General features: G+C 61.3%; 53 protein-coding genes and 3 tRNA genes (1 of these 56 cut by a window edge). 32 read left to right on the top strand and 24 right to left on the bottom strand.

Annotated features, from left to right (window positions below; translation table 11 throughout):
- Positions 1-409: 409 nt before the first annotated feature.
- Positions 410-733: a hypothetical protein gene (locus HMPREF3009_RS07580; RefSeq protein WP_070511621.1), complete on the bottom strand. Its 324-nt coding sequence runs from the start codon at positions 731-733 to the stop codon at positions 410-412.
- Between the two features lie 48 nt (positions 734-781).
- On the opposite strand from HMPREF3009_RS07580, the gene HMPREF3009_RS07585 reads away from it, so the two are divergent.
- From HMPREF3009_RS07585 to HMPREF3009_RS07610, 6 genes are all read left to right on the top strand, one after another.
- A complete protein-coding gene (locus HMPREF3009_RS07585; protein WP_070681103.1) occupies positions 782-2,158 on the top strand; it encodes an MFS transporter in 1,377 nt (458 codons plus the stop codon).
- 22 nt (positions 2,159-2,180) lie between these two features.
- Positions 2,181-3,212 carry a 6-phosphofructokinase gene (locus HMPREF3009_RS07590; protein ID WP_070511628.1) on the top strand — a complete coding sequence of 344 codons (1,032 nt, stop codon included), beginning with the start codon at positions 2,181-2,183 and terminating at the stop codon, positions 3,210-3,212.
- Positions 3,213-3,251: 39 nt separating this feature from the next.
- Positions 3,252-4,850 (top strand): aspartate:alanine exchanger family transporter, encoded by a 1,599-nt coding sequence (locus tag HMPREF3009_RS07595; RefSeq protein ID WP_046648095.1) that lies wholly within the window; start codon positions 3,252-3,254, stop codon positions 4,848-4,850.
- Between the two features lie 43 nt (positions 4,851-4,893).
- Positions 4,894-6,399, top strand: a complete 1,506-nt coding sequence (gene gatB / locus HMPREF3009_RS07600; RefSeq protein ID WP_070681105.1) for an Asp-tRNA(Asn)/Glu-tRNA(Gln) amidotransferase subunit GatB — start codon at positions 4,894-4,896, stop codon at positions 6,397-6,399.
- A 55-nt stretch (positions 6,400-6,454) separates the two neighbouring features.
- A complete protein-coding gene (locus HMPREF3009_RS07605) occupies positions 6,455-7,510 on the top strand; it encodes an NAD(P)-dependent alcohol dehydrogenase (protein WP_070681108.1) in 1,056 nt (351 codons plus the stop codon).
- Positions 7,511-7,695: 185 nt separating this feature from the next.
- Positions 7,696-9,120 (top strand): YkvI family membrane protein, encoded by a 1,425-nt coding sequence (locus HMPREF3009_RS07610; RefSeq protein WP_070681111.1) that lies wholly within the window; start codon positions 7,696-7,698, stop codon positions 9,118-9,120.
- Here HMPREF3009_RS07610 and HMPREF3009_RS07615 read toward each other — a convergent pair.
- On the bottom strand, positions 9,117-9,806 hold the full coding sequence (locus HMPREF3009_RS07615; protein WP_070681114.1) for a LysE/ArgO family amino acid transporter: 690 nt from the start codon (positions 9,804-9,806) through the stop codon (positions 9,117-9,119). The two genes, HMPREF3009_RS07610 and HMPREF3009_RS07615, sit on opposite strands and share 4 nt — an antisense overlap.
- Positions 9,807-9,876: 70 nt before the next feature.
- On the opposite strand from HMPREF3009_RS07615, the gene HMPREF3009_RS07620 reads away from it, so the two are divergent.
- The 4 genes from HMPREF3009_RS07620 to HMPREF3009_RS07635 all read left to right on the top strand — a co-directional run bounded on the left by HMPREF3009_RS07620 (position 9,877) and on the right by HMPREF3009_RS07635 (position 12,667).
- Positions 9,877-10,761 carry a LysR family transcriptional regulator ArgP gene (locus HMPREF3009_RS07620; protein ID WP_070681119.1) on the top strand — a complete coding sequence of 295 codons (885 nt, stop codon included), beginning with the start codon at positions 9,877-9,879 and terminating at the stop codon, positions 10,759-10,761.
- A gap of 28 nt (positions 10,762-10,789) precedes the next feature.
- Positions 10,790-11,785, top strand: coding sequence for a DoxX family protein (locus HMPREF3009_RS07625; protein ID WP_070528634.1), 996 nt, complete (start codon positions 10,790-10,792; stop codon positions 11,783-11,785).
- A 133-nt stretch (positions 11,786-11,918) separates the two neighbouring features.
- The gene (locus HMPREF3009_RS07630) at positions 11,919-12,356 is read left to right on the top strand and encodes a hypothetical protein (protein ID WP_049157207.1); all 438 of its coding nucleotides are present in this window, start codon (positions 11,919-11,921) and stop codon (positions 12,354-12,356) included.
- A complete protein-coding gene (locus tag HMPREF3009_RS07635) occupies positions 12,353-12,667 on the top strand; it encodes a transcriptional regulator (RefSeq protein ID WP_049157204.1) in 315 nt (104 codons plus the stop codon). The genes HMPREF3009_RS07630 and HMPREF3009_RS07635 overlap by 4 nt, the downstream gene beginning before the upstream one ends.
- A 70-nt stretch (positions 12,668-12,737) precedes the next feature.
- Here the strand turns inward: HMPREF3009_RS07635 and HMPREF3009_RS07640 are convergent, their stop codons facing one another.
- The 3 genes from HMPREF3009_RS07640 to HMPREF3009_RS13975 all read right to left on the bottom strand — a co-directional run bounded on the left by HMPREF3009_RS07640 (position 12,738) and on the right by HMPREF3009_RS13975 (position 14,874).
- Positions 12,738-13,124, bottom strand: coding sequence for an IS30 family transposase (locus tag HMPREF3009_RS07640; protein ID WP_070511640.1), 387 nt, complete (start codon positions 13,122-13,124; stop codon positions 12,738-12,740).
- 490 nt (positions 13,125-13,614) lie between these two features.
- Positions 13,615-14,427, bottom strand: a complete 813-nt coding sequence (locus HMPREF3009_RS13780) for a DUF6973 domain-containing protein (protein ID WP_232761016.1) — start codon at positions 14,425-14,427, stop codon at positions 13,615-13,617.
- Between the two features lie 12 nt (positions 14,428-14,439).
- The gene (locus HMPREF3009_RS13975) at positions 14,440-14,874 is read right to left on the bottom strand and encodes a helix-turn-helix domain-containing protein (protein ID WP_366095180.1); all 435 of its coding nucleotides are present in this window, start codon (positions 14,872-14,874) and stop codon (positions 14,440-14,442) included.
- On the opposite strand from HMPREF3009_RS13975, the gene HMPREF3009_RS13785 reads away from it, so the two are divergent.
- On the top strand, positions 14,761-15,393 hold the full coding sequence (locus HMPREF3009_RS13785) for a hypothetical protein (protein WP_232761018.1): 633 nt from the start codon (positions 14,761-14,763) through the stop codon (positions 15,391-15,393). The two genes, HMPREF3009_RS13975 and HMPREF3009_RS13785, sit on opposite strands and share 114 nt — an antisense overlap.
- Positions 15,394-15,510: 117 nt before the next feature.
- On the opposite strand, the gene HMPREF3009_RS07655 is transcribed toward HMPREF3009_RS13785, so the two are convergent.
- From HMPREF3009_RS07655 to HMPREF3009_RS07665, 3 genes are read right to left on the bottom strand one after another with little or no spacing between them, the layout of a single operon-like run.
- Positions 15,511-16,779: a glycosyltransferase 87 family protein gene (locus HMPREF3009_RS07655; protein WP_070528626.1), complete on the bottom strand. Its 1,269-nt coding sequence runs from the start codon at positions 16,777-16,779 to the stop codon at positions 15,511-15,513.
- An 11-nt stretch (positions 16,780-16,790) separates the two neighbouring features.
- Positions 16,791-18,644 (bottom strand): dihydroxy-acid dehydratase, encoded by a 1,854-nt coding sequence (gene ilvD / locus HMPREF3009_RS07660; protein WP_070681122.1) that lies wholly within the window; start codon positions 18,642-18,644, stop codon positions 16,791-16,793.
- A 2-nt stretch (positions 18,645-18,646) separates the two neighbouring features.
- Positions 18,647-19,180: a PH domain-containing protein gene (locus tag HMPREF3009_RS07665; RefSeq protein ID WP_070681125.1), complete on the bottom strand. Its 534-nt coding sequence runs from the start codon at positions 19,178-19,180 to the stop codon at positions 18,647-18,649.
- A gap of 314 nt (positions 19,181-19,494) precedes the next feature.
- On the opposite strand from HMPREF3009_RS07665, the gene HMPREF3009_RS07670 reads away from it, so the two are divergent.
- The 10 genes from HMPREF3009_RS07670 to HMPREF3009_RS07715 all read left to right on the top strand — a co-directional run bounded on the left by HMPREF3009_RS07670 (position 19,495) and on the right by HMPREF3009_RS07715 (position 31,980).
- Complete coding sequence (locus tag HMPREF3009_RS07670; protein WP_070681128.1) at positions 19,495-21,315, top strand: acetolactate synthase large subunit; 1,821 nt, start codon at positions 19,495-19,497, stop codon at positions 21,313-21,315.
- Between the two features lie 5 nt (positions 21,316-21,320).
- Positions 21,321-21,836: an acetolactate synthase small subunit gene (gene ilvN / locus HMPREF3009_RS07675; protein ID WP_010186907.1), complete on the top strand. Its 516-nt coding sequence runs from the start codon at positions 21,321-21,323 to the stop codon at positions 21,834-21,836.
- A gap of 109 nt (positions 21,837-21,945) precedes the next feature.
- Complete coding sequence (gene ilvC, locus HMPREF3009_RS07680; protein WP_070681131.1) at positions 21,946-22,959, top strand: ketol-acid reductoisomerase; 1,014 nt, start codon at positions 21,946-21,948, stop codon at positions 22,957-22,959.
- A 133-nt stretch (positions 22,960-23,092) separates the two neighbouring features.
- Positions 23,093-24,886 carry a GmrSD restriction endonuclease domain-containing protein gene (locus HMPREF3009_RS07685; RefSeq protein ID WP_070681134.1) on the top strand — a complete coding sequence of 598 codons (1,794 nt, stop codon included), beginning with the start codon at positions 23,093-23,095 and terminating at the stop codon, positions 24,884-24,886.
- A 28-nt stretch (positions 24,887-24,914) separates the two neighbouring features.
- On the top strand, positions 24,915-25,799 hold the full coding sequence (locus HMPREF3009_RS07690; RefSeq protein WP_070681137.1) for a hypothetical protein: 885 nt from the start codon (positions 24,915-24,917) through the stop codon (positions 25,797-25,799).
- Positions 25,800-25,843: 44 nt separating this feature from the next.
- Positions 25,844-27,430 (top strand): phosphoglycerate dehydrogenase, encoded by a 1,587-nt coding sequence (gene serA / locus HMPREF3009_RS07695; protein ID WP_070681140.1) that lies wholly within the window; start codon positions 25,844-25,846, stop codon positions 27,428-27,430.
- A gap of 136 nt (positions 27,431-27,566) precedes the next feature.
- A complete protein-coding gene (locus HMPREF3009_RS07700; protein ID WP_046648108.1) occupies positions 27,567-28,586 on the top strand; it encodes a 3-isopropylmalate dehydrogenase in 1,020 nt (339 codons plus the stop codon).
- 17 nt (positions 28,587-28,603) lie between these two features.
- Complete coding sequence (locus HMPREF3009_RS07705; RefSeq protein WP_046648109.1) at positions 28,604-30,472, top strand: DUF294 nucleotidyltransferase-like domain-containing protein; 1,869 nt, start codon at positions 28,604-28,606, stop codon at positions 30,470-30,472.
- Entirely contained in the window at positions 30,473-31,090 is a 618-nt protein-coding gene (locus tag HMPREF3009_RS07710) for an exonuclease domain-containing protein (RefSeq protein WP_046648110.1), read from the top strand.
- 80 nt (positions 31,091-31,170) lie between these two features.
- Positions 31,171-31,980 (top strand): fumarylacetoacetate hydrolase family protein, encoded by an 810-nt coding sequence (locus HMPREF3009_RS07715; protein ID WP_198525922.1) that lies wholly within the window; start codon positions 31,171-31,173, stop codon positions 31,978-31,980.
- An 8-nt stretch (positions 31,981-31,988) separates the two neighbouring features.
- Here the strand turns inward: HMPREF3009_RS07715 and HMPREF3009_RS07720 are convergent, their stop codons facing one another.
- From HMPREF3009_RS07720 to HMPREF3009_RS07755, 9 genes are all read right to left on the bottom strand, one after another.
- A complete protein-coding gene (locus HMPREF3009_RS07720; protein WP_046648112.1) occupies positions 31,989-33,092 on the bottom strand; it encodes an isochorismate synthase in 1,104 nt (367 codons plus the stop codon).
- Between the two features lie 79 nt (positions 33,093-33,171).
- Positions 33,172-34,476, bottom strand: a complete 1,305-nt coding sequence (locus HMPREF3009_RS07725) for a choice-of-anchor M domain-containing protein (protein ID WP_046648113.1) — start codon at positions 34,474-34,476, stop codon at positions 33,172-33,174.
- A complete protein-coding gene (locus tag HMPREF3009_RS07730) occupies positions 34,473-35,369 on the bottom strand; it encodes an anchored repeat-type ABC transporter permease subunit (RefSeq protein ID WP_070547374.1) in 897 nt (298 codons plus the stop codon). The genes HMPREF3009_RS07725 and HMPREF3009_RS07730 overlap by 4 nt, the downstream gene beginning before the upstream one ends.
- The gene (locus tag HMPREF3009_RS07735; RefSeq protein ID WP_046648114.1) at positions 35,366-36,094 is read right to left on the bottom strand and encodes an anchored repeat-type ABC transporter ATP-binding subunit; all 729 of its coding nucleotides are present in this window, start codon (positions 36,092-36,094) and stop codon (positions 35,366-35,368) included. Before HMPREF3009_RS07735 ends, HMPREF3009_RS07730 begins: the two co-directional genes overlap by 4 nt.
- Positions 36,087-36,629: a choice-of-anchor M domain-containing protein gene (locus tag HMPREF3009_RS13790; protein WP_232761020.1), complete on the bottom strand. Its 543-nt coding sequence runs from the start codon at positions 36,627-36,629 to the stop codon at positions 36,087-36,089. The genes HMPREF3009_RS07735 and HMPREF3009_RS13790 overlap by 8 nt, the downstream gene beginning before the upstream one ends.
- Entirely contained in the window at positions 36,557-36,979 is a 423-nt protein-coding gene (locus tag HMPREF3009_RS13795; RefSeq protein WP_232761022.1) for a hypothetical protein, read from the bottom strand. The genes HMPREF3009_RS13790 and HMPREF3009_RS13795 overlap by 73 nt, the downstream gene beginning before the upstream one ends.
- The gene (locus HMPREF3009_RS07745) at positions 36,972-38,471 is read right to left on the bottom strand and encodes an anchored repeat ABC transporter, substrate-binding protein (RefSeq protein ID WP_070681142.1); all 1,500 of its coding nucleotides are present in this window, start codon (positions 38,469-38,471) and stop codon (positions 36,972-36,974) included. The genes HMPREF3009_RS13795 and HMPREF3009_RS07745 overlap by 8 nt, the downstream gene beginning before the upstream one ends.
- Positions 38,471-39,550, bottom strand: coding sequence for a choice-of-anchor M domain-containing protein (locus HMPREF3009_RS07750; RefSeq protein ID WP_070681145.1), 1,080 nt, complete (start codon positions 39,548-39,550; stop codon positions 38,471-38,473). The genes HMPREF3009_RS07745 and HMPREF3009_RS07750 overlap by 1 nt, the downstream gene beginning before the upstream one ends.
- 12 nt (positions 39,551-39,562) lie before the next feature.
- Complete coding sequence (locus HMPREF3009_RS07755; protein WP_070681148.1) at positions 39,563-41,917, bottom strand: choice-of-anchor M domain-containing protein; 2,355 nt, start codon at positions 41,915-41,917, stop codon at positions 39,563-39,565.
- 161 nt (positions 41,918-42,078) lie between these two features.
- On the opposite strand from HMPREF3009_RS07755, the gene gltX reads away from it, so the two are divergent.
- From gltX to HMPREF3009_RS07775, 4 genes are all read left to right on the top strand, one after another.
- Complete coding sequence (gene gltX, locus HMPREF3009_RS07760) at positions 42,079-43,578, top strand: glutamate--tRNA ligase (RefSeq protein WP_070681151.1); 1,500 nt, start codon at positions 42,079-42,081, stop codon at positions 43,576-43,578.
- Between the two features lie 174 nt (positions 43,579-43,752).
- Positions 43,753-43,824 (top strand) — tRNA-Gln (locus HMPREF3009_RS07765).
- Between the two features lie 56 nt (positions 43,825-43,880).
- Positions 43,881-43,956, top strand: a tRNA-Glu gene (locus HMPREF3009_RS07770).
- A 57-nt stretch (positions 43,957-44,013) separates the two neighbouring features.
- Positions 44,014-44,577, top strand: coding sequence for an RBBP9/YdeN family alpha/beta hydrolase (locus tag HMPREF3009_RS07775; RefSeq protein ID WP_070681154.1), 564 nt, complete (start codon positions 44,014-44,016; stop codon positions 44,575-44,577).
- Here HMPREF3009_RS07775 and HMPREF3009_RS07780 read toward each other — a convergent pair.
- Together HMPREF3009_RS07780 and HMPREF3009_RS07785 are read right to left on the bottom strand one after the other, a co-directional pair.
- Complete coding sequence (locus HMPREF3009_RS07780) at positions 44,572-44,901, bottom strand: transcriptional regulator (protein WP_070516547.1); 330 nt, start codon at positions 44,899-44,901, stop codon at positions 44,572-44,574. The genes HMPREF3009_RS07775 and HMPREF3009_RS07780 overlap by 6 nt on opposite strands.
- Complete coding sequence (locus HMPREF3009_RS07785; RefSeq protein WP_070516549.1) at positions 44,894-45,298, bottom strand: hypothetical protein; 405 nt, start codon at positions 45,296-45,298, stop codon at positions 44,894-44,896. The genes HMPREF3009_RS07780 and HMPREF3009_RS07785 overlap by 8 nt, the downstream gene beginning before the upstream one ends.
- Before the next feature lie 635 nt (positions 45,299-45,933).
- Between HMPREF3009_RS07785 and HMPREF3009_RS07790 the strand changes: the two genes are divergently transcribed.
- Positions 45,934-46,006, top strand: a tRNA-Glu gene (locus HMPREF3009_RS07790).
- A 58-nt stretch (positions 46,007-46,064) separates the two neighbouring features.
- On the opposite strand, the gene HMPREF3009_RS07795 is transcribed toward HMPREF3009_RS07790, so the two are convergent.
- Together HMPREF3009_RS07795 and HMPREF3009_RS13800 are read right to left on the bottom strand one after the other, a co-directional pair.
- On the bottom strand, positions 46,065-46,820 hold the full coding sequence (locus HMPREF3009_RS07795; RefSeq protein ID WP_070681155.1) for a hypothetical protein: 756 nt from the start codon (positions 46,818-46,820) through the stop codon (positions 46,065-46,067).
- Positions 46,821-46,952: 132 nt separating this feature from the next.
- Positions 46,953-47,243, bottom strand: coding sequence for a hypothetical protein (locus HMPREF3009_RS13800; protein ID WP_070681158.1), 291 nt, complete (start codon positions 47,241-47,243; stop codon positions 46,953-46,955).
- Positions 47,244-47,415: 172 nt separating this feature from the next.
- Between HMPREF3009_RS13800 and HMPREF3009_RS07805 the strand changes: the two genes are divergently transcribed.
- Positions 47,416-48,219: a chymotrypsin family serine protease gene (locus tag HMPREF3009_RS07805; protein WP_046649066.1), complete on the top strand. Its 804-nt coding sequence runs from the start codon at positions 47,416-47,418 to the stop codon at positions 48,217-48,219.
- Between the two features lie 40 nt (positions 48,220-48,259).
- Here HMPREF3009_RS07805 and HMPREF3009_RS07810 read toward each other — a convergent pair whose 3' ends face one another.
- Positions 48,260-48,973: an IclR family transcriptional regulator gene (locus HMPREF3009_RS07810; RefSeq protein ID WP_046649067.1), complete on the bottom strand. Its 714-nt coding sequence runs from the start codon at positions 48,971-48,973 to the stop codon at positions 48,260-48,262.
- Between the two features lie 48 nt (positions 48,974-49,021).
- Between HMPREF3009_RS07810 and leuC the strand changes: the two genes are divergently transcribed.
- The 3 genes from leuC (at position 49,022) to HMPREF3009_RS07825 (ending at position 52,030) form a co-directional block, all read left to right on the top strand.
- Positions 49,022-50,464, top strand: a complete 1,443-nt coding sequence (leuC, locus tag HMPREF3009_RS07815; protein WP_049154909.1) for a 3-isopropylmalate dehydratase large subunit — start codon at positions 49,022-49,024, stop codon at positions 50,462-50,464.
- A gap of 16 nt (positions 50,465-50,480) precedes the next feature.
- The gene (leuD, locus tag HMPREF3009_RS07820) at positions 50,481-51,071 is read left to right on the top strand and encodes a 3-isopropylmalate dehydratase small subunit (RefSeq protein WP_046649069.1); all 591 of its coding nucleotides are present in this window, start codon (positions 50,481-50,483) and stop codon (positions 51,069-51,071) included.
- Between the two features lie 290 nt (positions 51,072-51,361).
- Complete coding sequence (locus HMPREF3009_RS07825) at positions 51,362-52,030, top strand: hypothetical protein (protein ID WP_232761024.1); 669 nt, start codon at positions 51,362-51,364, stop codon at positions 52,028-52,030.
- Between the two features lie 49 nt (positions 52,031-52,079).
- Here HMPREF3009_RS07825 and HMPREF3009_RS07830 read toward each other — a convergent pair whose 3' ends face one another.
- Positions 52,080-53,078: an NUDIX hydrolase gene (locus HMPREF3009_RS07830; protein WP_046649070.1), complete on the bottom strand. Its 999-nt coding sequence runs from the start codon at positions 53,076-53,078 to the stop codon at positions 52,080-52,082.
- A 150-nt stretch (positions 53,079-53,228) separates the two neighbouring features.
- On the opposite strand from HMPREF3009_RS07830, the gene HMPREF3009_RS07835 reads away from it, so the two are divergent.
- Both HMPREF3009_RS07835 and HMPREF3009_RS07840 read left to right on the top strand, forming a co-directional pair.
- Positions 53,229-54,227 carry an NAD(P)H-dependent glycerol-3-phosphate dehydrogenase gene (locus HMPREF3009_RS07835; protein WP_070681350.1) on the top strand — a complete coding sequence of 333 codons (999 nt, stop codon included), beginning with the start codon at positions 53,229-53,231 and terminating at the stop codon, positions 54,225-54,227.
- Positions 54,228-54,248: 21 nt separating this feature from the next.
- The gene (locus HMPREF3009_RS07840) at positions 54,249-55,319 is read left to right on the top strand and encodes a D-alanine--D-alanine ligase family protein (protein ID WP_046649071.1); all 1,071 of its coding nucleotides are present in this window, start codon (positions 54,249-54,251) and stop codon (positions 55,317-55,319) included.
- A gap of 66 nt (positions 55,320-55,385) precedes the next feature.
- Here the strand turns inward: HMPREF3009_RS07840 and HMPREF3009_RS07845 are convergent, their stop codons facing one another.
- Positions 55,386-56,006, bottom strand: partial view of a DUF3515 domain-containing protein gene (locus tag HMPREF3009_RS07845; protein WP_070681161.1) — the 3' portion only. It continues 294 nt past the right edge of the window; the window shows 621 of its 915 coding nt (coding positions 295-915); its start codon lies beyond the right edge, outside the window — the gene reads right to left on this strand; it ends in the stop codon at positions 55,386-55,388.

Raw genomic sequence — 56,006 nt, forward strand, 5'->3', positions numbered from 1 at the left:
AACTAGGGATAGTGCGGTGGTGTTGATATCAGCCTGCAGGCTGGGCATAGCCCCGACCCAGGTGTCAAAGGCGGCTCGTCGTGCTTTCGCGCGGGCTATGGCGTGTGGGTTATTCGGGTTAGTAGTCGAGAAGAAGAAGGTTGGTGGGCGTGTGGCAGTGGTCATGGGTATCTCCCCCGAGATAAACATGTGTTAGAAGAAGTGTTCTAACCATGATTCTAGTACCACACACCCCGTATGGCCATAGCCTGCGTTGAATTCGTGTCAAGTCGTTACTATAAACGGGGGTATCCACCATGTGTTAGCCAGCACATTCGATGGCGAGATGTTGGATTCTTTGCCTGTGCAAGAGCGCAAAACGCCCCCTCCGTCCGTCAGTGACAGCGCGAAGGGGGCGTGGGTGGGGGATCTACTTGGCGTCGGAAAGCGCGTAGGCAGCGCCGGCGCTCGCGGCAGTGACGGTCAGGACTGCCGGCCAGGAGCCCATTTTCTTAGCCAGCGGGTGGGAGAGGCCAAAAGCGCCGGTGTACAGAGCCGCCAGGCCAACGGTAGTGGCCGGGTTCGTCTTAGCCCACCAGCTGCGGCCCGCCCACACGCCAGCGGCGGCGAGCACCACGCCGCCAAGCGGGCGAATGCCAGTCTCCCGGGCGGTGAGCCAGCCGCCGATAAGTCCCAGCGTGACGGTCGCTGCCGTCGATACGTCCTGCGGTTTCTTGATATCAATCATTCCCATGCGCCTCAGTTTAGGCCGCGTGAGCGTGCGGTGGCTAGACTTCGCTGCATGAAACTCGCAGGAACGCCGCCGTCGGAGAAGCAAGGGTGGCTCGCCATGGCCGCGCTATCACTGGGCTTTTTCATGTCCTTGCTCGACCAATCGATGATTGCCGTCGCGCTTCCCGACGTCCGCCGTGAGTTCCACGCCGATGTCAACCAGGTGCTGTGGGTTTCCGCCATCTATTTGCTCGCCGTGGTCGTGCCGCTGTTGTTTACCGGCCGCCTCGGCGATATCTACGGCCAGAAGAAAATGTTCCAGCTGGGCGTCGGGCTCTTTGGCATCGGCGCGCTGTTGTGCGCGTTAGCGCCCTCGGTGGAGTTTCTTATTGCAGCAAGAGCCTTGCAAGGTTTCGGCGCGTCGATTCAAATGCCGCAGACTATGGCCGTCATCAACCGTATTTTCGCGCGGGAGCGGCGCGGCCGTGCGCTCGGCGTCTGGGGAGTGGTTGGGTCTTTGGCCACACTTGCCGGACCGCTCTTGGGAGGCTTCGTCGTCGCTGCATTTGGCTGGCAGGCTGTTTTCTGGATTCATATTCCTTTTGTTGTCGCCGCAATCGTCTTATCCGGCCTGTGGGTGCCTTCCTTGCCGACGGCGACGGGGAAGATTGACTTCCTCTCAGTGGGGGCGTCGTTTATCGCGTTAACGTGCTTCGTCTTCGCAGTGCAACAGGGCCCAGAGACGGGTTGGCCGTGGTGGATTTGGGTCCTGCTCCTTGCTGGTGTGCTCGGCATGTATATTTTCGTGCGCCTGCAATCGGCCCGGGGGATGGCGGCGCTCGTCCCGCTCGTGCTGTTTAAGGACCGCAACTACTCCGCTGGTTCGGTAGCCATCGTGTCCATGGGCTTCATGGCGGCGTCGATGATGATTCCCATCATGATGTGGCTGCAGGTCGAGCAGGACATGTCGGCGCGGGATGCCGGGCTCATCGTTACACCTATGGCGCTGGTCTCCCTGTGCGTGTCGCCTTTAGCGGGCATTCTGGCGGATAAGCTGCACCCACGACGTCTGGCAGTCGCGGGCTTCGGGATCCTGATTGCGACCTTCCTCGCACTGTGGTTCCTCATGCAGGCCGAAGTGTCGGCCTGGTGGTTGTGCCTGCCCTGCGCGGCGCTGGGGGCGGGACAGTCCTTCATCTGGGGCTCTAATGCCGCGACGACGATGCGCGATATTGATGCAGATCTCATGGGCGCGGCATCCGGCGTCTATAACACGTCCAGGCAGGTGGGGTCGGTCATTGGAGTAGCCGCCGTGTCAGCGGTTATGCAGGTAGCGGGGGCCGCGGATTCCCTCGTGGTCATTGTCGCGATGCTTTCAGCAGGGTGCGTGGCGTCCCTCTTCTTCCGCGACACCCTGCATGCGGTAGCGGAAACTGCGAGGCTATAGGGAAGCGAGTAGATTGGATGTCATGCGTCTTGCTGTACTGACATCCGGTGGTGATTGCCCCGGTCTGAATGCTGTTATCCGCGCGGTCGTTCGTACCGCATCCAACGAGTTCGGCGATACGGTCGTCGGCTACGAGGACGGCTGGGTTGGTCTGATGGAAGACCGCCGCCGTGACCTTTATGACGACGCAGAGATCGACCGCATCCTCCTGCGCGGTGGAACCATCCTTGGCACCGGCCGCCTCCACCCAGATAAATTCAAGGCTGGGTTGGACACCATCAAGGCCAACATGGCTGATGCTGAGGTCGATGCGCTCATCGCCATTGGCGGTGAAGGAACGCTGAAGGGCGCTAAGTGGCTCTCCGATAACGGTATCCCGGTCGTGGGCGTGCCAAAGACCATCGATAATGACGTCAACGCTACCGACTACACCTTCGGTTTCGACACCGCAGTATCCGTGGCGACTGACGCGATCGACCGCCTCCACACCACCGCTGAATCCCACGACCGCATCCTCATCGTCGAGGTTATGGGCCGCCACGTTGGCTGGATCGCGCTGCACGCAGGCATGGCCGGCGGCGCGCACTACACGGTGATCCCTGAGGTCCCATTCGATATCGCAGATATCACCAAGGCGATGGAACGCCGCTTCCAGATGGGTGAGAAGTACGGCATCGTTTGCGTCGCTGAGGGCGCGCTGCCGAAGGAAGGCACCATGGACTTCGAAGAAGGCGGTGTGGACCAGTTCGGCCACCAGACCTTCAACGGAATTGGCCAGGTCATCGGTGATGAGATCAAGAAGCGCACCGGCTACGACGTGCGCACCACCGTACTCGGCCACATCCAGCGCGGCGGTACGCCGACGGCCTATGACCGCGTGCTGGCCACTCGCTACGGCACCCATGCCGCCCGTGCTGCGCACAACGGCCAGTCCGGCATGTGTGTGGCTCTCCATGGCGAGAACATTGAACTCGTGCCTCTCGAGGACGCAGTGGGCAAGCTGAAGGTGGTTCCGGCCAAGCGTTATGCCAACGCACAGGCCCTGTTTGGCTAAACACCACCGTTAGCTCATCCATAGTTTCTAAAGGTAGCGATGACAAGCGTATTAGCTTATCTGGCTGAGCAGCCGGTCCTCTTGGTGTTTCTGCTCATAGGTGTCGGCATGGCACTCGGCGGCATCAAGACGCGGGGCATCAGCTTGGGCGCGGCGGCCGTGCTTTTTCTCGGCATCGCCTTCTCGGCAGCCGCATCAGCTGCCGGGGTAGAGGCCTCCGTTCCTCCCATCTTGGGCATGTTCGGCCTGGTGCTTTTTGCCTTCGGCATTGGCAATAACTCCGGTGTGTCCTTCTTCAAGTCGCTGAAGACGGCCACGGGGCCGGTGCTCTCCATGATCGGGGTTTTCGTCGTTGCCGCCCTTGCTGCCTGGGGTCTGGGCACGTATGTTTTTGGGCTGTCGAATGCCACCATCGCTGGTACTTTCGCCGGTGCGGTGACGAATACCCCGGCGTTGGCGGCGGCGTCGGAAGCCACGGGCGATCCGGGCTCGGCTACGGTGGGCTACGCGGTGGCTTACCTGTTCGGTGTCATCGGCATGCTCGGTGCGACGGTGCTCGTGCTTCGCGACGCCGGCAATGACGACGACACCCTGTCACCCGTCACGCGCCAGCACATGCAGATTCAACGCGAGATCTCAGTCGCGGAGATCGCTGATATTGGCAATGGGGAAGTGCAGGTAACACGCCTGCGCCGCGTGGGCAGCAACCTTATCGTTTTGCCGAAATTCTTCGACGTGCTGCACCCCGGTGACGTGGTCACGCTCGTTGGTGCCCCGGAGGACCTGGACAACATCATCGAGCGAGCCGGGCGCGAGTCCCCGCAGATCCTCAATGATGACCGCCACGAGTTGGACTTTCGCCGCATCACTATTTCCGAGCACAGCTTGGCGGGCCTGACCATCGCGGAGCTCAATAACCAGCTGGCGGATCGCTGGGGCGCGCGTATCTCGCGAGTACGTCGCGCCGATAATGATCAGGTCGCTATCCCAGAACACATCGTGGAGCTCGGCGACCGCGTGCGCGTCGTCGGTTCCAAGAAGTCCCTGCGGGAGATTTCCACTTTTCTTGGTGATTCCTCGCAAGGCCTGACAGATATCAACCCGGTGTCTTTGGGCCTCGGCATGGCCCTCGGCGTTTTCGTGGGCCACCTCGAAATCCCGCTTCCAGGCGGCTCTTCCTTTAGCCTCGGCGCTGCCGCTGGCGTCCTCATCGTGGCGTTGATCATGGCGCGTATCGGGCGCATCGGCAATACCGTCACCGCACTGCCGCACTCGGCCAACACAATCCTCTCCGAACTCGGACTGCTGCTCTTCTTGGCCCAGGCCGGAACGAATGCGGGCGGGGAAATCGCCGGTGCCTTTACGGGTGGAGCCTGGTGGAAGATTCTCCTGCTCGGCATGATCATCACGACGCTGGTGGCGACCGGATTCGCACTCGTCATGCGCCGCTTCCTGCGCGTCGGTGCCACGAAGACCGCGGGTGCTATGGCGGGCGCGCAAACCCAGCCGGCCGTGCTCGCTTTCGTGAACAATCGGACGAACACTGACCAGCGCGTCGCCTTGGGCTATGCCATGGTGTATCCGGCGGCGATGATAGCCAAGATTCTCATTACGCACGGCATCACCTTGTTGGGTTAGGCGGTTGCGCACGGTGTCGCGCTGACATACTAAGATGGCACGCATGACTGCTGCGATGTATGACCTGATGGACTATGACGAGGTCCTTGAAAAGTTCGAACCCGTTATGGGCATGGAAGTTCACGTGGAGCTCAACACGGAGACCAAGATGTTCTCCACCTCGCCCACGAACTTCAACGCAGCCCCCAACTCCAACGTGGACCCGGTGTCCCTCGGTTTGCCAGGCGCTTTGCCGGTGGTCAACTCCAAGGGCGTGGAAGGCGCCATCAAGATCGGCCTGGCGCTGAACTGCAAGATTGCGGAATCTTCGCGTTTCGCCCGCAAGAACTACTTCTACCCGGACCAGCCGAAGAACTACCAGATCTCCCAGTACGATGAGCCGATTGCCTACGACGGCTACCTCGACGTCGTCCTCGACGACGGCACTGAGTGGCGCGTTGAGATTGAGCGCGCTCACATGGAGGAGGACACCGGCAAGCTGACCCACCTGGGTGGTGCCGATGGCCGCATTCACGGCGCAACGACCTCGCTGGTGGACTGCAACCGTGCCGGCATCCCGCTAATCGAGATTGTGACCAAGCCGATCATTGGTGCTGGCGAGCGCGCCCCCGAGGTCGCCCGCGCCTATGTTTCTGCTCTGCGTGAGCTCGTCGCGGCACTGGGCGTGTCCGATGCCCGCATGGATCAAGGCTCGATGCGCGTGGATTCCAACGTTTCGCTGCGCCCGGTGGGCCAGGAGGAGTACGGCACCCGTACCGAAACCAAGAACATCAACTCCCTGCGCTCGGTGGAGCAGGCGGTGCGCTTTGAGATGCAGCGCCAGGCGCAGGTGCTTGTCGACGGCGGCGAGATCGTCCAGGAAACCCGCCATTACCAGGAAACGGATGGTTCGACTTCCAAGGGCCGTCCGAAGGAAACCGCCGAGGACTACCGTTACTTCAACGACCCGGACCTGCCGCCGGTGATTGTCTCCCGCGAGTGGGTCGAGGAAATCCGTCAGACCCTGCCGGAGATGCCGTGGATTCGCCGCGCCCGCATCCAGGAGGAGTGGGGCCTCAAGGACGAGGAGATGCGTGATTTGGTCAACGCTGGCGCGCTTGATCTCATCATCGAAACCGTGGAAGCCGGCACCACCCCGGACGAGGCCCGCTCCTGGTGGGTGTCCTACCTGACCGGTAAGGCCAATGAGGCTGGCGTTGAACTGAGCACTCTCGGCATTACCCCGGCGCAGGTCGCTCGCGTTGTTGAGCTGGTCAAGGAAGGCAAGCTGACCACCAAGCTGGCTCGCCAGGCGGTCGACGGCGTGCTGGCCGGTGAGGGTGACGTCGACGAGGTCGTCGCCAAGCGCGGGCTCGAGGTCGTGCGCGATGATGGCGCGATCGAGAAGGCCGTCGATGATGCCCTGGCCGCTAACCCGGACATCGTGGAGAAGTACAAGGCCGGCAACAAGAAGGTCACCGGTGCCATCGTGGGTGCGGTCATGAAGGCCACCCAGGGTAAGGCTGACCCAGGACAGGTCAACAAGCTGATTGCGAAGAAGCTCTCCTAGTCGGTAGAGATTTCCATTAGGCGAGGTCAGGCGGCTGCGGGGTACCGTGGTCGCCATGACTATTTCTACTAAAGCACTGCAGAAGACCGGTCCGAACGAGCCCTTCGAAGTCGTGACCATCCAGCGCCGCGAGCCGCGCGCCGATGACGTTGTCATCGACATCAAAGCAGCAGGCATCTGCCACTCGGATATCCACACCATCCGCAACGAGTGGGGCGAGGCGCACTTTCCGCTGACCGTTGGCCACGAGATCGCCGGCGTGGTCTCCGCCGTGGGGGAGGAGGTCACTAAGTTCAAGGTGGGGGACCGCGTCGGCGTGGGCTGCCTGGTGAATTCCTGCGGTGAGTGCGAGCAGTGCGAGGCAGGGATGGAGCAGAACTGCCTCAAGGGCGGTGTGGGAACCTATAACTCCACGGATGTCGATGGCACGATTACCCAAGGTGGCTACGCTGAAAAGATCGTGGTGAATCAAGACTTCGTGCTGCGCATCCCGGATTCCCTTGATTTTGACGTGGCAGCACCCCTTCTCTGCGCTGGCATCACTACGTACTCTCCGCTGGCACGTTGGAACGTCAAGGAAGGACAGAAGGTAGCCGTCGTGGGCTTGGGCGGCTTGGGGCACATGGGCGTGCAGATTGCTGCCGCAAAGGGCGCGGATGTCACGGTCATCTCGCGCACCTCGCGCAAGGCAGAGGAGGCCGCGAAGCTGGGGGCGAGCCGTACCCTGGCCACCACCGAAGAGGAAGACTTCTTCCGGAACCACCGCGGCGAATTTGACCTTATCCTGTCGACCATCTCCGCCGAGTATGACCTCGAAGATTACCTGCGCCTCCTCAAGCCGCGCGGCATTATGTCGGTGGTCGGCCTACCGCCGGAAGCACTGCCGCTGCGCCTTAACCGTCTGGTCGGCGGCGGCAAGGTGCTGACCGGCAACAATATTGGTGGCATCGCGGAAACCCAGGAGATGCTGGACTTCTGCGCCGAGCATGGCCTGGGCGCGGTGATCGAAAAGGTGGGCGTCGACGAGGTAGACGCGGCCTATGAGCGCGTCGTCGCGGGTGATGTGAAATTCCGTTTCGTCATCGATACCGCGACGTTTGCCGAGCACTAAGAGGTGAGCCGGCTCATGCTTGAGCGGTTGTAGGAGCAATCTCTCCACAGCCGCACACATGTTTTCCTATCAGGTTGGCGTAAGGTAGAACCTATGTAACGCCATGCTTGTGCCAAAGTATGGCGCGTTTTTATGCACTAGCCACTAAGCATAAAAAGAAGAAATTAGAAAACAGATAGGAAAACGTGTCTTATAAAAACGTCGTGGGCATCGCTTTGTCCTTCATTGGCTTGCTCGTGGGTGCGGGCTTTGCCACGGGACAGGAAGTTGTCCAGTACTTTACGTCCTTTGGTATTCCGGGCATGTGGGGAATCCTGGTAGCCGGCTTGGTCATGACCCTCGCTGGCACGGTGTTCCTTCAGCTGGGAAGCTACTTCCACGCCAGCGAACACAACCAAGTGTTCCGGAACATTACCCACCCGATCATTTCGCGCATTCTGGATGTCGCGGTGATCCTCACGCTCTTTGCGGTGGGCTTTGTCATGCTGGCTGGCGCCGGATCTAACATGCAGCAGCAGTTCGGCTGGCCGGCCTGGGTGGGTTCCCTGCTCATGCTCGTCCTGGTTCTTATCACGGGCATGTTCGACGTCGATAAGGTCTCCCAGGTCATCGGTCTCCTGACGCCGACCATCATCATTGCGGTACTCTTCGCCGGCACCTACACGCTGCTGCACATGCCGGACAACGTCGATGCGGCGATTGCCGCCTCCGAGGCGATTGAATCCCCAATCCCGCACTGGCTCATCTCCGCGCTGAACTACAACGGCCTGGCCCTCATCCTGGCGGTATCGATGTCCCTGGTGATCGGCGGCGATAACATCAGCCCGCGCGAGGCAGGCGTCGGCGGCATCGTGGGTGGCGCGGTCTACGCGGTGCTCATGGCCATCGCCGGTTTCTCGCTGCTGATGAACGCGGAGAACGTCGGCGATTCCGATATCCCGATGCTGACCCTGGTGGACAATATCCACCCGACACTCGGCGTCATCATGGCCATCATCATTTACCTGATGATCTTCAATACCGCCATCGGCATGTTCTATGCGCTCGGCAAGCGCCTGTCTTCCGGTAACGAGTCCAAGTACCGCATCATCTTTATCGCCGGCTGCCTCGCTGGCTTCGCCGTCTCCTTCGCCGGCTTCAAGGCTCTGATGCAGTACGTCTACCCGGTCCTGGGCTATATGGGCATTGTGCTCGTGGCCATCTTGGTGATTGGGTGGCTGCGCTCCCTGGGCAAGATTAAGGACGAGGGCCTGCGCCGTGAGCGCATCCGCGCCCTGCTGCACCTCAAGCTGCACCCCGACACAGAGTACGACGCAGCGCGTTATGACGATGAAATCGGCCAGCAGATCGCTGACTCCAACATGGACGATGAAGCCCTCTTCGAGGATCTCGTCTCCGATGTGGTGGAGGAGCTGGACTCGGATGAAGAGCTCGACTTCGACAAGGAAAAGTGGGAGGAAAACCGCAACGACCACTCCTACTACACCGAGCGCGAGGCTGTGGAGCAAGATCGCACCGACGAAGAAATCAAGGCCTGGGTCGAGGAAACCGGCGCGGTGGGAGACCCCGCCGAAGACGAAGAGCTCCCTGAAGAATCAAAGAAGAACTAGAGAAGCAGGAGCTTCGCCGTCAGCGCAAGCATGACGCAGCCGATGACGATGTTGACTACGCGCCACGTCGTCGGCTTGGCCAGCACGTGGGAGAGCTTGTAGGCACCAAAGCCGAGGGAGGGGAACCACACGGCGCTGGCCAGAATCGCACCGCCGGCGAAGACCCAGCGCTGGTCGCCATATTGGTTGGCAATGGAGCCCAGCATGACCAGCGCGTCGACGTAGGCCAGGGGATTAAGCCACGTCAGCGCCAACGCACCGAGGACGGGTTTGACCCAGGATTTTGAGCGCACGCGGGGGCGGATCTTCGTAAGCACTGAGTTCCCCGGTGCTCCCGAGCTGCCCGAGTTCTCTTCAACGACCTGCGCCACTGGTGCGGTTTCCTCAATGACCAGTGATTCCTGTTGCTTCTTAAACGCATCGCGGAAGCACGTGAACCCAAAGTAGATGAGGTAAGCCGCGCCCAAGTACTTGACCACGATGAGCGCGGTGGGGAAGCGTTCGACGAGGACGCCGACGCCGGCGGTGCCGCCGGTGATCAGGATGACGTCGGAAAGCAAGCATGCCAACAGGATAGGGCCGACATGATCGCGTTTAATGCCCATCTTGATGATGTAAGCATTCTGCGGTCCGATGGCAATGATGAGGGACAAACCCAGCGCAAATCCTGCGAGCAAAACTGACATGGCTTCTAGTGTGCGTATAACGGCATATGAAGTCCAGTTAAATATTCTACAGCTGGTTTAAAATAGCTTCATGAACCCGCTCCATACTGAAACTCTGCTGGCCATCATCGATGAAGGCTCCTTCGAGGGCGCTGCGGCTGTGTTGGGAATCACTCCTTCGGCCGTGAGTCAGCGCATCAAGGCGCTGGAAGTATCGACTGGTCGAATCCTTCTGCGCCGCGAAACTCCCGTCACCGTGACCGAGGCAGGGGAGATCGTCGCCCAAGCCGCGCGGCGCATGGCTCTGGTCCAAGCCGAGGCGGATGCGCGGCTTACTGAGCGGTTGTCCCGTGTGCCACTGACCGTTGCTATCAACTCGGATTCCCTGGCCACGTGGTTCAGACCTGTAATCCAGCGCACCGCCGAGCGCGGTGAAGCGGCGCTGCGCATTCGCATCGAGGATGAGGCCCGCACTCTCGCGATGTTGCGCCGGGGTGATGTGCTGGGCGCGGTCACGCGCGAGCAAACCCCAGTCTCCGGTTGTGAATCTACATACCTCGGCACCATGCGCTACTTTGCCGTCGCCGCACCCAGCCTGGCGGAGGGCTTTGAAGATTGGGAGACCCTGCCCATCGTGGGCTTCGGGCCGAACGACGCGACTTTGGACGACGCCATGCGCGAGCGTTTCATCGACTCCCATGTCCTGCGCGCGCGGGTCTCACAGATTCCTTCCTCGGAGAGTTATGTCGAAGCAGTGCGCTACGGCCTGGGCTGGGGGCTTGTGGCGCGGCTACAGGCCCAGCCCCTGCTGGAGACGGGTGAGCTGGTGCTTCTCGACGACTTCCCGCTCGACATCGACCTCTATTGGCAACGCTGGCGGCTGGAGTCGGAGGTGCTCGCGGACCTCACGGCAGATGTCTTAGACGCAGGCCGTGCGGTTTTAGCTTCGCGCCGCGCCGATAAAGATGCACCATAAGGGCGCTGTGCTGCCTTAAGTTGGAGGCATGAGCGATAAAACTCCTGATAAAGCCACCGACTTTGATGACGATATCCCGACCTACACGGGGAAAGACTCCGTGAAGGACAGCACGCCTGAGGCAGAAGCTGTAGAAGCTGCCGATAAGCCGAAGAAGAGTAGCCTCTTCCAGCGCCCCGGCCGCGCCGAGCCGCAGGTGATTAAGCCGAAGAAGGCTGAGGAGCCTGCTGTTGAGGCAGAGCCTGAAGCCAAAACCGAAACCTTTGAGAGCGCCACCCGCGAGTCCTTGTCTTTCGACAGCGCTGCAGCAGAAACCGAGACCACTGCCTTCCCGCGCGCGGAGGCCATGGCCGAGTCTGATGCGCAGACAACCGCTATGCCGGTATCGGCAACCGCAACTGAGTCCGCGGCAACTGAGACCTACGAGGAAGTGCCAAGCACGGTTGCCGTTGCCGACCCCGCTGTGGACTCCGAGGTAGCAGCGGTGGAGGAGAAGCCGGAGCCAGCACGCCGCGGCACCATTGACTTCGGTCTGCTCTTCGTGCGCTTGGCGCTCAGCGTTTACCTGCTCGTGGCGGGTGCCTCGACCTTCTTCAAGCTCGGCGGCAACGAGGGCCTATCTGGTTTGGAGAACGAGTTCGGCGAGTACACCATGGCGGCGGCCTTGGCCATCGGCGTGCCCACCGTCCAGCTCATCGCTGGCGCCTTCCTGCTGCTGGGTCTGGTGACACCGCTGGCGGCCATGTTCGGCCTTATCGTCACTGGTTTCTCCGCTATCCACGGCCTCAACGCCTCCGGTGCAGGGTTGGATGTCTTCGCGTGGAATGAGAGCGTCTGGCTGGGCCTCGTCCTCTTCGTTATCGCGGTGGCCCTGCAGTTCACCGGTCCGGGATTCATCTCTCTGGACTTTAACCGCTCGTGGACTCGCCGCCCATTGGCAACGTCCTGGATTTTCGTCGTCATTGGCGTGGCCGCGCTCGTTGCCATCTGGTGGTTTGGCGCGGGCGTTAACCCGCTGAACTAGGCGCTGTTAGCACGTTTCTACGCTCCCAGCCTGCAGTTATGGGGTAGCCGTTGTTGTTTTCCATTATGTAAAGTAAGTTGTTTTCTGTAGTGAAAAACAATGACTTTGGTGCCGCAGGAGGGGAGCTTTAGTTTTGCCGAATCAGAATGTTCTGGACGCACTCGCATTTGAGGAGCAACAACGGTTGGCCGCGGCCAAACGGCCACCCGTCTGGCTGAGCCTGCTCGCAGCGGCGGCGTACGGTGCGTGGTTTGCTTACATGTGGATCAAAGTTGACGTCCATCCGCTCGTCCTCGTCGGCGGACTTCTTCTTGTGCTCGGGTTATTGGTGAGCCTTGCCTTCTTTTACCGCACGGGGGTGAGGGATTCGATGCGCCAGAAGGTTGATCCGCACGCCTCCCGGAGCGTGACCTGGCGCTTCTACGCAGGATTGGGATTTATGATTCTGCCGTCGCTCTTCAATCCCTTCGTCGAAGGACACGTTATTCCCTCATGCATTGCAAGTGTGCTGTGCGCCTTGGCGGTCTTGTGGACACTACATACTGGTGCGCTGGATCGGAGGCCGCGATGAGTGAACTTGACCCGGTAATCCACCCGCTCAATCGCTTTAAGATTTGCGCCACACTTAATGCCTTCGGAGCCACGCAGGGCGGGGAGGTAAACCGAGAGATGAAGTTCGCCATGTTGCGCGCTCGCACGGAGCTTTCCGATGCCTCCCTGTCCAAGCAGCTCGGAGCTCTGGAAAAAGCCGGCTACGTGACTCGCTTCCGCGAGTACGGCACCAGCCGTGCGAAGGACTCGGTGTGGGTCGCATTGACTGAGCAAGGCAAGATTGCCTTCGACGGCCACTTGGCAGCACTCAAGGAATTAGCTGAGGGTTGAGTTGGGTGCATAGTACGGCCTCGCTGAGGTGCCCTTGTTGCCAAAGTTTTCCCGCCCGCCGCAGGCGGTTTCAAGTGGTGGATGCATCACTTGAATAGTTCTTGGATTCTCTCTTCTGGTGTGTACCAGTTGAGGACTTCTCTGGGGCGCCCGTTGAGTAGGTCTTGAATGTGTTGAACGCCTTTTGAAGCGTCAGGGTACTAAAGTCGCTTCCTTTGGGTAGGAAGTCTCGGACTAGCCCGTTGGTGTTTTCGTTGGTAGGACGCTGCCAGGGTGAGTGTGGATCGCAGAAGTAGACTGCGAGCCCACGTTCGATGCTCAGCCTGTCTACTTGGGCTAGTTCCACACCTTGGTCCCAGGTCAGTGTTTTGGTGTTGTTGCGTATTTTTCCGGTAAACATCTCGATTAACTTATCGACAGTCGTGGCGGAATCATGCACATCAAGCAGCGAGCCCATACGACTACTTGTTCAAGCCGGTTAGAGTCCAAGCACTACCCGGATTATCCAGAGAAAAACTGAGAGCAACTGTCGTTGACTCCATGATTAAAGAAGGCGGACTTGATGGAGAACACAGATCGAGAGCCTGTCGAGAGAACCTCACCCATTGTTCGCTGTCGCCCTTTCCTCTAAGAAAGAGGAAGTTTGCCTCTTCGGTGAAGCCGTGTTCTGGAACAGGGGGATCATCAACCACAAGTGTTTCTTTGACTGTTTGATACGGAGTGTATGGGCACACGAGCGAAAACTCAGTCCACTCTGGTCCGTAGAGTTCCTCCAGTGTGATGGACTCAGTAACGGGGATTGCATGTCCCGATCGTTCTAGGGACGCGAGATGAGAAGCCAATGGGTCATTAAAACTACAAGAGGAGAGTGATAGGGAGACAATACTAGTGAACCCTATCCGTGCCATCATGCGTCTCATTAACATAACCTCCTTCTCGTGCCTATCCTAGGAAAGTGTAGATAGCAGTCCAATCCTTGCCCAGAGGGCGCACTGGTTCAGAGCAGCAGCTTCGTCGCCACTACTTGCGAAAGCAGATCCAAGAAATCGACCTTGGGCATTGTTATACAGGTCCATGCGGGTCTGATCCGCTGGCCCTTGAGCGACAGTTTCGTGGTTAGTAGCAATGCGTTCAGCTGCATCTGCACCGATTCTCATCGTCATCAGGGCATTCCACGAGCAGTGCCGAAAAGCATCGCCCTTTCCATTGCGGAGTGATGTGGCGCCAGGAAACCGGTTCTGCGCTTCCGTACTCGCGGTTGTGGCTGCCTGATTGGCGATGCCGCATGATACTACATCGACCAGCGCGATGCAGGACAGCATTTCAAGGCCCTGGATATATATCCGGTAGGGGTCCGACTGGGTGGTCGCAAAAGGCGCTACCTGAGGATTGATGTCAGTGACCCTGGCACGTTCAACTGCAGCAATGATTGCGCGTTGTTCATTAGCTGACAGGGATGCGAAGTAACCGTACGGGTCGGCGGACTCGTTCATCACCTTGATCTCGTCTTGAACATTCATGATGTCCTCATCTGTGACATCACTGGTGTCTACGCGAATTTCAGCGTCTAAGTCAATTGTTGATGCGGGCAAGGGGGTAAGATTCCCCAGGTTTTGGGCAGCAGCACTTGGTGGAATGATTAAACCAAATGCGAGAACTGCTGCTGTAGATAAAGCCATGATGAATCTTGTGGCGCGATTGCGCATAAGACTCCTGTAAATTTCGTGAAAACGATTATCCGTGACGAGGGAAACACGCATATTAGGTGCTCCTTACCCAGAGTAACAGATAATTCCTATTAGGAAACTAACAGTTGTAAAATCACCCCTAATTAGGTGTATATCCCCTGCCAATTTATCGATCACAGCTCCACACAGAAGTAACGAAGTACTACTAGTAACGCTCGTAGATTGAAGTGCCCCGAGTTTTGTTCCTAGGGGGGCAGGGCTCAGCAGCCAAGGGGAAGGTGACCACTTCGTGTTCAACTCCTCGATGACAAAGGCCCGCAACTGCGGGTTGGTATCGAGTTTACGGGGTTTAGGCCTGGCTAAACGGTCTACAGCCCGCTTTTGCGCCACGAGGGCATCGTAGCCATGCTCAGTCATCCCCCGGGCGATTTCCCTGCTAATCGTCGACTGATTCCGGCCAAGGTGGGCTGCAATCTCACGGTGAGTAAGACCCTGATCAAGCAGATAGGCTATCGCTATTCGGTCATGGCGGATAAGACGCTTTCCGCGTCCTACCTTCGATTCGGATTCAGTGGGATGATCATTGAGTACCCAACGCCCATACATGCGATTATGGTGCCACGTTTTCACCGTGGCAGTGCAGCGATCAACAACCTGGCCGGCCTGTTTATAGCTTTTGCCAGCATCCACAAGTTTCAAAGCTTGGGCAATGCGATCCCGCTCGTGTTGTATGGCTCCACCGCGACTGGTATTGGCGAGTTCGATACCGTCTTGCGCAAGGTATCGGTAAGCGGTCTGTGGGAAACCTGTCTCTTTCAGTGCACTATGCGCAGACCGACCGCTTTCTACAATAGCAATGATCTTTTGGTATTGATCTTTGTACTTATCCTCATTCAGGCTCCGACGGCGCTTGCCACGGCTAAGGCCCTCAGCCTGGCGCCACACCTTCGCCGTAGCCTTCGAGCCCCCCAACTCCTTGAGGATCACCGACATCGGACGCGCATCATGCAGATACGCCTGCACATACCGCTCACGTAGCTTTCTATCGCCTAACATCTACACAACCTCCTAGCTGTATAGATGTATTCACCACCTGAGCCCGCCGCAGGCGCGGCGAACAACTTTGGCAGAACAGGCAGTTTTGCGTTTCGGGGCTTAGTTGGTTTGGGCCGCAGCGAGCTCAGTATGTGGCTTGTCGGATTGAGTGCCTCGAGCCTTGAGGCAGATGGCGTAGAGAATCCAGCTGAGTAGTGCCAGCCACACGAAGTCATCGACCAAGAACTTCTGGTACAGCGGCATCGCGTGGACATCGATGCTGTCACCAAACCACCACTTCGGCGGAACGGTCAGCAGCATGCCCACCCAAGCGGCGAGTACAGCCAGCAGGCTGCCGGCGACCCAGGTGGAATTGCGCCAGGACCAGGCGCGGTAGACCAGAACCGGCACGATGAGCGACAGCCACACCCAGTGGTGCGACCACGAAACAGGCGAGATGAGCAGCATGATGGTGGCGGTGGTGAGGTGGGCATCGACAAGCAGGCTTCGCCGCATTTGCGCCAGGATGAGTGCCGAGCCAACACCGATGATCACGAGCGCCGCGACCAGCCATAGCACATTAATAAGCGTGCCGTGGTTGTCCATGGCCTCCTGGGAGGTAAAGAGGCGCTGGATAACGCCCTTGAGCGAAGAGTTGGATTGATAGTCCGTGGCCACGCCGAAGTCCGCGCCCTTGCCCATATCGAGAAGCTTCGAGGTGAAGAATTCAACGAAAGCCTCCCAACGGTAGGCGGCGGCCAGCAAGGTGGCCAAGACAGCGGAGACGAAGGCGGTGAGAATTGGCTTCCATTCGCGGCGCAACAGGAAATACAGCAGCATGGCCAACGGGGTAATTTTGATGGCCGCCGCGAGACCTATCAGCCAGCCTTGTGGAAGCTTCCGCTTGCGGGGAACCAGATCGAAGATGACCAGCGCCATGATGACAATGTTGATTTGCGCAAAGCCGTTGTTGAGGCGGATGGGCTCAAAGAACATGGCCGCGGCCCACGCGATCGCCACGGTGGGCCACAGGTTCGGTACCTTTAGCGCGCGGAAGATAGCGTAGAGGCAAGCGAAGACTAGGGCGTCCGAGAGGACGATCATGATATCGCCTGCCAGGGAGTCACTCATCCACTCAAAGGCAGTCAGCGGCACCATGACGAGCGCGCCGAAGGGTGGATAGATGAAGGGGAGCGTCAAATCCCCGGCGTACATCGGCTCCGAATAGACCGAGCGCCCCTCCATGAAGGCGCGCACGCCCTCGCGGTAAATGATCATGTCCACTGGGAAGTCCGTGTGGAGGATGTGACGGATGACGCCTACCAGGCCCACGATAAGCCCGGCGGCGGTCAGGAGTGTGCGCCTTGCGGCGTTAGTGGCGAATTTCATCGCCCCATACTCTAATTGACGTAGCCATCCACCACGCGCACCGCACCGCGGTCTGCAGAGGTGGCCATGTTGGCGTAGGCGCGCAGAGCCTTGGTGACCGGGCGGTTGCGGTCCTTTGGCGTCCAGGGCTTCTCACGCTGCTCCTCGGTGGCGCGGCGGCGTTCCAGCACGTCTTCGTCCACGTCGAGGGTGAGCTGGCGCTCGCGGATGTTGATGGTGATGGGGTCACCGTTTTCCACTAGGCCGATGAGGCCGCCGTGGGCAGCCTCGGGGGAGATGTGTCCGATGGACAGGCCGGAGGTACCGCCGGAGAAGCGGCCATCGGTAATCAAGGCGCAGGCCTTGCCCAGGCCGGAGCCCTTGAGGAAGGAGGTTGGGTGCAGCATCTCCTGCATGCCGGGACCGCCCGCGGGGCCCTCGTAACGGATGACGATGACATCGCCAGGCTGGACTTCCTTTTTAAGGATGATGGATACGGCCTCTTCCTGGGATTCCACCACGCGAGCTGGGCCGGTAAAGGTCCACAGTTCCTCTTCAACACCGGCGGCCTTGACGATGGCCCCGTTGGGAGCGAGGTTGCCGCGCAGGACGACCAGGCCACCGTCGGAGGAGAAGGCATGCTCGGCGTCGTGGATGCAGCCATTGGCAGCGTCGGTGTCGAGCTCATCCCATCGGTTGGATTGGCTGAATGGCTCGGTGGTGCGTACACCGCCGGGTGCGGCGTGGAAAAGTTCGAGAGCGGCCTCCGTGGCCTTGCCGCCGCGGATATCCCAATCATCAAGCCATTCCTCGGCGTTGTCGTAGAGCGCGGTGTGGACCTTGAGGTTCAAGTGGCCCGCGCGGCGCAACTCGCCCAAGATAGCGGGGATGCCCCCGGCGCGGTGCACGTCCTCGATGTGGTAGGTGCCGTTGGGCGCCACCTTGGACAGGCAGGGCACGCGGTAGGAGATCTCGTTGATGTCCTCGAGCGTGAAGTCCACCTCGCCCTCCTGCGCGGCGGCCAGCGTGTGGAGGATGGTGTTGGTGGAACCACCCATAGCCATGTCCAAAGCCATGGCATTGCTGAAGGCTTCCTTGGTGGCGATGGAGCGCGGGAGGACAGCGTCATCTTCGTCGCCGTAGTAGCGCTGGCACATCTCGACGATGGTGCGGCCAGCCTGTTCGAAGAGATCGCGGCGGGCGCTGTGGGTAGCCAGCGTGGTGCCATTGCCTGGAAGGGCCAAACCGAGCGCCTCGGTGAGGCAGTTCATGGAGTTGGCGGTGAACATGCCGGAGCAGGAACCACAGGTGGGGCAGGCGGATTCCTCCACCTGAGCCAGGCCCTCATCGGAGACGGCATCGCTGGCCGACGCCGTGATGGCCGTAATCAGATCCGTCGGCGCGTGCGCCACACCGTCGACGACGACGGCCTTGCCGGCTTCCATCGGGCCGCCAGACACGAAGATGGTAGGGATGTTGAGACGCAGCGCGGCATTCAACATGCCCGGGGTGATCTTGTCGCAATTGGAGATGCACACCAAGGCGTCGGCAGTGTGCGCGTTGACCATGTACTCGATGGAATCGGAGATGATCTCCCGCGAGGGCAGGGAGTAGAGCATGCCGCTATGGCCCATGGCAATGCCATCGTCAACAGCGATGGTGTTGAATTCCTTGGGCACGCCGCCGGCTTCGCGCACGGCGTCGGCCACGATGTCGCCGACGTTCTTGAGATGGACGTGGCCGGGAACGAACTGGGTAAAGGAGTTGGCGATGGCAACGATCGGCTTGCCAAAGTCGCTCTCCTTGGAGCCGGTAGCGCGCCACAGTGCGCGTGCACCGGATGCCTGGCGGCCAACGGTGGTGACTTTAGAGCGGAGAGGGTACACGGTTAATCCTTCAGTTCGGGGTGTTTCTTGAGGTACTCGGCGTATTCCTCCTTGGTAAGGAGGATCTGCTGGCCATCGCGGTGGACGATGACGACCTTGTCATCGGCGGCTTCGCGGCCAGCGGTCAGGGCGTCGGGGATGCGGCCGTTGGAAGCGGCGGCAAGGCGGGGGAGGGAGTTAAAAGTCACGCCCGGCAGGTTGAGGTTGTCGCCGCTGGTGGTGCGAGCGTAGGCCTTCGAGCGCTGGAATCCGATGCCTTTAAAGTCCTTCCACGCGATGTCCTTGGGGCCGCGGAAGCCATAAGTGATGTGGATGCCTTTCGCGTCCACGGTGGTGCGGGCACGCAGGACCCACCAGATGGCCAACACCGGGAAGATGAGGATCCAGAAGAGGTATTTCGGGGCCCAGCCAATGCTGAGGAAAGCGATGGCGGCGAGGATGCCGATGCCGAGGAGGTGTTCGCGGGTGGGCTTGAACGTTTCGGCCGCGGGGTGTTCGGCACGAGTTGATGCGTTCTGCGGGTGTGAGGACGTCATAGTGGGTCATCGTAATTGACAGCGTGGCGCGGTGGCGAACCGCCCCACCTGTGCAATCTCGCAAAATGAGAAAAAGATCCCAAAAATGGGGGTAAATGCCTGCGGTGGCGTTTCTATCAGTGTACAGTTTAGCCCATGATCATTATTCGACTTCACCTCGTTGTAGTACCCGGGCGGCGCGAGCCGTAGCGAGTCCACTAGTGACGTCGACCAGCAAGCGCCCCCGTTACCTTCACACCCAGGAAGGACAGCGGGGGCGTTATTAGTTGGATGATCTCTCCGATATCCATCCCCACTGAAGGAGCACAACAACCGTGACAGCTTCCACTCCGCCACAGCGGGCGCCCGAGCGCATCACGGGCGCACACGCCATTGTCCGTACCCTCGAAGATTTGGGCACCGAGCTTGTCTTCGGCATTCCGGGCGGCGCCGTGCTTCCGCTGTACGACGCCCTCTTTGAATCCACGAAGCTGCGCCACGTGCTCACCCGCCACGAGCAGGGGGCCGGCCACGCCGCCGAAGGTTATGCCCAGGCATCCGGAAAGGTGGGCGTCATGATTGCCACCTCCGGTCCGGGTGCTACCAACCTGGTGACCCCGCTGGCGGACGCCAACCTGGACTCCGTGCCGGTCGTGGCCATCACCGGTCAGGTGGGCAGCTCCTTGCTGGGCACCGACGCCTTCCAGGAGGCCGATATCCGCGGTGTGACCATGCCGATTACGAAGCACAACTTCATCGTCACCAAGGCAGAGGACATCCCGGGGGCTATTGCTGCCGCGTTCCACCTGGCGTCCACCGGACGGCCGGGCCCGGTCCTCGTGGATATCCCGAAGGATGTCCAGAACGCCCTGATGGAGTACTCCGGCCCAGTCATGCCGGACCTGCCGGGGTATAAGCCCACCACGACCCCGCACCCGCGCCAGATCACGCAGGCTGTTCAGCGTATTGCCCGCGCGGAGCGCCCGGTGCTCTACGTTGGCGGCGGCGTCATTAAGGCGGAGGCTTCCCGCGAGCTGCGCGAGTTTGCTGAGCTGACCGGCATCCCGGTGGTCACCACCCTCATGGCGCTCGGCGCCTTCCCGGATAATCACCCGCAGCACATGGGCATGCCCGGCATGCACGGCACGGTGCCGGCGGTGGCGGCGCTGCAGCGCGCGGACCTTATCATCGCCGTGGGCGCGCGCTTCGATGACCGCGTGACCGGTGATACCGATACCTTTGCTCCGCACGCCGAGGTCATCCACGCCGACATCGACCCGGCCGAGATCGGCAAGATCCGTGAGGTAGCTGTTCCCATCGTGGGTGATGCGCGCGAGGTGCTCCTTCGTCTGACCAAGGCTTATGCCAATGACGCGGAGTTGGATACCCCGAACCTCGGTGACTGGATGGAGTACCTGGGAGATTTGCAGCGCCGCTACCCGCGCGGTTTCGAGCCGACGTCGGACGGGCTGCTCAATCCGCAGGAGGTCATCCAGCAGCTCAGCTCCATGGTGGGGCCGGAGGCTATCTACTGCGCGGGCGTCGGCCAGCACCAGATGTGGTCGGCACAGTTCCTCGACTTCGAGCACCCGCGCAGCTGGATCAACTCCGGCGGTGCCGGCACGATGGGCTACGCAGTACCCGCAGCGCTGGGCGCTAAGGCCGCATGCCCGGAGCGTGAGGTTTGGGCGATTGACGGCGATGGCTGCTTCCAGATGACCAACCAAGAGCTCACCACCGCCGCGGTGGAGGGATTCCCCATCAAGGTGGCTGTCATTAATAACGGAAACCTGGGCATGGTGCGCCAGTGGCAGACGCTCTTCTATGAGAACAAGTACTCCCATACCAAGCTGCGTGAGCACGATGAGTACGTCCCGGACTTCGTCAAGCTCAGCGAGGCCCTGGGGTGCGAGTCCATTCGCGTCACCACGGCAGAAGAGATTGGCCCCGCGATTGAGCGCGCGCGCTCAATCAATGACCGCCCGGTGGTCATTGATTTCATCGTGGGCCAGGATGCCCAGGTGTGGCCGATGATTGGTGGCGGCGCCTCCAATGAGGAAATTCAGTACGCCCTGGGCCTGCGCCCGCTGTTTGATGAAAACGAGTCCGCGGCCGAGGATCCGGCCGACATTCACGAATCCCTCGAGGAGGCCTAAGAACAATGGCTAAAGACGACATCACCCGACACATCCTGTCCGTGCGGGTCCAGGACATTGAGGGCATCATCTCCCGCGTGACCGGTATGTTTACCCGCCGCGGCTACAACCTCATCTCGCTGGTCTCCGCGCGGACCGAAACCGAGGGGATCAACCGCCTGACCATCGTTGTGGACGCCTCCGAGGTTGTCATCGAGCAGGTGACGAAGCAGCTCAACAAGATTGTTCCGGTGCTCAAGGTGGTGGAGCTGGAGGAAGAAAACACCATTGCCCGCGCCATCATGCTGGTCAAGGTGGCCGCGGATAACTCGAACCGCCCCCAGGTGGTCGACGCGGTGAACATCTTCCGCGCCCGCATCGTGGACGTATCGCCGGAGTCCGTGGTGGTGGAGGCCACCGGTACGCCGGGCAAGCTGCAGGCGCTTCTCGACGTCCTCGAGCCCTTCGGTATCCGTGAGCTGGTGCAGTCCGGAAACGTCGCGCTGGGGCGTGGCCCGAAGGCGATGGCACCGAGCAAATAAATAATCTCACATTGTGGGCATCGTGTCCCAAAATGTGATACAAATTCAGTAGACCACGTCACTATTCACTGAGTAGTGACGACGAACCACAGAGAGAAGGAACAACAACATGGCTATTGAGACTCTGTACGATTCCGATGCCGACCTGTCCATCATCCAGGGCCGCAAGGTCGCCATCATTGGCTATGGCTCCCAGGGCCACGCCCACGCAATGAACCTGCGTGACTCTGGCGTTGAGGTGGCGATCGGCCTGCGCGAGGGTTCCAAGTCCCGCGAGAAGGCGGAAGAGACTGGCTTTAAGGTCCTGAGCAACGCTGAGGCGTCCAAGTGGGCTGACGTTATCATGCTGCTGGCCCCGGATACGTCCCAGGCGACCATCTTCACCGAGGACATTGAGCCAAACCTGGAGGACGGCAACGCTCTGTTCTTCGGCCACGGCCTCAACATTCACTTCGAACTGATCAAGCCGGCGGAGAACATCACCATCGGTATGGTTGCGCCGAAGGGTCCGGGCCACCTGGTCCGCCGCCAGTTCGTCGACGGCAAGGGCGTGCCCTGCCTGATCGCTACCCAGCAGGATCCGAAGGGCGAGGGCCGCGAGCTGACACTGTCTTATGCCGCGGCCATCGGCGGCGCCCGCGCCGGCGTTATCCCGACCACCTTCGAAGCCGAGACCGTCACCGACCTCTTCGGTGAGCAGGCCGTTCTGTGCGGTGGTACCGAGGAGCTCGTGAAGGTCGGTTTCGAGGTGCTGGTGGAAGCCGGTTACGAGCCGGAGATGGCCTACTTCGAGTGCCTGCACGAGCTGAAGCTCATCGTTGACCTCATGTTCGAGGGCGGCATCAAGAACATGAACTACTCGGTCTCCGATACCGCAGAGTTCGGCGGCTACATCTCTGGTCCTCGCGTCATCGACGCTGACACCAAGCAGCGCATGAAGGACATCCTGTCCGACATTCAGGACGGAACCTTCACCAAGCGCCTGATCGCCAACGTTGAGGGCGGCAACAAGGAGCTGGAGGAGCTGCGCGCCAGCTACAACGATCACGAGATCGAGAAGACCGGTGAGAAGCTGCGCGATCTCATGAGCTGGGTCAAAAACCCACTGGATGCAACGGCATAAATCGCACTGGATCTGAGTAATCCCGCTGGCCACCGGCTGGCGGGATTTTTCGTTACTCGGGCCATCCGTGCCCGCAATGTGATGTTCGCGCACAAACGGGCACGTTCCCACATTTGGCGGTAGGCTCGAGGTCATGGGTTTCTCTACGCCAAGCTATGACCTTAATGACCTTTTCGCTCGCATCGATCGCGGTGATATTCAGCTGCCTGACTTCCAGCGCTCTTATTCCTGGGATGAGGACCGCATTAGATCGCTGATCGTCACCGTCTTGCGCGGCTACCCGCTCGGCGCATTAATGGCCTTGGATACCCGCAACGAAACTATGCGCTTTCGCCCCCGCCCATTGGCTGGTGCCCCGGATACCGGGGTGAACCCGGGCCTGCTCTTGCTGGATGGGCAGCAGCGCCTTACCACCTTGTATCACTGCTTCCGCGGCGAGGGCTTCGTCGATACCACTGATTTTCGTTCCAAGAAGGTCTCCCGCAAGTACTACGTGGACTTGCGGATAGCGACCTCGGAGGACATCATGCCGGACGAGGCCGTCTTCGCCGTCAACCAGCATGGCGAGCTGCGCTCCCACTTCGCGCCGGATATCGAAGGTTCCTTGAACACCCGCGAGGCCGCAATCGAGGAGTGCTGCATCCCGGTCTCAGCCCTGCTGAGCGAGGAAGGCACCAGCATGCTCTTCGAGCTCGCAGCCGCCAACGATGGTGCCACCCGTGATGTGGTTGCTGCCTTCAACAACCGCATCCTGCGCCCGCTGTCCGGGTACACCGTGCCGATGATCCGCCTCTCCCGAGAGACAGCAAGCGCCGGCATCGGATCGATCTTTGCGCAGGTGAACTCCGCTGGTCTGCAGATGGATGTCTTTGATCTGCTCACGGCTGTCTTTGCCTCCGAGGACCCGGACTTCCACCTGGCGGAGGATTGGGCGGCCGTCGAGAAGCAGCTGCGTTCTTTCCCGGCGCTCGACGGCATCGGCCGCAACGAGTTCCTCTCGGCCGTGTCTTTGCTGGTGTCGGGGGAGAAGGGCAACGCTGGTGGTCAGCGCGAGGACATCCTGCAACTGACGCTCGCTGAATACCGCAAGGCCGCGGAGACCCTCGTGATTACCTTCCGCGAGGTCGCCGAGTTCTTGGCTGAGCGCTGCATCCTGTCCCTGGAGCAGGTTCCCTATTCCGAGCAGATTATCCCGCTGGCGGTCATCCTGGCACGTCTGGCTGAGAAGAAGGGCGTGCTATCTACCCAAGACGCCTGGGACCGCCTCAACCAGTGGTTCTGGAGCGGTGTCTTCGGTGAGCTTTACGGCTCCTCGGCCGTCAAGCTGCGCGCTGCCCGTGATGTCGACGAGGTGACCAGCTGGGTTGCCGGCGATACCGAGAGCGTTCCGAAGACGGTGCGCGATGCTTCCTTCCGCGAGTCCCGCTTGCTGTCCGTGGGGGAGAACGACGGCGTATGGCACGGCCTCTACGCTCTGCTCATGGCCCGCGGCGCCAAGGATTGGCGGACGGGGCGCCCCTTCAACCGCCATAGCTTCGAGGAGCTGCAGCCGGGATTCTTCCCGGTCTTCCCGCTTCGCTGGTGCGAGCGCCACGGTATCAGTGGCGTGCTGGCGAACTCCGTGCTCAACCGCACACCGATGGGCAAGCGCACCGAGGTGGTTCTGGACGGGCATTCGCCCGAGCGCTACCTGCCGCGCGTGCAGTCAAAGTCGATCATGGAGGATGCCGAGTTCGATAGTGTGTTGGCCTCCCACGACTTAGATCCGGAGCTGCTGACTGCGAAGACCGCGCACCAGTTCTTCGCCGATCGCCGCGAGCGCTTCGTCGGCATCGTTGAATACGCACTCAACAAGCAGGTAGTGCGCGACGTGGATGAGGCGAACCTCTCTGGCGGCGAGGAGGGCCCGCAGGCCTTTGCGCGTTAAGGTTCCTTCTCCACGTGCGCTACAGGTCGTGCCTGTAGCGCTGCTCCTAGTCGTGACGGGCCTAGGCGCTGCGGGCTGTTCCTCGCTGGGGCGGGGCGAGCCGATCCTCACGCAGGACATCACCGCCCTCCCCGAGGCGGACATCGACCTGGCCCGCGCGAGCGAAGAGAATCGTCTGCGGCTCATTGACCCGCAATTCGCCAACGAGATTACGGTGGTTGAGGACCACTGGGGAATTGACTCCGCGCGCTTGTTCTTTAAGGAAAGCAATACGCTGATCTTGGCCGAAGACTCAGATGCCGCCGCCCTGCGGGCCGCGACGCTGAGCGTATCGCAGCGCGTGCCCATGGTGACGTACGATGCGTCGATTCGCCCGCAGATTTCACAGCTGCTCACTGATCTCGACGTAGACCAGCTCCTCGTTATCGGTAACGTTCCGTGGGCCAGCCAGAACGGGCAACTTGAAGTTATCCATGACCCAGGAAACACCAAGGCGCTGGGGGAGTACACCGCTTTTCGCTTCACGTCGAAGGTAGTCATGAAACGCGAGCGCATGGTTGACAACATTGCGCGCTTGGATTCCTCTACGAAGACGGAGCTCAAGGCCGCCTGGGAGCCCCTGCCGCAGCACATAACGAAGGAAAAGATGCCGGCTATTCCAGCCCAGGCGCGCCGCGACGCACAAATGGCGCCGGTGATTGTGGCGACCGCGGAAAGCCCCCTAGCCAACGTGGTCAACGCCACCGCCTACGGTGGCACGGTCTTCGTCATGACCGAGCCAGATCCGTCGGCGACGAAGGCCGGCGCGGCGATAACGGCAGGGCTGTCGGAGGGGCCTATCGTGGCCCTCGGACCGGAATTCGGTTCAGTGACAGAATTCACGCATAAAATCACTCAGGGCTGGAAAGAATAAACTACACTTCTCGGCATCTCCAATTCTGACTAGTAAAGGAAGTTATGTCGAAGCCGGTCGTACTTATCGCCGATAAGCTTGCCGAATCCACTGTTGATGCCCTCGGTGACACCGTTGAGGTTCGCTGGGTTGATGGCCCAAACCGCGAGGAGCTCCTCGCCGCAGTGCCTGAGGCCGATGCGCTCCTCGTCCGCTCCGCCACGACCGTGGACGCGGAGGTTTTGGCCGCCGCAGAGAACCTGAAGATCGTCGGCCGTGCTGGCGTTGGCTTGGACAACGTTGACATCCCAGCCGCCACCGAGCGTGGAGTCATGGTCGTCAACGCGCCGACCTCCAACATCCACTCCGCCTGCGAGCAGGCCATCGCCTTGCTCCTGGCCACCGCGCGCCAGGTGCCGGCGGCGGATCAGTCTCTTCGCCAAGGCGAGTGGAAGCGCTCGTCCTTCAAGGGTGTCGAGATCTATGGCAAGACCATCGGCATCGTGGGCTTCGGCCACATCGGCCAGCTCTTTGCCCAGCGCCTGGCGGCCTTTGAGACCACCATCATCGCGCACGATCCTTATGCCAACCCGGCCCGTGCGGCGGCGCTGGGTGTGGAGCTGGTGAGCCTTGAGGAGCTCATGTCCCGCTCTGACTTTGTGACGATCCACCTGCCCAAGACCCCGGAGACCGCCGGCATGTTCGATGCCGAGCTTTTGGCGCAGGCCAAGAAGGGCCAGATCATCATTAACGCCGCCCGCGGCGGCCTCGTCGATGAAGCGGCGCTAGCTGCCTCCATCAAGTCTGGCCACCACCGCGGCGCAGGCTTCGACGTCTATGCTTCCGAGCCCTGCACCGATTCCCCGCTGTTTGAGCTTCCGCAAGTTACCGTGTCCCCGCACTTGGGCGCATCCACGGTCGAAGCGCAGGACCGCGCCGGTACCGATGTCGCCGCCTCCGTGTTGAAGGCACTGGCCGGCGAGTTCGTCGCGGATGCCGTCAACGTTGAAGGCGGCCGGGTCGGCGAGGAAGTCGCCGGCTGGTTGGACCTGACCCGCAAGCTGGGCCTGGTAGCCGGCAACCTGCTGGATGCTGCACCGGTTGCCGTGGAGGTCGAGGCCTGCGGTGAGCTGGCCAACGAGGATGTCTCGGCTCTTGGTCTGTCTGCTGTTCGCGGACTGTTTTCCGGCGTGGTCTCGGAGGCTGTCACCTTCGTTAACGCAATGAAGATCGCCGAAAGCCGCGGCGTGACCGTGGACGTGAAGACCAACGTGGAGTCGAAGGGCCACCGCTCTTCGGTGCGCGTCAGGGTGATTGGCCCCAACGGCAAGGTATCGCAGCTGACCGGTGCCCTGACTGGAATTGACGGGGTGGAGAAGATTATCCGCATCAACGGCCGCGGCGTCGATATGCGCGCTACCGGCCGCAACCTCTTCTTCTCCTACAAGGATGCCCCGGGCGCGCTGGGTACCGTGGGTACCAAGCTGGGCTCTGCCGGCATCAACATTGTCGCCGCCGCCTTGACCCAGGGTAAGGACGCCTCCGACGCTGTGCTCATTCTGCGCGTCGAGCGCGAGGTGCCAGAGGAGCTCGTCGAGGAGATCAACTCGGCGCTGGGGGCTACCTGCCACCAGCTCGATTTGGATGTTTAATCCACACCGCACCTGAGTGGAGTCCACCGCCCCCCTGCAGAGCCAGCCATGGTTCTTCAGGGGGTTTCGGCTTCATGGAGGGCACGAGGGTGGTACTCTCTCAAGTATCCAATATGTGAGAAAGGAATCCCACAAAATGAAACTTGCAGTGATTGGCGGCGACGGCATTGGCCCCGAGGTAACCGCGGAAGCGCTCAAGGTTCTGCGCGCGGTGCGCGAGGACATCGAGGTGACCGACTATGACCTGGGTGCTCGACGCTACCTGCGCAACGGAGAGCTGCTTACCGACGCCGACCTGGCCTCCCTGCGCGAGCACGACGCCATCCTGCTCGGTGCGATTGGCGCCCCGGGTGAGGTTCCGCCCGGCGTCTTGGAGCGCGGCCTGCTGCTGAAGATGCGTTTTGCGCTCGACCACCACGTTAACCTGCGCCCCTCCAAGTTGTACCCGACGTCTACCTCGCCTCTGGCAAACCCGGGCGATATCGACTTCGTCGTTGTCCGTGAGGGCACCGAAGGTCTGTACTGCGGAAACGGCGGCACGCTGCGCGAAGGCACTGAGCACGAGGTGGCCTCGGAGGTGTCCCAGAACACCCGCTACGGCGTTGAGCGCGTGGTGCGCGATGCCTTCCAGCGTGCGATGTCCCGCCGCAAGCACGTCACGCTGGTGCACAAGACCAACGTTTTGGTCAATGCCGGCGGGCTGTGGCAGCGCACCGTGAACGAGGTGGCACAGGAGTTTCCGGAGGTCACCGTGGACTACAACCACATCGATGCCGCAACCATCTACATGGTCACCGATCCCGCGCGCTACGACGTCATCGTGACCGACAACCTCTTTGGTGACATCCTGACTGACCTGGCCGGTGCTGTTACCGGTGGCATCGGCTTAGCCGCCTCCGGAAACATTGACGCCTCCGGTGCGAATCCCTCCATGTTCGAGCCTGTCCACGGTTCTGCCCCGGACATTGCGGGCAAAGGGATTGCGGACCCGACCGCGGCGATCCTCTCGGCCGCGATGCTACTGCGCCACCTCGGCGACGAGGACAACGCTGTGCGCATCGAGGAGGCCGTTGCTGCCGACGTCTCCTCCCGCGGGGATGCGCAGCCGAAGACTACCGAAATTGGTGACCGAATCGCCTCCGCGCTGCGCGCCTAGCACTGTATGGTTGGCGCATGAGCGTCGAAATAGACGAGGTCACTAGTTTCCTCGCCCAGCACGAGCCTTTCTCCCGCCTGCCGGAGGAAGAGCTCACCGCGCTGTCTGCACAGCTGAGCATGATCTACCTGCGCCGCGGGGATGTCCCCGTCCGGCTCGGGGAGGAGAACGCGTTCCTACACATCATCCGCACCGGGGCAATAGATGTTCTGGGAGAGGATGGCGTCCTTCTCGATCGGCGCGAACCCGGGCTGACCTTTGGCTATTCCACGCTGCAGGGTGAGCCGGTTTCCGTCTATGAGATGGTCGCGGTCGAAGACAGTCTGGTCTTCACCCTGCCGCAGCACGCTTTTAGCGAGTGCGCCCAACGCAACCCAGACATCGCACGGTTCTTTTCGGCCAAGTCGCGCCAGATCCGAGCAGCAGCCCGCGAGCTGTCCGATTCCGCACCGACGGATGTTCTCCGCACGCCGCTGCAGGACCTTATCCGCACCGACGTGCTCACCGCTCCGCCCACCACCACGATCGCGGAAGCCGCTGGCCTGATGACTGACCGGAGTGTGTCCTCGCTCCTCGTCGTGGAGCCCGGGAACCAGAACGGCACCCGCCTTAAGGGCATCGTGACGGACCGCGATCTGCGTTCGCGCGTGCTCGCCGTTCACCGGGATCCTGGCCAGGCGGTGGGGGAGATCATGACGCCCAACCCGCTGACGGTATCTGCCGATGCCCCCGCCATGGAGGCGCTGCTGCACATGGCCGAGCGAGGTATCCACCACCTGCCGGTGGTCACCGAGGGCGCATTGCAGGGCATTGTCACGCAGTCGGACGTTACGCGCCTGCTCCATAACGATCCGCTCTACCTCACCGCGGATCTCTCACGGCGCAGCAGTGCCGCTGAGCTTCGTGGCGCTTTTCAGGAAGCCACGCGCCTGGCCGGGCGTTACGTGGAGCGTGGCTCCACCCCGGCGGAAGCCTCCAGCCTGGTCACGCTCGCCGCCGATGCAGTGGCCCGCCGACTGTGCACGCTAGCCGAGGAGGAACTCGGACCCCCGCCGGTCGAGTATGCCTTCGTGGCCGTCGGTTCGCAGGGCCGCCGGGAAATGGCGCTAGCCTCGGATCAGGACAATGCTCTGGTTCTCGCTGATGACTACGATGCCGCGGTACACGGCGACTACTTCGCGCGGATGAGCTCCTTCGTCTGCCAAGGGCTTGCCGACGCCGGCCAAGTTCTCTGCCCCGGCAACATGATGGCGATGAACGAAGAATGGCGGATGACCCGGACCCACTGGATCGATACCTTCCGTAGGTGGATCCGGGAGCCCCAACCGGAGGCTCTGCTCAACGCGCAGATCTTCTTCGATTTCCGTGTCCTCTATGGCAGCGAGGAGCTGGGCCGAGAAGTCCACACTGCTGCCGTAGAAATGGGTAAAGGGGCAACTCGCTTGCACGCGCACCTGGCCAGCTTGGCAGCGCGCCGCGAGCCGCCGCTGACCTTCTTCCGGGGGCTCGTGGTGGAGCGCGATGGCGACTACGCCAACACCCTCGACATCAAGAAGGGCGGGACCGCCGGAATCGTGCAGATGGCCCGGCTCTTCGCCTTGGCTTCCGGCTCGACGGTGGTGGATACCCGCCAGCGTCTCAGAGAAGCCGCCGGTAACGCGGTGAGCCACCAGGGGGCGCAGGAGCTTCTCGACGCCTTTGATTACCTACGCTCCCTCTCCTTCCAACACCAAGCCCACCAGCTGCGCGAGGGACAGCAGCCCAATTACAACATCGGCCCCAAGAGCCTGGGGCGCATGGAACGCGAGCACCTGCGCGATGCCTTCCGGGCGATCAAGTCGATGCAGAATGCCCTCGCGACCAAATACCCGGTGAGGAATATCTAGATGTGGAATCGCTGGAGCCGCCGGGCGGACTGGGGCGCGCCCCCGCGCACCACACCCCTTGATGACGTGGGCTTGTTGGCCGTGGACATGGAGACGACCAGCCTTAACCCCCGCACGGGGAAGATCGTCTCTATTGGCTGGGTTCCGGTTAATGGCAGAACCATCGACTTATCCGGTGCTGGCTATATCGTGGTGCGCGGTGCGCAGGTGGCCGACGACTCGCATGTCCACCTGCTGACCCAAAACGTCATCGACGCCGGAGAGGAGCTGGAGAGCGCCATGGAGCAGTTGCGCCAGGCGGTGCAGGGACGCGCGTTGCTCGCACACTTCTCAGCGCTGGAGGTGGGATTCATTGAGGCGGCATCGCGCGCGGTGTTCGGAGAGCGCCCGCGGCTGAGCGTGGTGGATACCTTTGCGTTGGAGCGGCGCCACATGGAGCGCATGGGCACCTACCCGCGCGGCGAGGACCTACGCCTTCCCCGAGTCCGTGAGCGCTATGGTCTGCCGCGCTATGGCAGCCACAATGCGCTCAGCGACGCCCTGGCTTGCGCAGAGCTATACCTAGCGCAGCGGGGGAGCACGCGAGCGGTGACCCTGGGGGACGTCGTCCAGCGCTGAGATAGACAACGCTTCCTTTGCAACCTTTACTGCAGACCCCTGATCGTGTGTTAAAAATCCTTGCGAGTAGTATGGCCGTTATGCGTTTAGGACGAATTGCTCACACCGAAGGTATCTGTTTTGCCATCATCGATGGTCCCGCCGACGCCCCGCTGGATCAGCTGGTGGCCAAGGAAATTTCCGGCACACCGTTTACGCCGCCGGAGCCCACTGGCCGCGAGTGGCCGCTGAGTGAGGTGCGCTTGTTGGCGCCGACCCTGCCGACCAAGGTCGTAGCGCTCGGCCGCAACTACGCCGACCACGTGGCGGAGGTCTTCAAGGAGTCTGCCGAGCACCTGCCGCCGACGATCTTCATCAAGCCTTCCACCGCGGTCATTGGCCCGGGTGCGCCCATCAAGATTCCGGAGTTCGCCACCAACGTGGAGTTCGAGGGTGAGCTCGCCGTCGTGATCTCCAAGGTCTCGAAGAATATCGACCCAGAGAAGTGGCGCGACCACGTCGTCGGCTACACCATTTGTAACGATGTTTCTTCGCGTGACCTGCAGTTCCAGGATGGCCAGTGGGCGCGCGCGAAGGGCATCGACACCTTCTGCCCGCTGGGCCCGTGGATTGAGACGGACCTGGACTGCATCAATCTCGACGATCAGAGGATCAACGCATACCTCACGCACGATGGCAAGCGCGAGCAGAAGCAGGACTCCAACACCGACCAGATGATTGTGAAGATGGGCGATGTTATCGCTGAGATCTCGCGGTCTTACACCCTGCTGCCGGGCGATGTTATCACCACCGGCTCCCCGGCGGGTACGGCCCCGATGGTTCCGGGCGATACCATCGAAATTGAGATCCCTGGTGTGGGCAGCCTGACCAACCCGATTGAGCGCGCTTAGGCGCTGCTCTAGAGGTTGAGCGCGCGGAGGATGGTGCGCAGTTTCGCTGTGGTTTCCTGAAGCTCGGCCGTCGGGTCGGAATCCACAACGATTCCTCCGCCCGCCCACGCGCGGGCGGACAGGCCATCGCCCGCGACCTCCGCGCAGCGGATGGCCACCATGTATTCGCCATCGCCGGAATCATCGCACCAGCCAACTGCACCGGCGTAGAAGCCGCGGTCGGTCTCAGCAGTTTCGATGAGCGCCTGCGCAGCTTCGGTGGGGGTGCCGCAAATAGCTGGGGTGGGGTAAACCAACTCGGCCAGCTCCAGTGCCGTAATGCTGGAGTCCTTGAGGGTTCCCGCAATCGGGGTGCCCAGATGCCACATTTCATTGGTGGAGGTGAGCTGGGGTGAGGCGGGGGCGTCGAGAGTCGCGCACAGCGGCTGCAGGATGCGGCGGATGTGGTCGACCACGAAGGCATGCTCGCGCAAATCCTTCTCGGAATTGTGCAGGTCCTGACCTGCCATGATGTCGCGTGCTTTATCTGCCTGCCGGGGTGCGGATCCGGCCAAGGGGAAGGCCGTGACTGTTGAACCCTGCTTCTTGATGAGCACCTCCGGGGAAGAGCCCACGAGCATCGCTCCGGGTCGCCCCGCCGGGGTGAGGTCGGCGATGAAACCATCGCGATGGGAGGACAGGTCGATCAGCCGCGCGGCGACGAGGAGCGGATCGACAGGGGCGTTGAACTCAATGTCAACGGCGCGGGCGAGGACTACCTTGTCCAGCTTGGACGCCTCGATCGTGGCGATGGCTGCTTCAATGCGGCGAAGGTGTTCCTCCGGTTCCGGATCGAAACCGGTAACCCGCGCGTTGAGCGTGCCGCTGCGGTAGTAGGCATGCGGCTCGAGCGGGCCGTCCTCGCGGATGATGCTGCGCGGGACTGTCAAGGCGGCTGGATCTCCCTTGTGGAAGGGAAGCGCTCCGACGATCATCGGGACCGTGCCGGCACGCAGCTCGGCTACGGCGGCATCGACATCGCTGAAGGTCGCAGCCGAACCTTGGGTACGCACAGACCCCGTCGCGCGGGACAGGAGGAAGTCGGGGGCGGTGGAGGGTCTGTTTTCACACATAAGGAATAACTCTAGTTCCTTCTTTCCTTCTTACCGAAACCAGATCCACTCCTTATGCGGGGTGACCGCCCCTAGGGGACTAGTCGCGGTTGCGCGGGCGGAAGAACTGCACCGCGATGAACAGCCCGATACCGAGGAGAAGCGCAAGGGAACCCATGCCCGCAAGGAAGCCCGCCCAGAAGCCGGCCATCGGTGCGCCATAGCTCATAGCCTGGATGTTTGCGCTTCCAGCCTGCTGTTCCTCCGTGCTTGGGGCGGGGCGCTGCGCCGCGGCGGTATGCTTGGTGCTTCGTTCCTTCTTGGGCGCCGCGGTACTCCCGGACTCTTTCGCGCGAGTAGCAGAGCGCCCGTTCGAGGTGTTCCGATGTGTGGAATCTCTCTGTTGTTCCACAGTGTGGGATGATCCGTTCTGTGGGGCGCGCTGGCCCTGCGTCTCAGGACGTTGGCTTCTTTCAGAAGCATCTGCAGCCGGCTTCTTTTCGGTGCTTCGCGCGGAGCGCTCAGACTGCTTCGAGTCTTTGGCGTCTCTGGACGTGGAGGGCTGCGCGCCGTTGAGGACGGCCTCGGCCTCCTTGAAGGTTTTATCCATCGTCTTGTCTAACTGAGCGATCGACTTAGAGGTGTCGTTGATCTCCTTGGCCAACTGCTGCGGGCGGTTCTTCGCGCTGCCAGAACCAGAGCCCTGCCCAGCGCCGGCACTGGCACCCCAATCCAGTTGACACACCTCGTCGGGCTCCGCTTCACCTACGAGGAAAGGAACGTCGATGGAATGCTCCGAGCCATCGTTGAGCGTAAACGTGAAGGTTGCGGCATAGGCGCCTGGCTCGGTGAAAATGATCCCGGTGTGGCTGTGGAAGTGATCGGGGTAGTCCCAGGTGATGTCTGGGTCTTCCGAATCAAAGAGGACGGTGGGCGCTGCACCCAGGGAGTTTTGGAATCCCACCATACGTCCGCCTTCCGGTGCGCTGTGCAGCGTTAGCGACAGGGTAGCGCCCTCGGCCGTTGCCGGGTCGAGGTAGCTGGTGTTGAAACCAAGCCAGGGGATTGCCGGGTCTTGGGTTTGGGGGATCTGCCAACCACTCGACGGGATATCGCTTCCGGCTGACTCATCGAAGGCAGCATTGCTGCCGACCTCCACGTAGAACTCGCCGGAGTCGTAGTCCTTGCCGGACTCATCGTCGCGGGCGATGAAGGAGATATCGCCAGAATTTCCCACCAGCGCGAGGTCTTGGTGTCCGCGGCTAAAGGCATGCAGGGAGCTGGCATCGCAGGAGGACTCGCCTGCGCGCTCCGCGGCAACAGCGGGCGCTGCAGAAGCAATCATCGTCGGCGAGCTCAGGGCGATAGCGGCGGCAGCGGTCAAGGTTAAGGGACGGATATTCATGCGGACAGGGACTCCTTTGAATTAGATGGGTGCGGGGAGGACGCCGTGGCACGACGAGAATGCAGAAGAGGGGACAGTGCCCACGCCGCGAGGAAGCAAGCAGTAAGCAGCAGTACGATGGTCGCCCCAGCGGGAAGATCGATGGCCCACGCCAGATAGATGCCGAAGAAGCTGCCGAGCGAACCGATGGCCGCGGAGGCGATCATCATCGACCCCAGCGAGTCACAGAGCAGCCGCGCCGTGGCCGCTGGGGTAATGAGTAGGGCGAGCACGAGGACGTTGCCGATGGTGCCCACAGAGATGACCACCGCGCCGGTCACGCAGAGGTAGAGCACGATGTCCAGAGCAAAGACGGGCAGTCCCATCGCGCGGGCAGTTTCTTTGTCCAGGCACGTGGCGGTGAGCTGGGGGCCGAGCAAGACCACGGCCCCAACGATGAGCACCGTGACGGTGAACGCGGTGTAGAGATCTGCACGGGAGACACCCGTCAGCGATCCGAAGAGGAAGCTCGTGAGCGAGGCCGTATAGCCCTCCACCCGGGAGATAATGACCATGCCAAGCGCAAAGGATGCGGCGAAGAAAATACCGATGACGGAGTCCTCGCGGACCGTGCGCCGCTGGGAGAAGCACGCGATGAGCACGGCGACGGTGCAGCCCGCCACGGCGCCGCCGAGCAGCACTGAGCCCTGGAGCACGAAAGCGATAGCCAGACCCGGGAACACCGCGTGGGAGACAGCATCGCCGATAAAGGCCATGCCGCGCAGCACGACGTAGCACCCCACCACCCCGCACACAATTGCAGCGAGGATGGAGATGCCGACCGCGCGGGCCAAAAAGTCCAGGTGCGGGTTGGCCAGGTCCTGGAAAAACTCAACAAGCGAAATGTCGATCATGCCGCCACCCCAATCGCAGAGAGCAGCGGTGAGGAGGCCGATACCCCGAAGGTCTCGCTCCACGGCTGCGGAGTCAGGCGGAGGTCCTCAGCGGGCCCATCCGCGACGATTCCCCGGTTAAAGAGCACCAGGCGCGAACACGAGTGCGCGGCTTCGGAGAGGTTGTGGGTGGACATGACCACGCTGCTTCCCTGGTCGGTGAGTTTCTGGAAAAGAGTCAGTAGCTCCTCGGTGTTGGGAGCGTCGAGTCCGGTGAAGGGTTCGTCGAGAAGCAGCACCTCGGGCTCGCAGGCCAGAGCGCGGGCGATGAGGACGCGCTGGCGTTGGCCGCCGGACAGCTGCGCGATAGGTCGCTGGGCGAACTCTTCCAAATTGGTCAACTCGATGGCGCGGCGGGCAGCCTCCTTGTCAGCTCGGCCCGGCCGCCGGAACCAGCCCACCATTCCCGTGCGCCCGCTGAGCACCGCCTTGGCCACGCTGATGGGGAAGTCCCACTCCACGTCGTGACGCTGCGGGACGTATCCCAACGAGGTGGTGACGTCGATGGTGCCGGTGAAGGGGACCAGCCCCAGGACGGCGCGCATCAGCGTGGTCTTACCGGCTCCGTTCGGCCCGAGAAGCCCAATAAACTCGCCGGGGTTGACGTCGAAGCATGCGCCGTCGATGACCTGGCGGCCAGAAAGCGATACTGCCAGGTCGTTGATTGAGATGAAGGGATTAGCCACGGCGCCCGCCTTTCGCGCGTAGCACCGCAAACACAGCCCCGACGAGGACGAGTAGGCCCGCACCGGCGAGTGCCCAGACCCACACCGGCACCGCGGCGCCCGCCGAGGCATCCGAGGACACGGCGCTCGGATCCCACTGCGCGGCGTGCGCCTGCGCGACGTCGGTGCCTGCACCGACAGCAAAGGTCAACGTGGCCTCGGCAGCGACATCGCTCCCGGCGCTCTCGCCCGCGCCTTGCCCGCTCATGCGCACCCGAACCTGGTGGATGCCGGGTTCGCTAAATACCCAGTTAGCGTGCGTGTGCGTGCCCAGGTCCACCCAGAAACCGTCCGTGGCCCCGGTCGCGGTGGACCACAGCAGCTGCGGTTCTTCGAAGCCACCGTTTTGCAGGAACAGCGAGAACTCGCCCGGCCCTTGGTGGCCCAAGAACTCCATGGTGAGGCCGCGGTCAACGTTGTCCGTTAGCGAGGGCGCCTGGGTATTCCAGCCCAGCCACGGCACGTCGGCTTGTTCTGTTTGGGGAACGACCCACACCTGCGATCCGGGCTCGGCGCCGACAAAGGAAAGGCTTTGTCCTCCGGAAGGGTGAGTTGGGCATTGTCGCCGACGTCGAAGACTACGTCAGCAGGATCACGCCACACCGGCGTGGCTGCTGAATCGTCGCGGGCGAGGAACTGGGCTTGCCCGTCGACAAGCAACAGCCCAAGGTCCACGTGACCGTGGTCGATGGTGGCCTCTGTTCCAGGTGTGGCGACCTCTTCATCGGCGCTCACGACCTGGGCCAGATCACCGGCCCACGCGGTCACCGGTGCGAAAGCCAACGCCGCAGCGGTCAGTGTTGCCGCCAGGGACGTGCCTAGTGTGTGGATGGTGCGATTAGACATGAGTTTCCTTCGTGGTGCTGCCTAAGCAGCGGTTGAGTGAGTGTGCGTTGAATCGCAACAGGTCGAGATACGTGGGGACGGTGTCATCGAGAGTGTCGCCGTAGATGGGGCAGACCGCGATCCCAAGGGATTCGGCAGCCTCACGGATGACATCGGCGCTGGCCTGTTGAGTAGGTTCGACGAAGACCGCGGGCAGGCGGAGATTCTCCAACGTGCGGCGCAGGGCGATGACGTCCCGCGGTGAAGGCTCGATGGCCGGGTTGGGAGTGACGAATCCCGCAATATCAAGGCCATAACCTTGTTCCAGGTAGGCATAGCCGTGATGAGGTGTGACCAAGTGCCGGTTGCGCTCCGGGATGTCTTCGATGAGCCGCCGCACCTCCGCGTCCGCGTCGTGCAACTGCTCGATGTAGTCCTGAGCGCGCTCCCGATAGTCCGCGCCGTGGGACGGATCCGCCACGGCCAGCTGCTCGGCGATGACCTCGGCATAGCTGATGCCGTTGGCCGCGTTGTGCCACAGGTGCGGGTCAACCTCACCGTGGATGTGCTTGCCCAGGACCGCCTGCGGCAGCAGGTAGGTCTCGTCACCTGGGCGCCCTAGGAAGCGGTACGCAGGATCCGGCGGAATCTGCTGCAGGGTGGAGTTGGGAATGCTCAACGCCGTGGTGCGCGGGTCGAAACCTTCGCCTTGATCCTCCAAATCGAGCTCGCCCGTGGACAAGTCCGCGGTGATATCTACGTGTCCCGAATCCAGGGAGGTCATTCCATCAGGTGGCTGTACGCCCACGGCCACCGTGAATTCCTGCGGGGAGCTATCCGTTGCGCCAAAAGTGAGACGGTATATGCCCGGCTTGGTGAAGGCCCACGAGACGTGCGTGTGGGCGTTGGCCGGCAGCGTCGTGGAATCGTCGCGTTCGTCCAGACCATCAGCCGTGTTAAAGAGTGCTTCGGGCGTACCAAACGTGGATACGACGTAAGCCGCAACATCGCCTGGCCCCTCGGCATCGAGCAGGCTCATGGTTACGCTCGTTGTACCCGGCTGGGCATTGCGCACACGCAACCCCAGCCAGACGGCATCGAGGGCAACGTTTTCCACCAGCGGCACGAGACGGGCCCCGCGCGTGGACGCTTGGTCCGCTACCTCGGTGACCGGAACATCCGATGATTCCCGCAGCGTCTTCAGCAGGTTCTGCGGCTCGAGGAGAAACCCATTGGCCAGCAGCACATCCGCGTTGGCGACATCCCGCACCGAGCGCAAGCTCGGCTCAAAGGTGTGTGGGTCCTTGCCCGCGGGAATCAACGTGGTCACCGCGGCGTCGTCCCCGGCCACGTGCTTGGCGACGTCCCCCAGAATCGGCGTCGTCGCCACCACCTTGAGCTTCGCATCGTCCCCATTGGCGGTGCTCGCGCAACCACTGAGCGTGGACGCGCCAATAAGCACCGCCGAGAGTAGCGCGATGGGGTGCGTCCGGGTGCGTACTCCGTACGGCATTAGTCGCGGCCCTTAATGAGTGCGAGACGTGCTAGCGCCAAGCCAAGCACGAGCATGCCAAGGCCCAAGATTCCGATGCCCCACGGCAGTAGGTTTTGCCCGCTGTCGTAATAGCCGGCGGCAGCGACCGTGTCCACGTTCTCCGCGGCTGGCGTGGTTTTGTCGGCTACGCGGGCAGGCTTGCGCTCCTTCCTTTCCTTGCGCTCTGAGCGGTCTTTTCGATTCTTGTCCTGTGCCTGTTGTTCTGCGGCCTTGGTTCCCGCAGCCGACGCCGCACCGCGGGTAGCGCCTCCGGAGCTTCCGTCCCCAGAGCGTGAGCCCGAGTTAGAAGAAGCAGGTTCGTCGGAAGAGGCCTCGCCCAGGGTGACGTCGTCGAGCTCAGCAGAGCTCTCAGCACCGTGGTCCGTATCCGTTTCTTCTTCCCGGGGCGTGGCTTCTGCATCACCGACGTCCCAGGTATAGGTGACCTGGTTACTCGTGTCCCCATTGGATTCTGCCTGCACCGTCATGGTGTAGATACCGGGTTCGCTAAAAGCCCAGTTGACGTGTCGGTGTGCCGGGTAGGCCTGGTTGATGACGTCCCCGGACACCAGGTCCAGCGCGCCGGCGTCGGTGACAGGCTGGATATCGCCGAAGCCTGCCGTTTCGAACACGAAGATATCACCGGGGCCGGTGACCTCGACGAACTCGAAGTTGATGTCGGTGTAGCCAGCCGATTGTGCAGACTGGGTATCCCATCCCGGCCAGAGCAGCGAACTGTCCTGGGTCTGGGGGAGGTAATACGTCGGTGCGCCAATCCCATCGATGCCCTCGGTGGCCTCGCTCCAGGCTTCCTCGGCCACTTTGAGGGTGACATCGTTGCCTGGGCGTACGACACCGCTACCTGTGATGTCTTCCTTCATTGACAAAGTGAGCTCTCCGCCGGGTGCGGAGACATAGAAGGCATCAACGTGCCCGGTGTCGAAAACCTCGCCATCGGCGCGGGCCGGGGCCGGGTGGCCCGTGAAGACGACTGCCAGCGCCACGGCGATGGCGCAGAGGGCAGCAGTGACTCTGTGCAGTTCTGTGGTGCGGTGCACGCGGTGTCCTTTCTAGCGATGAAGCAAGCCGTTGAGGCGAGACTCAATCTGGCCGCGGTGGTTGTTGTAGAAGTTGAGGAAACCTTGGAACACGATGGCCAAGACAACGGGAAGCACGAGGCCCCACAAACCCTCGAGTTTGGGCATAGAGGACTTCATGTCCTTCTCGCCGCTGGATTTGTTGTCGTTCGGCTTGGTACTGCCGGGCTTGTCGTTGCCCTCGCCCTTGTTTCCGCCCTCGTTACCGTCCTTCGCGCTCACGCAGTCCTTGATCGCGGCGTCGCCGGCGGCCACGGTGAGCGTCTGCGGTTCAGAGGTAATCTCCTTGCCGTCTGTAGTGGTAGCCGAGTAGCTGACCTCGAGCTTGTACATGCCCGGCTTCGTAAACGCCCAGTTGGTGTGGGTGTGGGAGGCGAAGGTGGTCTCAATGGAGTAGTCACCTTCGGCGGAGTTGATCAAGGGAGTAAAGCCCTTGCCCAACCCTTCGGTGGTGAATAGGCCCACCTGTGCGCCGTCGGGCATCTCAACGGGCTTGATGTTGAGGGTGACCGTGCCGTCTTTGTAGTCCTGGTAGTCAAGCGCCTGGGTGTTATAACCCGGCCAGATGATGCTCTGCTCTTGGGTTTGGGGGAGCAGGAAGAACTTATCCTCGCCCAGGTAGTCGAAGTCTTTGCCCTTGAGCGCCTCCGGGCGGGGGCGCAGGGCATTGTTGTGGATGGCGAGGACAACGTCATCAAGCGGGCGCTCGACAGTCTTCTTGTCTACGATGGCCGTCTCATCCTTGAGGCGGGTGCGGAACTTATCGCCGTCACGAGTGACAGCGATATCGACGTGGCCATGGTCGAGCACCGCCTTGTCAACGCACGTACCGGTGTACTTTCCTGCCTCTGGCTTGGTGTTGTTGTCCGGGCTGGTGGAAGGGGCCTTGGAGGTTGTGCCGAGTGCGCCGCGGCCCTCGTATTTCTGCCCAAAGGAGAAGTTCTCGGTGAGCGTGATGCTTCCGGAATCTTGCTTGATGCTCGGGTGCGGGAGGATATCCAGGCGCACGGTATTGCCGTTGAAGCTTGCGTCTGCGCCGACCACAAACTCCGCGCGGCCGTTGCTGATGACCCCGTCGAATTCCACGTCGGGAAGCTCGCTGCCCTTGCTGAAGAAGCCACCATGGACGTAGCCTTCGAGCTTCTTATCGGCGGCCTCAACGATGATGCGTGTTGCGTCCTCGCCCTCCGGAATGGCCCGCGCGGACAGCTCCGGGTTAGATACCGAAACCTCTTGATCGGAGGAGAGCTGGCGGGGGTTGGTGGTCTCTGCCCAGGACTCCGCAGACTTCTTCGAGGTGGTGGAAAGCTCGGCGTTCTCTGAGTAGGCGAGCTCCTCGGAGATCCAGCGCGGGCTGCCGTCCTCCGGGGTGTAGACAGCCTGGATCGTGGAGGACTCTGGGCCTAGGAACTCATCGAAGTGTGCTTGACCGTCTTTCACGGGCAGATCGGTGAGGAAGTAGCCGTCGATCAGCAGCGTGAGCGTGCCGTTGCTGCCGCCGGTGAAGTCGATGGAGGAGAGGCGCTCATCCCCATCCTTGTCTCCGGACTTTTTCGGAGCGATGGTCAACCGGTAGTTCTGTGCGCTGGCATCTCCCGCGGTGGCCTTGTCGAACCGCTCCTTGAGTGACGGTGTTGGATCGGCGGCCGGACGCTGACCGCCCACCTGGATGGAGGTGGTGGTCGGTGCGGAAGCGATGAGCTTGCCGTCCTTGTCGCGCGCGGTGGTGCGGTAGGTCAGCTGGTAGCGCCCAGGCTTGGTGAAGACGGTGTAGTTGTGGGTGTGCGTGCCGCTCGTCAGCCAGGCAGAATGCGGGGCACCTTCGGTGGTTCCGAAGAAGCGCTGCAGGCCGCCGGGGCCGGGGTAGTAGCCAAACATCTCTACCTCGCCGGGGCCATCGACGCTTAAGAGGTCGAGGGAAGCGATGTTGTCGCGGAAGTCATCGACAGGCAGCTCGGTGTCCGCACCGAAGCCCATCCATACCGGGTCCAGGCTGCCCTGTACGCGGGCAGGTGCCATGTAGTAGGTCGTGCCAGCCTTTCCGAGGAAGGAAAGTGCCGGGTCCTCGGGGACTGTGAACTGGTATTGGTTGCTTCCGTTCTGGTCCCAGCCTTTGCCCACCCAGGTGACCGTGTCGGCAAGGTCGTGGTTGCTTTCTGCGGAATGGCTCTTGAGGGTGAGAGAATTACCCTCCCAAAACGCCTTGGGGGAGTCGATGTGCGTTTGGGTGGCCACGTGCTTGCCGTCGTCGGGGCCGGCAACGGCGGTGGCGGGAGAGGCGAGGAGTGCGGCGCACGTAAGCAGAGCCGCGTAGCGGGTACGAACCACGATGGGAGACCTTTCTTCAGTTCTTGAACGAGAATTCACTATAGGTAATGGAAACCAGTACCGTTAAGTGTGAGGAAAAGGTGCTGCTCAGCCTTAGTGGAAACGGAGTTCAACTACCCCCAAGTGGGGCGGGCGGTGCGGCGATGTGGCGCTGAACTACGATGGTGGGCATGACTGAAAAAACATCCGACGTCCGCGTCCGTTTTTGCCCTTCACCCACCGGCACGCCCCACGTGGGCATGGTCCGCACGGCTCTGTTCAACTGGGCTTATGCCCGCCACACTGGCGGTACGCTGATCTTCCGCATCGAGGACACCGATGCTGCCCGTGACTCCGAGGAGTCCTACCAGGCCATCATCGACTCCCTGAACTGGCTTGGCCTCGGCTGGGATGAAGGAGTCAACGTCGGCGGCCCGGACGAGCCTTACCGCCAGTCGCAGCGCATGGACATCTACGCCGACGTCCTGCAGAAGCTGAAGGATGGCGGCTACGTCTATCCGGCCTACTCCACCAACGAAGAGGTGCAGGAGCGCCACAAGGCAGCCGGCCGCGACCCGCAGCTGGGCTACGACAACTTCGACCGCGACCTCACCCAGGAGCAGATCGACGCTTTCGAGGCGGAGGGCCGCAAGCCGGTCTGGCGCCTGCGCATGCCGGACAAGGATTGGTCCTGGACCGACCTGGTGCGCGGTGAGATGACCTTCAAGTCGGAGACCCAGCCGGACTACGTCGTGGCGCGCTCGAACGGTGCGCCGCTCTACACCCTGGTTAACCCGGTCGACGATGCGCTTATGGGAGTTACCCACGTTTTGCGCGGAGAGGACCTCCTGTCTTCCACGCCGCGCCAGCTCGCCCTCTACGAGGCGCTCGTGGAGCTCGGCATTGCCAAGAAGACGCCTGAGTTTGGCCACCTGCCCTTCGTGATGGGTGAGGGGAACAAGAAGCTGTCCAAGCGTGACCCGCAGTCCAACCTGTTCAATCACCGTGACAACGGCATCATCCCGGAGGGAATGCTCAACTACCTGTCGCTGTTGGGCTGGTCCCTGTCTGCGGACCAGGACATCTTCTCAGTCGACGAGCTCATCGCCAACTTCGACGTCCACGACGTGTTGGGGAACCCGGCTCGCTTCGATCAGAAGAAGCTCGAGGCCATCAACGCGGATCACATTCGCTTGCTGGAGCCGGCAGACTTTGCGCAGCGCCTGCGCGACTATCTCACCGAGTACACCGACTTCCCGGCCGACTATCCGGAGGAGAAGTTCGCTTTCGCCGCAGATCTGGTGCAAACCCGCATCAAGACGCTGTCCGACGCCTATGGCCTCATGTCCTTCCTCACCACGCCGGACGCCGAACTGGAGCTGGATGAGAAGGCGGCCCGGAAGAACCTCAAGGAGGATGCGGTGCAGCCGCTGGAGGTTTCCATTGCCAAGCTGGAGGAGCTCGGAGAGTGGAAGACGGAGGAGATTGAGAAGGTTCTCTCCGCCGCGCTTATCGACGACCTCGGCCTCAAGCCCCGCAAGGCCTACGGTGCCCTGCGTGTAGCTATCTCGGGCCAGCAGGTCTCCCCGCCGCTGTTTGAGTCCATGGAGCTGCTGGGCAAGGAGTCCACGCTGGCTCGCCTTAAGGCTGCTCAGGCGCTCACGCCGTGGAGCGCTGAGTAGTCCTCCTGGGCAGTCTCACAGAGCTGTAATTTCGGGGCGTTAGGTGTCACTCCTAACGCCCCGAAAATGCTTTCTGGCCTGGCGATTTGTGTGTATCGGTAGTGCTGGATATAGTTATAAACCGTTGCAGCGAGCAGCGAGGGGTTAAAGCCCTGAGCTAGTTCGAAGCGATAATGGCCTATGGTGTAATTGGCAACACAACGGTTTCTGGTACCGTCATTCTAGGTTCGAGTCCTGGTAGGCCAGCAGTGATAACTGCGCAAGGTGCAGCAGCACTTTGCAATAAGTCGTCACAGTTCTAAGCCCCGTTCGTCTAGCGGCCTAGGACGCCGGCCTCTCACGCCGGTAACACGGGTTCAAATCCCGTACGGGGTACCACTCAAAGAGTGGCAAGCACAATGAGCTTGCCACTCTTTCTTCGTATGATTGGCAACCATGCACTTCTACATTGTTCATGGATACCAAGCCAGCCCTGACAGCCACTGGTTCCCGTGGCTAAAACGCCTGTTGACCGCCGATGGCCACACCGTTCACACCATCGCGCTGCCGGAACCGAACGCTCCAAAGCTCGATGAGTGGGTAGAGGCGATACGCAACGATATTGGGCGTCCAAACGCTAATACCGGCATCATCACGCATAGCCTAGGCGGCACCGCGCTGCTGCACTATCTCACGGCCTTGGAGGGCGAGTGGGAGCTTCCTGGGCTCTTCATTGTCTCTGGGTTTGTAGAGAAGCTTCGCGTCATCCCAGAGCTTGACGAGTTCATTGGCCAGGCTCGCGTCGACGTGCCTGCTGTCAAGCCACACATCGCTCACACAGAGGTCTTCGTGTCTACCAACGATGTCCTAGTAGACCCCGCCCTTACTCAGCAGCTTGCCGACGCCCTCTCGGCCATGTCCATCACCATCCACGACGCGGGACATTTCCTTGAAGATGACGGCTATACCGAGTTTCCACAGCTGGGGGATCGCATCACGCAGTGGTTGCACAGTCTATAGTCCCTCAGTCATCGCTTTGAGCGCCTCCACGTGCTGCACGTAAGCCCGTGTGCCCGCCTCGGTGAGCGCGACCCACACGGCATCCTTCGCGCGGGTAGAACCGTACTCTCGGGTGCGGCTAATGTGGCCGTGATCCTCGAGGTACTTTAGCTGTTTGGACAGCGTATCGGCGGGGAGCTCGGTGAACTCGGCGAGCTTGCTGTACCTCATTTGCCGGCCTGCGGTGGCGCCGGCGGAGTAGAGCGCAGCGCAGATTCTGAGGCGGTTAATCGGGTGGATAACTGGGTCCAGCTCAGGGGATTGGTTGGGTGCTTTACTAGGCATTAGCGCCCTTTATGGCCGCGTTGCGGTTCTCGTAGAGCATCCAAGCCGTTGCTGCCGAAACAATGACCCCGCTGGTGATCATCCATGGCCATGTATCAGGCGTCGGCGTGGTGGAGAAAATCATTGCGCCGGGGAGCAGTACGCGTGACCACGTGGCGCGATCGTTCCTCGGTCCCGTGTTGGGGTCGAGCCGCACGAAGGGGTTCGCGATTTTGTCCTTGAGGAGGAAGCCGAGAATGAACGTCGGTATGAGGAGTGCGAGTGTGTACGACCAGGACAGCTTGGTTAGCGCAAGACTGCTGCCGATACCGAGTGCTACAAGTGTTACCGCCCACCAGCTCTGCGTCCAGGCGGTGCGCTGTTGAACTTCGTCAATAACTTTGAGTTCGTCGTTCATAACCTGACTCCCTTGTTTGCATCTAGTGCAAGTCTAACGGTTGCAATAGCGGCAAGTAAAGGGGTGGGGTGCGCGCACGATCTGAGTGGTCTGGTTCTACCCCATACCGGCTTGCATCTTCGGCGAGGTAGCCGGGACGGCCGCAGGAGTACCAGGGGGTGAACCAGTGCTCAATTGGTCTAAGTCCTACCGGTATGCCTTTTCTGGTCATACACTGCAGGTACAACGCATTCCCGACAGAAAGGAGAGCGGATGGCGGAAGCTGAAAATCATCACTATCGCCGACGCGACTCTAGCAGATAGTACTAGGCGGCATCGCCATAATCCACAACTTCTTAAAGCCAACACTCGAGCGAAGTAGGAGCCTTGCACCACATGCTGTTAGCGCACGTGTCCTCCCGAACCTCTAGCGATGACTAACAAGTGCTCCGGCCCCAGTAGCCCACGGCACGCCAGCGGAATAACCACTGATTCGATCCGCGCCCAGGCCTTGAGAGCCAATGTTTCCATCGCAGCCGAAAGCGGCAACGAGGTTCGGGATTTTATCTGTGTAAAAGGTGCTTCTACGTGCCGATTTGTGTAACCTTTTGGGGATCCTATAGTGTTTAGCAAGTCCGCAACGGACAGCTAAGCGAGCCCCGTTCGTCTAGCGGCCTAGGACGCCGGCCTCTCACGCCGGTAACACGGGTTCAAATCCCGTACGGGGTACAACGAAAAGCGCTAAGCCATGCACGTGGCTTAGCGCTTTGCTTCTTTAGCGTGGGTGCTACACGATCATGATTTCCGCGTTGTTACCGCCGGTGCAGCGGATGATCTCGCGGTCGTCGGTCCTGCATGCGAGGTCGTAGGACTGGTGGGTAACCGGACTGGTGACCGAGATTTGTGGTGGGACGTAACCGCGTAGATCTTCCAAAGAGCTTATGGTGAGCCCCATGAGGTGGCCGGCAGTCGAGCGGGCAAAATCACAGCTGGTATTCGGCCCTGCGAGGATGTAGGTGATGTTGTAGCCATCACCTGTCTGGCATACCGTGGCAGGGGTGCCGAAGACATCGACCTTCGCGCCGTTAATCTGCTTCTCTGGCAGCTGCTCGTGGATGTGGTTGATCGAACCAATGCGCGCGGATTCAATTGTTTTCCGGCTTCCAGGTGGCATGACGTACTGTCCGGGCTCTACTCCCTGAAGGTGGGGAGGCGTCGTTTGTGGTGCCTGCCGTTGTGCAGCTTGCTGCTGTGCGCCTTGCTGCTGTGCGCCTGCTTGTCCTTCTGGAGCGGAGCCACCGGGAACGGTGGGCTCGGGGCCTGCAGGCACCTCGGCGTGGGAGTCGTCTTTAAGCGGCTGGAAAGCCGGATAGGTGTTTTTGAATGATGGCTCTGTTGCCTCAGAGGTGGCCGGGGCCGTGTCTGGGGCGGCGGTCTCGGTGGTGGTGGAGGAGCAACCAGCCGCGAGTAGACCCGCGGCGGCTACGGCGGTCAATGCCGTGAGGAATCGGCGTGCGGAGGAAGGGGTCTGCGGGGAAGGCATGACCCCACACTAACGCCCGCCTAGCCATATGGTGTGGGAAAACGGGGAAAGCTGCCCAACCCTCAGTGCAGAACACCGAGTAGGCGGGCAGCAAAAGTCTGTGCTAGCGAGTCTGTGCTAGCACGAGGAGCCTTAGTGGCAGTCCCAGTGACCGTCGTGGGCTGCGTGGCGGTGGCCATCGTGCAAGTAGTCCACGTGATCGCCGTGCGGGATGGCGACGTGACCGCAGCCCTCGCCGTGCTCGTGATCGTGGTCCTCGTGAATGTGGTGCTCGGACGTCTCGCACTCGTCCCAGTGGCCCTCGTGCTCACGGTGGATGTGACCGTCGTGCAGGTAGTCAGTGTGATCGTCGTGCGGGAAGGCAACGTGGCCGCAGCCCTCGCCGTGGGTGTGCGTGTGCTCGTCGTGGATGGTGTGGGTCATGATTCCTCCTCAAAGAATCGGGGGTTTTCACTCCATTTTCAGTAGCTGATAGTTACAGTAAAGCGAATTTTCACTATGTTTTCAATAGTGGGGGTGGGTGAGGGTGCCCCACCCTGATGGCTGTGCACGAAGTGAAAGGTGATTCATATGTGAAAAGCGCTAGAGTAGGGAAATGATGAAAAAGTCTCTTCAGCACCGTTCTTCGCGCCTTCTGTCTGGCCTGGCTTCTGTCGTGGGCGCGTGCTCGCTGGCCATTGGGTTTGCTGCCCCCGCAATGGCTGGCGAGGGCGTGCCGGTTACCCAAGGCCAAAAGATTGTCGCCTCCGATGGTTCTCTGTGCAGCATCGGCTATGTTGAGGCCACTCGGGCATGGACCTCGGCGCACTGCGGTCTCAATGGCGAGCAGATGTATAACGACGCAGGCCAGCACGTAGGTACGCTGCGCTGGTTCAAGCCCTCGGGTGCGGCGGGGCATGACCTGGCTTATATCCAGTTTGCCGGTGGGACCTACTCTGCGGGAAACCCGCTCACCGGAGATGGAATGGCACCCGTGCCTAGTGAGGGATCAACGGTGTGCTTCGACGGGCAGGCTACCGAGCGCCAGTGTGGCACCGCGGTGCGTGGCCCGGGGCTCTTCCCAGGAATGAACTACGTTGTGGACGTGGCGTTGGCGCCAGGGGACAGCGGTGGAGCAGTCTCCGTGCCGGGGCAGCCGGGTGTGGTGGGCATCTACCAGGGGATCACTCAGGCTAGCCGCGATGGGCAAACCATAACCTTCTCTAACTATGCTCGCATGCCGCGAGCAGACGAGCTGGCGCACTTGCCGCACCAAGGCTGGGTGCCGCGTCGCCCCAACCGGGAGCCGGGAAACCCAGTGCGCATGGTGCAGGAGAGGGGAGAGGCGCTGTCTTCGACGAGCAGCACGGGTCCGGAAGGGTTGCGTGGCCTAGCCATGTACTTCGGGCTAAGTATTTAAACGGCTGGTATCTAGGCGGATGGGAATTCGTAGGCGAGCTTTAGCGTCCCGCTTTCCCCGGAGCGTCGTGGGATAGCGCGGCGGTGAGGCGGGAGGAGGCGTCGACAAGCACGTCAGCGAACTTCTCCGCTGGGGAGGGGCGGAATCGTTCGGCGGAGCCGGAGACGGAGAGCACGGCGATAAAGTTGCCGGCGGCGTCGAAGACGGGGGCGGAAACGGAAGCGAGATTCGATTCGCGCTCCTCGATGGATTCGGAGTAGCCGTTGGTGCGCGCGAGCTCGATGTCGTGCTCGCTAAAAAGGGCATCGGGAACGTGTACATCCGCAAAAGCTGCGAAGATGCGGGCGGCTGAGCCGGAAGTAAGGGGTAGTTGGCGGCCGACGGGTACGACGTTGTGCAGGCCAATCTCCGGCTCGCGTGTAGCAATGCACGTGCGGGTTGTTCCAGATAGCTCATAGAGCTGTACGGACTCACCGGTGGCCTCAAGGAGCTCTTCCATGATGGGCCCGGCGGTTTCAATGATGCGATCGCGGTTGCCGGGAAGGGCGGGGCCCGCACCCCACTTTCCGTCGGGTGTGCGGGTGAGGATCCGGTGTGCCTCGAGTGCTGTGGCGAGACGGTGTGCGGTTGCTCGGGGCAGGCCGGTGGTCTCACAAAGCTCGTTAAGCGTGGAGGGGCGGTTGGTCGCGGCCATCATGATGGCAACTGCGCGATCCAATACCTTTATTCCTGATACTGCGCTATACTCTCCCATATAATGAAATCTACGTCCCATTAATTGAGATTTCAAGTGGAGAGAAACATGACTGAGAAATTGACACTCGCAGAGAAGGTATGGCGCGACCATGTCGTGCGCAAGGGGGAGAACGGCGAGCCTGATCTCCTCTACATTGACTTCCAGCTCTTGCATGAAGTTACCAGCCCGCAGGCCTTCGACGGTCTGCGCCTGGCTGGACGGACGATGCGGCACCCTGAGTTGCACTTAGCCACGGAGGATCACAACGTTCCCACCGTGGGTATAAAGACCGGAAATCTCCTGGAGATTAAGGACGAAGTTTCCCGTACACAGGTGTCTACCCTTCGCAAGAACTGCGAGGAGTTCGGCGTACGCCTGCATTCGATGGGTGATGCCCAGCAGGGCATTGTCCACACCGTTGGTCCGCAGTTGGGTATCACCCAGCCCGGCATGACCATTGTGTGTGGTGACTCGCACACCTCGACGCACGGCGCCTTCGGCTCCATTGCCATGGGCATCGGTACCTCCGAGGTTGAGCACGTCATGGCCACTCAGACGCTTTCGCTCAAGCCTTTCAAGACGATGGCTATCGAGGTTAGCGGTGAGCTGGCGGAAGGTGTTTCCGCCAAGGACTTGATCTTGGCTATCATCGCCAAGATTGGCACTGGCGGCGGCCAGGGCCACATTATCGAGTACCGCGGCGAGGCCATTCGCAAGATGTCGATGGAAGCGCGCATGACGATCTGCAACATGTCCATCGAGGCTGGTGCCCGCGCTGGCATGGTTGCTCCGGATGAAACAACCTTTGAGTACGTCAAGGGCCGCGAGTTCGCCCCGCAGGGCGAAGACTGGGACGCAGCGGTCGAATACTGGAAGACGCTGCCGACCGACGAGGGGGCCGATTTCGATACCGTCGTCGAGATCGATGGCTCCGCCCTCACCCCGTTTGTCACCTGGGGCACCAACCCGGGCCAGGGTCTGCCGTTGAGCGCTGCGGTGCCCGACCCGGAGGAGTGCGGGGACGATGGCGAGAAGGCCGCAGTCGAGAAGGCCCTGGCGTACATGGACCTCACGCCGGGCACGCCGTTGCGCGATATCCAGATCGACACTGTCTTCCTGGGATCGTGCACGAACGCTCGCATCGAGGACCTGCGCGCCGCCGCCGAGGTGGTCAAGGGGCGCAGTATCGCGGCTGATACCCGCATGATGGTGGTCCCGTCATCGGCCGTGGTCAAGGCGCAGGCTGAGGAGGAAGGCTTGGACAAGATCTTCACCGATTTCGGCGCTGAATGGCGTACCGCGGGTTGCTCGATGTGCCTGGGCATGAACCCGGACCAGCTGAAGCCGGGGGAGAGGTCGGCGTCGACAAGCAACCGCAACTTTGAGGGCCGCCAGGGCCCCGGTGGCCGTACCCACTTGGTGTCCCCGGCCGTTGCCGCGGCGACAGCAGTCCTGGGCCACCTGGCCGCACCAGCTGATATCGACGATGCCGCCGTAGCCGGCGCCTAAGGAAAGGGAAAAGACAATGGAGAAGTTCGTAACTCATACTGGCGTCGGCGTTCCGCTGCGAGTTTCCAATGTGGATACCGACCAGATCATTCCTGCGCGCTATCTGAAGTCCGTCAAGCGCACTGGCTTTGCCGAAGGCCTGTTTTCTAACTGGCGCAGCGACGAGAACTTCATTCTCAACCAGGAACCGTTCAAGGAAGGCTCTGTGCTTTTCGCGGGTCCGGACTTTGGTACCGGTTCTTCTCGTGAGCACGCGGTGTGGGCGCTTGCTGAGTATGGATTCAAGGCGGTGTTTTCCTCCCGCTTCGCCGATATTTTCCGCGGCAACTCTGGTAAGGCCGGGCTGCTGACGGGGCTCATGGAGCAAGAAGACATCGAGCTCATCTGGAAGCAGTTGGAGTCCGGTGAAACCGAAACCACCGTGGATTTGGAAGCGCGCACGGTTACCGTCGGCGGCAACAGCTATACCTTTGAGATCGATGACTACACCCGTTGGCGCCTCATGGAGGGACTCGACGACATTGGGCTGACCCTGCGCAATGAGGACGATATCGAGGCTTTCGAATCCGCACGCCCGGCATTCAAGCCCCGCGTCGTGGCGTCTTAGCGTGAGCAATGGGGGTGTGGGAGTGTTCCCCGCCTCCTGTGGCGCCGGACACATATCGGCGTTAACATCCTCGGCATGAGCAATCCTTATCAAAGCTTTAGCGGGGACAGTGGCAATCAGTTCGGCGGTGCAGGTGGGTATGGCGATTATGACTATCACCAGTCTGGGAGTTACGGCTACCAGCAACCCAACGGCTACGGCTACCAGCAGCCGGGAAGCTTTGGGTACCACCAGCCCGGCGCCGCGCCTGGCAATCCACCAGGCGGGGCCCCGCGCAGCCCATCGACGCCATGGATATTGTGGGCCAAACCTTCAAGGGCTACCTGAAGCAGCCTGTGCCAGGGATGCTGGCCATGCTGGTGCATCTCATTATCTCTTTTGCTCTTCTTCTTGTGCCGGGAACCGTTTTAGGCGGAATCTCCGCAGCGATGGAAGAAAGCGGCAGGGACATTGAACCCCTGGTTCCTACCGTGGGGATACCTCTTATGGTGGTCATGGCGCTAGCCGCCTACGCTTATCTCTGCTGGATGATGGCGAACCTCTTCAATGGTTCCCGCAAGATCGCTGATGGGGAGAAGGTCACCTTCCGCGACTACTTTAGGTTTGCGCAGCTGAGTGGTTGCGCCGGTGTCTATGCTTGCTTCTTTATTTTGGTAACGCTCGGATCTATTGCGGGTGGCTTCCCCGGACTGATTCTCTATGCGCTCCTGTGGCCAGCGCCCGTGATCAAGGCGGATGACCCCGATAAGCCTCTCATGGACTGCTTCCGAGAGGCCCTCGACCTAATCATGGAGAATCTAGGGCAGTCGCTGCTCTTTATTCTGGTCTGTTCCCTCATCACGAGCTTTGTCGTATTTATCCCCATCGTCGGCTTCCTTGCCGCCTATCCGATCTGGGCGCTCGGGATGGTCCTTTTCACCCGCGCTATACAGCGCCGCCCTGCAGCACGGTTTGAATAAGGCAGCAGGGCGGCGTAGAAACTCCTGAGGGACGTGGGCGATGCCCTGCTCAGCGCACGGGAAGCGGGCTAGCTAGATAATCTGCGCCCGTAAGCTCACCGTCGTTGAAGGAAAGAACCCACACCGAAGCTTTCTTGAACTTGAGTTCTTCGATCGGCTCTTGAATGAACTTCGGTGCATAGGACTCGATGATGCCGGGGATTGTCAGCCCTTGGCTGACGATGACCGGAACGCCGCCGCCGTCGACCACGCGCTGAAAGGCGGCGCGGGCGGTCTCAGGTGATTCAGCAAAGACATCATCGCCGAATGCTTTGTTAACGGCGATGTCCATGCCGAGTTCATCGGCCAGCGGGGCAGCGGTGTGCTGGCAGCGCTGCGGCGGGGCGCTATAAATGGCGGTCGGATGGAAAGGCGTGAGCATCGGCACGAGCATCTCCGCCTGGCGGCGCCCCTTCTTATCCAGCGGGCGCAGGTCATCATCACCCTCCCAGGTGCGGCGCTGGTGCGCGCGGGCATGGCGCACGTAGAGAACGCGGGTCGTTGGTGCGAGGCGCAGGCGCTTCTTTGCCTTGGCCAAGACCTGTGCATCAACGTCATAAGAGAGCAGTGCGCAGGCATCATCGATCTTCATCCAGCGCAGCTCGTCGGTTTCCTGATTCGGGGTGTATTCGCCATCGAGCACCCGCGCCAGCCAGTAGTAGACCACCTTGGTGCGGCCTTGTACTGGGTAAGCTACCTTGCCGATGAGTTTGCCCAAGCGCACGGTATAACCGGTTTCCTCGAGGATCTCGCGCGCGGCGGTAACAGGAAGGGATTCGCCCGGATCCACCTTGCCCTTGGGCAGTGACCAATCGTCATAGTGCGGGCGATGAATGAGGGCGACTTCCGGATCGTGCGGGTCACCGCGCCAGAGAACCGCACCGGCGGCCAGGGTCGTGCGCTTAAACTCATCGGCCGGATCGACGGGCACTTCTTGGTGTCGGCCAGAAATAAAGACCTCGGATTTGATGTCTTTGTCCGTCTCGTGCATGTTCTTTGCCTTGGGCATGCTGCTCCTTTTGCGCCAGTAGCTTCTAACCTTTTTCCATTTTCCTCCACTCACTGCCGCGATGCAGCCTTACGCGCCGAGCGTGCTTTAATGCCGAGCGTGCTTTAATGGGGAAAGCCGATATACCGGGAATCTACAGTGAGGTGGCACATAGTGAACGTAGCAGTATTGGGTGCGGGCTCGTGGGGAACTACGCTGGCAAAGGTTTTTGCCGATGCCGGCAATGACGTCCGCTTGTGGGCGCGCCGTGAAGAGCTAGCCCAGGCCATCAATGCACGCCACGAGAACCCGGATTATCTTCCAGATCTTCCGTTGCCCGCCTCCATCCGCGCTACCACCGATCCAGCTGATGCGCTGGAGGGTGCGGACATCGTCATTTTCGGCGTCCCCTCGCAGACCTTGCGGTCCAACCTGGAAAAATGGGCGCCGTTGCTGCCGGAGGATGCAACTTTAGTATCGATTTCCAAGGGCGTGGAGAAGTCGACGCTCAGCCTGATGAGCGAGGTGATTGCCGATGCCGCCGGTGTTTCCCCCGACCGCATTGCGGTGCTCTCCGGGCCCAACTTGGCCAAGGAGGTGGCCCAGGAGCAGCCGGCAGCTACGGTTATTGCGTGCCGCGACGCCGACCGTGCCAAGGCTGTCCAGCATGCCGCCGCAGCACCCTATTTCCGGCCCTATACCAACACCGATGTCATCGGCGCGGAAATTGGCGGTGCTTGCAAGAACGTGATTGCACTTGCCTGCGGCATGGCTGCGGGTAAGGGGCTGGGAAACAACACCATGGCCAGCATCATTACTCGAGGTCTCGCGGAGATTACTCGTCTCGGCGTGAAGCTGGGAGCGGACCCGTTCACCTTCTCTGGTCTGGCTGGTATGGGTGACCTCGTGGCAACCTGTAGCTCGACGTTGTCCCGCAACCGCACCTTTGGCTACCGCCTCGGCCAGGGCGGCACCCTGGAGGAAGCCACAGCCGCCACCAATGGCCAGGTAGCGGAAGGCGTTATCTCTTCCGATTCCATCTTTAGGCTGGCGCAGCGCGCGGGCGTAGAGATGCCTATTACCCAAGCGGTCTTCGGTGTGTGCCACCGCGGCGTGACTGTCGACGACATGATCGTGGCTCTGATGGGTCGCACCAAGAAAGCTGAGTAAAGCCGAGTAAAGTTGCTCGGTATGACTGAAGCGAATCCTGTGCGCGTGGCCGTAGTGTACGGCGGGCGCAGCTCCGAGCATTCAGTGTCGTGCATCTCCGCCGGCGCAATCATGGAGCACCTTGACCCGGACAAGTATGAGGTTGTGCCGATCGGCATCACGCGAGAGGGCACCTGGACTCAGGGCAGTCGGGAGGGCCTCGGCATCGTAGATGGGCGCCTGCCCGAGGTAGAGCTGCACGATGAGCTGGCGCTTTCCCTCAACCCCGCCACGCGCGGACGCATCCACAACGTCACTCGCCATGAGCACTACACCGAAGTGGATGTCATTGTGCCGGTTCTCCATGGACCCTACGGTGAAGATGGGACGGTCCAGGGGCTTTTCGAGCTCTCCGGCATCCCTTACGTGGGCGCGGGCGTGCTGGCCTCGGCCGTGGGCATGGACAAGGAGTTCACCAAGAAGCTGCTGGTTGCGGAAGGTCTGCCTGTGGCGCCCCAGGAGGTGCTCACTGGGGAAGCCACGCTGAGCGACGCCCAAAAGGAGCGCCTCGGCCTGCCTGTCTTTGTGAAACCGGCGCGCGGTGGTTCCTCCATCGGTGTGTCCAAGGTTTCGGCGTGGGAGGATTTCGCGGACGCGCTGGCCCTAGCCTACGAGTCCGACGAGAAGGTCCTTGTCGAGCCGGAAATTCGCGGTGCAGAGGTGGAAGTGGGCGTCCTCGAGCACCCAGACGGTAGCCTCCAGGCTTCCGTTCCCGCCAAACTTTTGGGCACTACGGAGTCCGAAGAAGGCTTTTATGACTTCGATGCCAAGTACATCGACGAGGGCGTTTCGGCGGAAATCCCTGCGCCGTTGAGCGATGAACTAACCGCTGAGCTCCGCCAGCGCGCTATTGAGGCTTTCCGTGCTCTGGGCGCTGCCGGCCTGTCCCGCGTGGATTTCTTCGTCAGCGAGGATTCCTACTGCATCAACGAGGTGAACACCTTCCCCGGCTTCACACCCATCTCGATGTACCCCCAGGTATTCGCCGCCGTGGGTGTGGGCTATGCCGAGCTGCTGGATACCCTCATCCAAACCGCGCTCGCGCGTTCCTAGTCCTTAGCCCGCCTAGTCCCTCAGCTGAGTGCGAAGGGCAGGCGGTAGAGGAGCAGGCCGCGGTTGCTACTGGGAAGGGGTGGCGGCCACGAGGGCGTCGCTCAGCCGCACCAGCGCGGAATTGGCTGCCTCCTGCGGAGCAGACAGCGCGAGATCCTCCGCCCGGCCGAGCGCGAACCACGTGCCGGCCGTGGTGCCCTCCGCCAGGGTGGTGTCCTCGAACCAGGGCACGTCATTGACCTGCTGAAGCTGGACACCTGCACGGTAGTTCTCCGGTGCAGCCGCACCACAACGCACGACGATCTCTTCCTGGCCCGGCGCGCTGTAGACCCAGGTGTTCTTGTCACCGACATCCTCGCGGCGCGAGTAGCCCTCCGCGAGGGTCTCCGGCAGGGCCTTTTCCAGCCGGCTGCACATGGAATCCGGGCCCGCCTTCAGCTGCGATAGCGGAGCGGCATTGGGCTGTTGCTGTTTCTGTTCCAAGTGGTCGAGAGCATCACCGAGACCCTCCGGGGCGTCGTCGCGCGCGTTGTCGGAGGTGGTGGTGACCGCGACGGCGGGAACGCGCTTGGTGCTGTACCACGTCGTGAGATTCGAGCCGGGAGTGGCGTCGACGACCTGCAGCCAGGATTCGCCGTCGGCCTCGACGGTCTGGGAATACTCAGTAAATTGCTGCGGCAAGTCAAC

The sequence above is a fragment of the Corynebacterium sp. HMSC034H07 genome, assembly GCF_001815175.1.
GTDB classification, from domain to species: domain Bacteria; phylum Actinomycetota; class Actinomycetes; order Mycobacteriales; family Mycobacteriaceae; genus Corynebacterium; species Corynebacterium hiratae.

Bases quoted from the DNA above. Each gene is read 5' to 3' on its own strand.
- HMPREF3009_RS07795 (WP_070681155.1), bottom strand. From the start codon at position 46,820: ATGCCTTCCCCGCAGACCCCTTCCTCCGCACGCCGATTCCTCACGGCA.
- HMPREF3009_RS07805 (WP_046649066.1), top strand. From the start codon at position 47,416: ATGATGAAAAAGTCTCTTCAGCACCGTTCTTCGCGCCTTCTGTCTGGC.
- HMPREF3009_RS07825 (WP_232761024.1), top strand. From the start codon at position 51,362: ATGGATATTGTGGGCCAAACCTTCAAGGGCTACCTGAAGCAGCCTGTG.
- HMPREF3009_RS07840 (WP_046649071.1), top strand. From the start codon at position 54,249: ATGACTGAAGCGAATCCTGTGCGCGTGGCCGTAGTGTACGGCGGGCGC.
- HMPREF3009_RS07725 (WP_046648113.1), bottom strand. From the start codon at position 34,476: ATGAATATCCGTCCCTTAACCTTGACCGCTGCCGCCGCTATCGCCCTG.
- HMPREF3009_RS07710 (WP_046648110.1), top strand. From the start codon at position 30,473: ATGTGGAATCGCTGGAGCCGCCGGGCGGACTGGGGCGCGCCCCCGCGC.
- gltX (WP_070681151.1), top strand. From the start codon at position 42,079: ATGGTGGGCATGACTGAAAAAACATCCGACGTCCGCGTCCGTTTTTGC.
- HMPREF3009_RS07720 (WP_046648112.1), bottom strand. From the start codon at position 33,092: ATGTGTGAAAACAGACCCTCCACCGCCCCCGACTTCCTCCTGTCCCGC.
- HMPREF3009_RS07780 (WP_070516547.1), bottom strand. From the start codon at position 44,901: ATGCCTAGTAAAGCACCCAACCAATCCCCTGAGCTGGACCCAGTTATC.
- HMPREF3009_RS07775 (WP_070681154.1), top strand. From the start codon at position 44,014: ATGCACTTCTACATTGTTCATGGATACCAAGCCAGCCCTGACAGCCAC.
- HMPREF3009_RS07625 (WP_070528634.1), top strand. From the start codon at position 10,790: ATGAGCGATAAAACTCCTGATAAAGCCACCGACTTTGATGACGATATC.
- HMPREF3009_RS13795 (WP_232761022.1), bottom strand. From the start codon at position 36,979: ATGTCTAATCGCACCATCCACACACTAGGCACGTCCCTGGCGGCAACA.
- HMPREF3009_RS07700 (WP_046648108.1), top strand. From the start codon at position 27,567: ATGAAACTTGCAGTGATTGGCGGCGACGGCATTGGCCCCGAGGTAACC.
- HMPREF3009_RS07665 (WP_070681125.1), bottom strand. From the start codon at position 19,180: ATGACGTCCTCACACCCGCAGAACGCATCAACTCGTGCCGAACACCCC.
- HMPREF3009_RS07595 (WP_046648095.1), top strand. From the start codon at position 3,252: ATGACAAGCGTATTAGCTTATCTGGCTGAGCAGCCGGTCCTCTTGGTG.
- HMPREF3009_RS07585 (WP_070681103.1), top strand. From the start codon at position 782: ATGAAACTCGCAGGAACGCCGCCGTCGGAGAAGCAAGGGTGGCTCGCC.
- HMPREF3009_RS13785 (WP_232761018.1), top strand. From the start codon at position 14,761: ATGCTCAGTCATCCCCCGGGCGATTTCCCTGCTAATCGTCGACTGATT.
- HMPREF3009_RS07580 (WP_070511621.1), bottom strand. From the start codon at position 733: ATGGGAATGATTGATATCAAGAAACCGCAGGACGTATCGACGGCAGCG.
- ilvC (WP_070681131.1), top strand. From the start codon at position 21,946: ATGGCTATTGAGACTCTGTACGATTCCGATGCCGACCTGTCCATCATC.
- HMPREF3009_RS07635 (WP_049157204.1), top strand. From the start codon at position 12,353: ATGAGTGAACTTGACCCGGTAATCCACCCGCTCAATCGCTTTAAGATT.
- HMPREF3009_RS07640 (WP_070511640.1), bottom strand. From the start codon at position 13,124: ATGGGCTCGCTGCTTGATGTGCATGATTCCGCCACGACTGTCGATAAG.
- HMPREF3009_RS07615 (WP_070681114.1), bottom strand. From the start codon at position 9,806: ATGTCAGTTTTGCTCGCAGGATTTGCGCTGGGTTTGTCCCTCATCATT.
- HMPREF3009_RS07685 (WP_070681134.1), top strand. From the start codon at position 23,093: ATGGGTTTCTCTACGCCAAGCTATGACCTTAATGACCTTTTCGCTCGC.
- ilvN (WP_010186907.1), top strand. From the start codon at position 21,321: ATGGCTAAAGACGACATCACCCGACACATCCTGTCCGTGCGGGTCCAG.
- HMPREF3009_RS13800 (WP_070681158.1), bottom strand. From the start codon at position 47,243: ATGACCCACACCATCCACGACGAGCACACGCACACCCACGGCGAGGGC.
- HMPREF3009_RS07715 (WP_198525922.1), top strand. From the start codon at position 31,171: ATGCGTTTAGGACGAATTGCTCACACCGAAGGTATCTGTTTTGCCATC.
- HMPREF3009_RS07810 (WP_046649067.1), bottom strand. From the start codon at position 48,973: ATGGGAGAGTATAGCGCAGTATCAGGAATAAAGGTATTGGATCGCGCA.
- HMPREF3009_RS07730 (WP_070547374.1), bottom strand. From the start codon at position 35,369: ATGATCGACATTTCGCTTGTTGAGTTTTTCCAGGACCTGGCCAACCCG.
- gatB (WP_070681105.1), top strand. From the start codon at position 4,894: ATGACTGCTGCGATGTATGACCTGATGGACTATGACGAGGTCCTTGAA.
- leuC (WP_049154909.1), top strand. From the start codon at position 49,022: ATGACTGAGAAATTGACACTCGCAGAGAAGGTATGGCGCGACCATGTC.
- HMPREF3009_RS07655 (WP_070528626.1), bottom strand. From the start codon at position 16,779: ATGAAATTCGCCACTAACGCCGCAAGGCGCACACTCCTGACCGCCGCC.
- HMPREF3009_RS07830 (WP_046649070.1), bottom strand. From the start codon at position 53,078: ATGCCCAAGGCAAAGAACATGCACGAGACGGACAAAGACATCAAATCC.
- HMPREF3009_RS07605 (WP_070681108.1), top strand. From the start codon at position 6,455: ATGACTATTTCTACTAAAGCACTGCAGAAGACCGGTCCGAACGAGCCC.
- HMPREF3009_RS07590 (WP_070511628.1), top strand. From the start codon at position 2,181: ATGCGTCTTGCTGTACTGACATCCGGTGGTGATTGCCCCGGTCTGAAT.
- HMPREF3009_RS07705 (WP_046648109.1), top strand. From the start codon at position 28,604: ATGAGCGTCGAAATAGACGAGGTCACTAGTTTCCTCGCCCAGCACGAG.
- HMPREF3009_RS07620 (WP_070681119.1), top strand. From the start codon at position 9,877: ATGAACCCGCTCCATACTGAAACTCTGCTGGCCATCATCGATGAAGGC.
- HMPREF3009_RS07785 (WP_070516549.1), bottom strand. From the start codon at position 45,298: ATGAACGACGAACTCAAAGTTATTGACGAAGTTCAACAGCGCACCGCC.
- leuD (WP_046649069.1), top strand. From the start codon at position 50,481: ATGGAGAAGTTCGTAACTCATACTGGCGTCGGCGTTCCGCTGCGAGTT.
- HMPREF3009_RS07745 (WP_070681142.1), bottom strand. From the start codon at position 38,471: ATGCCGTACGGAGTACGCACCCGGACGCACCCCATCGCGCTACTCTCG.
- HMPREF3009_RS13780 (WP_232761016.1), bottom strand. From the start codon at position 14,427: ATGCGTGTTTCCCTCGTCACGGATAATCGTTTTCACGAAATTTACAGG.
- serA (WP_070681140.1), top strand. From the start codon at position 25,844: ATGTCGAAGCCGGTCGTACTTATCGCCGATAAGCTTGCCGAATCCACT.